At 69.5% G+C, this 57671-nt stretch carries 39 protein-coding genes and 3 pseudogenes (1 of these 42 only partly in view); 22 read left to right on the forward strand and 20 right to left on the reverse strand.

Annotated elements, in window-relative coordinates; genetic code table 11:
• Window positions 1-286 precede the first annotated feature (286 nt).
• The gene (locus ABZV34_RS25125; protein WP_356280780.1) at window positions 287-631 is read right to left on the reverse strand and encodes a hypothetical protein; all 345 of its coding nucleotides are present in this window, start codon (window positions 629-631) and stop codon (window positions 287-289) included.
• Window positions 632-1029: 398 nt separating this feature from the next.
• Here ABZV34_RS25125 and ABZV34_RS25130 point away from each other — a divergent pair, with 398 nt between their 5' ends.
• Window positions 1030-1503 (forward strand): hypothetical protein, encoded by a 474-nt coding sequence (locus tag ABZV34_RS25130; protein WP_356280783.1) that lies wholly within the window; start codon window positions 1030-1032, stop codon window positions 1501-1503.
• 385 nt (window positions 1504-1888) lie between these two features.
• On the opposite strand, the gene ABZV34_RS25135 is transcribed toward ABZV34_RS25130, so the two are convergent.
• The 4 genes and pseudogenes from ABZV34_RS25135 to ABZV34_RS25150 form a co-directional block, all read right to left on the reverse strand.
• Window positions 1889-2071 (reverse strand): hypothetical protein, encoded by a 183-nt coding sequence (locus ABZV34_RS25135; RefSeq protein ID WP_356280786.1) that lies wholly within the window; start codon window positions 2069-2071, stop codon window positions 1889-1891.
• Window positions 2072-2105: 34 nt separating this feature from the next.
• Entirely contained in the window at window positions 2106-2273 is a 168-nt protein-coding gene (locus ABZV34_RS25140) for a hypothetical protein (protein WP_356280893.1), read from the reverse strand.
• 297 nt (window positions 2274-2570) lie between these two features.
• Window positions 2571-2651, reverse strand: a pseudogene (locus tag ABZV34_RS25145) (hypothetical protein); the annotation flags it as partial.
• Between the two features lie 248 nt (window positions 2652-2899).
• Window positions 2900-3115: a hypothetical protein gene (locus ABZV34_RS25150; protein ID WP_356280788.1), complete on the reverse strand. Its 216-nt coding sequence runs from the start codon at window positions 3113-3115 to the stop codon at window positions 2900-2902.
• Between the two features lie 321 nt (window positions 3116-3436).
• On the opposite strand from ABZV34_RS25150, the pseudogene ABZV34_RS25155 reads away from it, so the two are divergent.
• The 5 genes and pseudogenes from ABZV34_RS25155 to ABZV34_RS25175 all read left to right on the forward strand — a co-directional run.
• Window positions 3437-3538 (forward strand): annotated as a pseudogene (locus ABZV34_RS25155) (transposase family protein); the annotation flags it as partial.
• 34 nt (window positions 3539-3572) lie between these two features.
• Window positions 3573-3752: a hypothetical protein gene (locus ABZV34_RS25160; RefSeq protein ID WP_356280791.1), complete on the forward strand. Its 180-nt coding sequence runs from the start codon at window positions 3573-3575 to the stop codon at window positions 3750-3752.
• A 919-nt stretch (window positions 3753-4671) separates the two neighbouring features.
• Window positions 4672-5253: a hypothetical protein gene (locus ABZV34_RS25165; protein ID WP_356280794.1), complete on the forward strand. Its 582-nt coding sequence runs from the start codon at window positions 4672-4674 to the stop codon at window positions 5251-5253.
• Window positions 5250-10556, forward strand: coding sequence for a hypothetical protein (locus ABZV34_RS25170; RefSeq protein WP_356280797.1), 5307 nt, complete (start codon window positions 5250-5252; stop codon window positions 10554-10556). The genes ABZV34_RS25165 and ABZV34_RS25170 overlap by 4 nt, the downstream gene beginning before the upstream one ends.
• 68 nt (window positions 10557-10624) lie before the next feature.
• Window positions 10625-11059 (forward strand): annotated as a pseudogene (locus tag ABZV34_RS25175) (serine hydrolase); the annotation flags it as partial.
• A gap of 35 nt (window positions 11060-11094) precedes the next feature.
• Here ABZV34_RS25175 and ABZV34_RS25180 read toward each other — a convergent pair.
• From ABZV34_RS25180 to ABZV34_RS25195, 4 genes are all read right to left on the reverse strand, one after another.
• Window positions 11095-12828: a hypothetical protein gene (locus ABZV34_RS25180; RefSeq protein WP_356280800.1), complete on the reverse strand. Its 1734-nt coding sequence runs from the start codon at window positions 12826-12828 to the stop codon at window positions 11095-11097.
• An 823-nt stretch (window positions 12829-13651) separates the two neighbouring features.
• Window positions 13652-15181: a UDP-N-acetylglucosamine 1-carboxyvinyltransferase gene (locus ABZV34_RS25185; protein ID WP_356280803.1), complete on the reverse strand. Its 1530-nt coding sequence runs from the start codon at window positions 15179-15181 to the stop codon at window positions 13652-13654.
• 297 nt (window positions 15182-15478) lie between these two features.
• On the reverse strand, window positions 15479-15676 hold the full coding sequence (locus ABZV34_RS25190; RefSeq protein WP_168530643.1) for a DUF4236 domain-containing protein: 198 nt from the start codon (window positions 15674-15676) through the stop codon (window positions 15479-15481).
• A gap of 146 nt (window positions 15677-15822) precedes the next feature.
• A complete protein-coding gene (locus ABZV34_RS25195) occupies window positions 15823-16659 on the reverse strand; it encodes a helix-turn-helix transcriptional regulator (protein ID WP_356280806.1) in 837 nt (278 codons plus the stop codon).
• Between the two features lie 101 nt (window positions 16660-16760).
• Here ABZV34_RS25195 and ABZV34_RS25200 point away from each other — a divergent pair, with 101 nt between their 5' ends.
• Window positions 16761-17513 carry an SDR family NAD(P)-dependent oxidoreductase gene (locus tag ABZV34_RS25200; protein WP_356280809.1) on the forward strand — a complete coding sequence of 251 codons (753 nt, stop codon included), beginning with the start codon at window positions 16761-16763 and terminating at the stop codon, window positions 17511-17513.
• A 215-nt stretch (window positions 17514-17728) separates the two neighbouring features.
• Here the strand turns inward: ABZV34_RS25200 and ABZV34_RS25205 are convergent, their stop codons facing one another.
• Window positions 17729-18142: a hypothetical protein gene (locus ABZV34_RS25205; RefSeq protein ID WP_356280812.1), complete on the reverse strand. Its 414-nt coding sequence runs from the start codon at window positions 18140-18142 to the stop codon at window positions 17729-17731.
• A gap of 373 nt (window positions 18143-18515) precedes the next feature.
• Between ABZV34_RS25205 and acnA the strand changes: the two genes are divergently transcribed.
• Window positions 18516-21230 (forward strand): aconitate hydratase AcnA, encoded by a 2715-nt coding sequence (acnA, locus tag ABZV34_RS25210; RefSeq protein ID WP_356280815.1) that lies wholly within the window; start codon window positions 18516-18518, stop codon window positions 21228-21230.
• A 747-nt stretch (window positions 21231-21977) separates the two neighbouring features.
• Complete coding sequence (locus ABZV34_RS25215) at window positions 21978-25247, forward strand: GH92 family glycosyl hydrolase (protein WP_356280818.1); 3270 nt, start codon at window positions 21978-21980, stop codon at window positions 25245-25247.
• Between the two features lie 226 nt (window positions 25248-25473).
• On the opposite strand, the gene ABZV34_RS25220 is transcribed toward ABZV34_RS25215, so the two are convergent.
• Entirely contained in the window at window positions 25474-29235 is a 3762-nt protein-coding gene (locus ABZV34_RS25220; protein WP_356280881.1) for a GH92 family glycosyl hydrolase, read from the reverse strand.
• Between the two features lie 673 nt (window positions 29236-29908).
• Between ABZV34_RS25220 and ngcE the strand changes: the two genes are divergently transcribed.
• The 9 genes from ngcE to ABZV34_RS25265 all read left to right on the forward strand — a co-directional run bounded on the left by ngcE (window position 29909) and on the right by ABZV34_RS25265 (window position 42024).
• Window positions 29909-31360, forward strand: a complete 1452-nt coding sequence (ngcE, locus tag ABZV34_RS25225) for an N-acetylglucosamine/diacetylchitobiose ABC transporter substrate-binding protein (RefSeq protein WP_356280821.1) — start codon at window positions 29909-29911, stop codon at window positions 31358-31360.
• A 34-nt stretch (window positions 31361-31394) separates the two neighbouring features.
• Entirely contained in the window at window positions 31395-32327 is a 933-nt protein-coding gene (locus ABZV34_RS25230; protein WP_356280824.1) for a sugar ABC transporter permease, read from the forward strand.
• 17 nt (window positions 32328-32344) lie between these two features.
• The gene (locus ABZV34_RS25235; RefSeq protein WP_356280827.1) at window positions 32345-33283 is read left to right on the forward strand and encodes a carbohydrate ABC transporter permease; all 939 of its coding nucleotides are present in this window, start codon (window positions 32345-32347) and stop codon (window positions 33281-33283) included.
• Between the two features lie 241 nt (window positions 33284-33524).
• Window positions 33525-34724 (forward strand): ROK family transcriptional regulator, encoded by a 1200-nt coding sequence (locus ABZV34_RS25240; protein WP_356280830.1) that lies wholly within the window; start codon window positions 33525-33527, stop codon window positions 34722-34724.
• A gap of 133 nt (window positions 34725-34857) precedes the next feature.
• Entirely contained in the window at window positions 34858-35955 is a 1098-nt protein-coding gene (locus ABZV34_RS25245) for a substrate-binding domain-containing protein (RefSeq protein WP_356280884.1), read from the forward strand.
• Between the two features lie 181 nt (window positions 35956-36136).
• The gene (locus tag ABZV34_RS25250) at window positions 36137-36928 is read left to right on the forward strand and encodes an ATP-binding cassette domain-containing protein (protein ID WP_356280832.1); all 792 of its coding nucleotides are present in this window, start codon (window positions 36137-36139) and stop codon (window positions 36926-36928) included.
• Window positions 36925-38217, forward strand: a complete 1293-nt coding sequence (locus ABZV34_RS25255; protein ID WP_356280835.1) for a sugar ABC transporter permease — start codon at window positions 36925-36927, stop codon at window positions 38215-38217. Before ABZV34_RS25250 ends, ABZV34_RS25255 begins: the two co-directional genes overlap by 4 nt.
• Before the next feature lie 204 nt (window positions 38218-38421).
• Window positions 38422-40353 (forward strand): 1-deoxy-D-xylulose-5-phosphate synthase, encoded by a 1932-nt coding sequence (gene dxs / locus ABZV34_RS25260; RefSeq protein WP_356280838.1) that lies wholly within the window; start codon window positions 38422-38424, stop codon window positions 40351-40353.
• 147 nt (window positions 40354-40500) lie between these two features.
• Window positions 40501-42024: an amino acid permease gene (locus ABZV34_RS25265; protein ID WP_356280841.1), complete on the forward strand. Its 1524-nt coding sequence runs from the start codon at window positions 40501-40503 to the stop codon at window positions 42022-42024.
• Window positions 42025-42457: 433 nt separating this feature from the next.
• Here ABZV34_RS25265 and ABZV34_RS25270 read toward each other — a convergent pair whose 3' ends face one another.
• Window positions 42458-42829, reverse strand: coding sequence for an NTP pyrophosphohydrolase (locus ABZV34_RS25270; RefSeq protein ID WP_356280844.1), 372 nt, complete (start codon window positions 42827-42829; stop codon window positions 42458-42460).
• Window positions 42830-42917: 88 nt separating this feature from the next.
• Here ABZV34_RS25270 and ABZV34_RS25275 point away from each other — a divergent pair, with 88 nt between their 5' ends.
• A complete protein-coding gene (locus tag ABZV34_RS25275) occupies window positions 42918-43934 on the forward strand; it encodes a hypothetical protein (protein ID WP_356280847.1) in 1017 nt (338 codons plus the stop codon).
• 189 nt (window positions 43935-44123) lie between these two features.
• On the opposite strand, the gene ABZV34_RS25280 is transcribed toward ABZV34_RS25275, so the two are convergent.
• From ABZV34_RS25280 to ABZV34_RS25300, 5 genes are all read right to left on the reverse strand, one after another.
• Window positions 44124-46259 (reverse strand): 3-hydroxyacyl-CoA dehydrogenase NAD-binding domain-containing protein, encoded by a 2136-nt coding sequence (locus ABZV34_RS25280; protein WP_356280849.1) that lies wholly within the window; start codon window positions 46257-46259, stop codon window positions 44124-44126.
• Window positions 46256-47482: an acetyl-CoA C-acyltransferase gene (locus ABZV34_RS25285; protein ID WP_356280851.1), complete on the reverse strand. Its 1227-nt coding sequence runs from the start codon at window positions 47480-47482 to the stop codon at window positions 46256-46258. Before ABZV34_RS25285 ends, ABZV34_RS25280 begins: the two co-directional genes overlap by 4 nt.
• Before the next feature lie 377 nt (window positions 47483-47859).
• On the reverse strand, window positions 47860-49134 hold the full coding sequence (locus ABZV34_RS25290; RefSeq protein WP_356280853.1) for a ribonuclease D: 1275 nt from the start codon (window positions 49132-49134) through the stop codon (window positions 47860-47862).
• 147 nt (window positions 49135-49281) lie between these two features.
• The gene (locus ABZV34_RS25295; protein WP_019073943.1) at window positions 49282-49944 is read right to left on the reverse strand and encodes a response regulator transcription factor; all 663 of its coding nucleotides are present in this window, start codon (window positions 49942-49944) and stop codon (window positions 49282-49284) included.
• 583 nt (window positions 49945-50527) lie between these two features.
• Entirely contained in the window at window positions 50528-51154 is a 627-nt protein-coding gene (locus ABZV34_RS25300) for a DUF3000 domain-containing protein (protein WP_356280856.1), read from the reverse strand.
• A gap of 214 nt (window positions 51155-51368) precedes the next feature.
• Here ABZV34_RS25300 and hemE point away from each other — a divergent pair, with 214 nt between their 5' ends.
• The gene (hemE, locus tag ABZV34_RS25305; RefSeq protein WP_356280858.1) at window positions 51369-52439 is read left to right on the forward strand and encodes a uroporphyrinogen decarboxylase; all 1071 of its coding nucleotides are present in this window, start codon (window positions 51369-51371) and stop codon (window positions 52437-52439) included.
• A 4-nt stretch (window positions 52440-52443) separates the two neighbouring features.
• Here the strand turns inward: hemE and ABZV34_RS25310 are convergent, their stop codons facing one another.
• Window positions 52444-53262 carry a rhomboid family intramembrane serine protease gene (locus tag ABZV34_RS25310; RefSeq protein ID WP_356280887.1) on the reverse strand — a complete coding sequence of 273 codons (819 nt, stop codon included), beginning with the start codon at window positions 53260-53262 and terminating at the stop codon, window positions 52444-52446.
• 198 nt (window positions 53263-53460) lie between these two features.
• Here ABZV34_RS25310 and ABZV34_RS25315 point away from each other — a divergent pair, with 198 nt between their 5' ends.
• Window positions 53461-53796, forward strand: a complete 336-nt coding sequence (locus ABZV34_RS25315; RefSeq protein WP_356280861.1) for a hypothetical protein — start codon at window positions 53461-53463, stop codon at window positions 53794-53796.
• Window positions 53797-53886: 90 nt separating this feature from the next.
• Here ABZV34_RS25315 and ABZV34_RS25320 read toward each other — a convergent pair whose 3' ends face one another.
• Both ABZV34_RS25320 and ABZV34_RS25325 read right to left on the reverse strand, forming a co-directional pair.
• The gene (locus tag ABZV34_RS25320; RefSeq protein ID WP_356280890.1) at window positions 53887-55314 is read right to left on the reverse strand and encodes an FAD-dependent oxidoreductase; all 1428 of its coding nucleotides are present in this window, start codon (window positions 55312-55314) and stop codon (window positions 53887-53889) included.
• Window positions 55315-55347: 33 nt separating this feature from the next.
• Entirely contained in the window at window positions 55348-56343 is a 996-nt protein-coding gene (locus ABZV34_RS25325) for a DUF4349 domain-containing protein (protein ID WP_356280864.1), read from the reverse strand.
• Window positions 56344-56501: 158 nt separating this feature from the next.
• Between ABZV34_RS25325 and hemG the strand changes: the two genes are divergently transcribed.
• Window positions 56502-57671, forward strand: partial view of a protoporphyrinogen oxidase gene (hemG, locus tag ABZV34_RS25330; protein WP_356280867.1) — the 5' portion only. It continues 297 nt past the right edge of the window; 1170 of the gene's 1467 nt are visible here — the first part of the coding sequence; it begins with the start codon at window positions 56502-56504; its stop codon lies off the right edge, out of view.

Genomic DNA, 57671 nt, shown 5'->3' on the forward strand with positions numbered 1-57671 from the left:
TGCACAAGGTGCTGAAAAACAACAGTGATCAGTGGAGGGTCGTGAAGGTGGGTATCTGCAGGTCAGCTGGCATGTTGAGGTGTCGTGCCCCTCGCCTCCAAGGGGCACGATACCGCGCCGTTCAGATGTCCCGGAAAGACCGGGCCGGCCTGTGACCTGCCGGGCTGACTGGCTTCAACTTGCTGACCTGCGGCAATGGTCTTTCGGCTGCTTCACGCTCGTGCCAGTTGATGCGGCCGGAAGTCCCAGGACACTCCCAGCGCCGATGGCGGCTATGGGCCACCGTTCAGCGTCCGAACAGATCGTCCGTCTCGACTGCCAGGTACGTTTCGGGCGTGGTGGCTTCGAGTGCCGCCGGAGCGAGGGTGAAGCGCGGGGTGTTTGCGAGGCGGTGCTCCCAGGGCTGGTCACGGGAGACCGTGAAGACTTGGTGGAGGCGGCGTTGGATGACGGGCCTGGCTTCGTCCTGGCGCTCGCGGTACTCGCGGCGCGCGGCTGTCGACCACTGTTCTCGTTCGTCGTCCTCTGCGTCGGCGGGGTGGTGTTCCGCGCGCAGCCCCGGCGTGCGCTCGGCGATCTCCCGGTCAGCACGGAAAAGCTCGGCACAGGCCGCGTAGAGCTGCCGGGACATGCCGAGAGTAACTTCAGTGTGCGGGATGCGGCCGGTGAGGAAGCTGTCCAGGCCCGCCGCTCGGGCGTTTGCGTCGTCCGGGGACGTTTCCGCCCGGCCAGGGCCGCACGTCGTTCACGGGTGGCCTCGTCATCTTCCATGAGGGTGAGCGATCCCGCTGTTGGGCGCCGCTCACCGCGGTTCCGGGCCACCGGCACCAGCCGGAGGCGAGAGGGAGCTGAGCCTTGCAGGGCAGCCAGGGCCAGGTAGGTGAGCATCTGCGAGCGGGCGACATCGAGCAGGGCGCTGCCGGTGCTGTCCTCGTCGAGGGTCTCCTCAGCCGATTGCGGTTTCCGTGGAGATGGGTCCGTGCCGCCTGTGGAAGCGAGGGAGCCGCGCTGAGTCCCGAGGTGGTGGTCATGGCGAATGATGACGAACAGGTCGTTCCTGGGGCCGACGCCTCGTTTGAGAGCGGCGCCGCAGAGCACGATACGGTGATCCACGCCATGAGGATGAAGTACCGAGCATCCTCCGCGGAGTTGGTCCCATCCGTGGTTGAGCTTGGCAGCCGTGATATCTCCGCCCTTGGCCTCGATCAGCCAGTGACGGTCCTCGAGATGGTGGCGGCCCCACAAGTCGGGCCGAAGGTTTTTCTGCCCCTTGGCAGGCTTTGTTCCTGCGGTTGGTTCCTGGATGTTCAGGGGCCAGCTGTTCTCGATGTGCCGTGTCTCGCCGAGGCCCATCAGCGAGCGGCAGGCCCATTCTGCCAGCGTCATGCCCAGCCGGTAGCTGAAGGCGCCGACGGCGCTGGCTTCGGTACCGTGTTCGAGCACGACGTTTGCGGTCAGCCGTCTTCCGGCGTTGTACTCGTGAAGGCGGTCTCCGTCGTGTAGGTCCAGGTACGCGTTTAGGGGCGCGATTCGCGCCCCTATCTCGCGCACCGCGTAGTACGGCAGGTTGAGCCAGGGGGAAATGTCACGCCCCACGTTGACCGCGGATCGGAGAACGTTCCGCCACGTCGTGGTGGGCAGGTACCAGCCGTTACTTGAGGGGAAGGCGGTGCCGGTCCAAGCGGCGTGGTCCTTCCGGCGCCACTCACCCCTGGTCCGTCCGCCTGGGCCGTCGCGGAAGAGCACAGGTATGTCGATGGCGTCGGGATACCTCAGGGGCTTCTGGTCTTTCGTGTTCTTGACGGGCACGACGTTCACTGTGCCAGTAACGACCTTGGGAGCGATTGAGTTCGGGGCGTACTGCCCTGGCGGATCGACTGTTGGGCGATCAGTGGGCGACCTGTGGGGCGAGCACAAGTTCGGTGCTGGGCTTGCGATGGGGCGCCCTGCGGGCGGAGCGGTCGGAGACGAGTCCGACGATGGCGAGGTGGGTCTCGGTGTAGGTCTCGCGCGGTCCGGTGAAGCGCTGCAGGGGCCGCCACTGCTTGTACTCGGCGTTGGTGTGCTCCACGGAGATCGGCTCGGAGGACTGGCGGCTGCGCTGCCTACGCTGGGCGTGTTGCTCGCCGAGTGGGGCGTCGTCCTTTGGCTTCTTCGGTGGGGTGGCTGACCTGGTCGGGAAACTCGTTCGCCAGACCTCGGTAGCCTTCGTCGACCTCGGTCTTGTCCTTGGGATGCCGGCAGAATTGCTCGGCGATGTCCTCGGTGCGCATGGCGGTCTGGTCGTGTATCCGGCCGGGGCTGGACCACCCCGCTGAACAGGTTGCGGCCCTGATCGTCGCTGAAGGTCGTGGTCTTGATGGTGTTCTGCTTCTTCTTGCCGGACACGAACGCCTTGCGGCCCGGGCGGCAGACCTGCATGTCGGTGCCATCGATCCGCAGTATGATCCCTTCCGCCTCGGCGTAGGCGAACACGTCCTCCAGCCGGGTCGTTCGGGAACAGCGAAGCCGCGGCTCGGCAGCAGCGGCCGGATTTCGCGGATTGCGCCTGAGACGGTGGAGCGGTCGACTCTGTACAACTCGGCGAGCGCCGCGTCCGGCAGCCCCAGCCGCAGGTGCACCAGCGTGACCAGCAGTCGGTCCACGAACACCAGCTTGCGAGCGGGGTCTGCCCCTGCACCGCGGCGCCGAACCCTGCCACGTCGCTCGCGCAGCGCCGACTTCCGTGAGGCATGCCACTTGGGTGCGAGTTCTTCGAGCAACTCGCCGACGTGTGCACGGGGATACCGGACAGGGCAGGACGGGAGCAGGCCGCACGGGCCCAGGCAAGCGTCACAACTCGTCCAACCCGTGCGGTCCTTCTCACGTCACGGGCCGACCGTCACCGCTCCCAAGGTCGTTAGCGGAAGTCGTAGTCCTCGTCCATGCCGCTGGAGAGCCAAATTTCCTCGGCTCCAGCGAACGAGTGGTCCTGAGGCTCCTCCTCGTAGTCAACCGAGTCCGGACCCTCGATGTGATCGTCGCCGATCATGCACCGGCAGGGGAAGGTCTCCTGGGTGAGTTCACCGTTGACGATGCTGTTGACGGCGCGGTCGTGCAAAGGTCCCGTGGGCATACCCCGATGCTACCGAGTCGGACCAACGGCTCCCCCTAGTGATCTGAAGTGATCTGAGTCAGAGATTCGCCGCCTGCTGCCGGCGAATCTCTGACTCAGATCACTAGCGTTGTTGCCGCAGTTGCTGGACGACTGGCACCGCGGCCAGGCAGAGCAGCGCCGCTCCCCCGAATGCTGCACCTGCCGAGAGGACAGCATCGGCGGGCAAACTGCCATTCAGCGCCTTCAGGAACCCGACACACACTGCTATTCCCGGCATCGAGGTGATCTGTCGGGACCGCAGCTCGGCAAACGTGCGGACGTGGTGGGCGGTGCGGTCGAGCGCGGTCCCGGGTGCACAGCCGGTACGTACGGCGGCTCGCCGACAGCTCGGTCAGTGGGCGCCCTGTGCTGATCGAGTTGCAGGTGCGGCGGTTCCGCTGCGGTCAACGTTCATGCAGGCAGGCGACCACCGCCTATGCCGAGGCCGGACGGCTCGGCGCCCCGTCCCGCACGCTGGACATACGGCCCGCTCCGCAACCACCCGGGCCCGCACGGCCACCAACTCGCCGTCAGGCACAACGTTTTCGACAACGACACCTTCGACCCGGTGGAACCGCAGGTTCTGGAAGAGGACATCACCCACGGCCGTTCATGATCGCGGTTTCGGTGACCCTCCGTGGCCCCAGCACTGAAAGTGATCCAGAACCCAGGTTCAGCCGACGCCGACACCGCACATACTCTGATCAGGCAAAACGTCACTCGGCAGCGCGACCAGGCCCCACGCAGCACGAACGCTCACGGTCTCGTATGCCGACGGCGGCTCTGGTCGGAGCCTCGGCCATGCACTACTGGGCTGGGCTTCCATGCGCTGGAGCATCGTAGAGGCAGGCAGTAGCTGCTGACCGCAGTCCTTCAGCGCCGAGGCCGACTGAGCAGCCTCACTGAGACGGATACATAAGTCTGTTGGCGCAAGTCCCGAGGTCTCGAACGTGAGCAGATGACGGCCGCATACCTTGCCCTATCGCCGCGGGACAGCCACACCAAATCGCTGATTCTCCGGATGCTGATCCTGCTCGCCAGCAGTTGTCCGTGCGGCTTCGCCGGGCGAAAGGCGGGAGGGACGGAACGTCCGCTGCTTCGCCAGCACTCCCTCACCATGGTGATCAGCCCGTAGCCCCGGCGGGCGAGGTAGCGCTCGGCTTCGGCAATCAGCGCGCGGGCGATGCCCGGAAAATCACTCTCGTGCCCAGATCGCGCTGGGTGACGTTACAGCTGGGGTCGAATCCAGCGCTGGCAGAAGATTCTCGCCACGACCGAGGGCCTCCCGCTGGACTCCACCGGGGTTGTGAAAGTTCCACAGCGACCTGCGCCCGTCTCGTCGACCGGTCGGCAGCGCCGCTGGCAGCCCGGCGATGGTCTTGCCGACGGCCGGGAACAGGATCAGCCGGTGTACAGCCGCAGTATCAGCAGGCTGTTGTCGACATCGAGTTAGAGCTGCGGTCGATTTTACTCCATGCGGGGCGAGTTGGGCGTCCCGCGGCCTTTGTCAGTGGTCTGTGGCAGCATTCCGACGCATGGGTGGGAGAGAAAACAGCGACGAGACATACGTCACCGATCTGTATGACGTAGTCGTCGGCGAGCATGGCCTTCGTCAGCACCGGTTCGAGTGGCTGCTCGGCGATGCCGGATCCGCAGGGTGGCAGGCCAGGCTGTCAATCGCCGGCTACTGGCCTGGGCGCAGGCTCGCCGTGAAATACCGCGAGACACAGCACGACAAGGCCACGCCGTTCTTCGACACGCTCAGGCGCCTGACGGTGAGTGGAGTGGAGCAAGGCCAGCGGACGCTGTACGCCGCGCGACGCGACGTGGAGATCCCCGCTCACGGCCTGCGCCCGTTGGTGATCCGGCCCGCCGACCTGGACGCCAACAGTTGCGGCCGATTACGCCGGAGGGACCGCACTGGCGACCTACAGGCGGTTCGCGGCCTTTGCGCCGCAGCACAGGGAACGGAACTGACGTCGCTTACTAGTTGGGCGAGCGACGAAGACTGGGTCGTCTTGGCGCGGGCGAGTGGAGGCGGGCGTTCCCTGCCGGTTCGGCGGCGGTTGCGGGCGGGGTACCTCGGAGGGACGGCCGGGGGAGGAGAACGCGGGTGAGCGGCGGGGTGCCGGAGATGGAAGCAATTGAGAGCTGGCGTGAGCTGGTGGTGGCCCAGGGGCTGAACCAGGCACGGCTGTACCTGGCGAGCCGTGGTCTGGGGCAGACGGACACTCGCGAGCTGAAGGGGGTCGCGGAAGGGACAGTACGCAAGGCGTACACCGGGCGGACCGTGATCGAGCTGCTGCAGAACGCCCACGACGCTCACCAGGCCGACCGTCGCGACGGCCGAGCGGAGATCAGGCTTCGCCCTGGCGAGGGTGCGCACGGCGTGCTGTACGTCGCCAACAAAGGGAACCCGTTGAGCCCGGAGCGCTTCCACTCGATGTGCCGGCTGGGGATGAGCTCGAAGGACCCGGCAACGAACATCGGCCACAAGGGTGTCGGCTTCAAAAGCGTGCGGCAGCTGTGCGACGCTCCCGAGGTGTACAGCGCCTCGCGCCCGGGCGCGGGGGTCTTCGATGGGTTCTGCTTCCGCTTCGCCCGGCCTGAGGACTTCGATGCAATTGCCTCGCAGGTCGCCCCCGATGAGGAGGGCCTGGGGCATGAACTGCGGGAGAACGTCAGCGCGCTGCGGGTGACCGTTCCCGTGGACGAACTGCCGCCGCAGGTGGAGGACTTCGCTGCCCGTGGATACAGCACCGTGGTGCGGCTGCCGCTGCGCTCACCGCGGGAGCTGGGGGAGGCCCGACGGCAGATCGTCCAGCTGCAGGACCCCGGCGCACCGTTCGAGCTGTTCTTGGAACGGCTGGGAACCGTCACTGTGAGAGTTGAAGGCGAGGGGGCCGAGGTCGACTCCCGGCAGTACCTGCGAGAAGTCACCGCAGTGCTGTTCCGTGATGGGCTGCGGGTGGAGGAGATCACAGTCCGCGACGGGTTGCGTCTCGTGGTGGTCACCGCCGACGTGGATCCCGCTGTGCTGGCCGAGGCCGCCCGTGAAGGCCTGGAAGAGGGCACGGTTGACGACGCGCTCGAGAAATGGGAAGGCGGCGGGCAGGTGCAGATCGCCGTGCCTGACGGCGCGGCGCTATCCGCAGGGCGTATGTACAGCTTCCTGCCGATGACACCCGAGGCGGGGGAACCACTCGGCGGCTACCTCAACGCCCTCTTCGACAGCGACCTGGCGCGGCGCACGCTGAAGGCAGACAACCCGTGGAATCGGGCACTGATCAGCCAGGCGATTGATGCCAGCGCCCGCGTGGCGGCACTGGTACGGGACAAGGAGCTGGATCTGGCAGATGGCACGCTGCTGGACCTCATGTGCTGGCAAAGCTCATATCTGCCCCAGCTGACCAGTGCCTGCGAGCAGGCTGGCGTGCCGCTGGCGGAACTTGCGCTGGTGCCGACACGCGGGCCGGGTCACAGGCGCATTCCTGTGGTAGTGGCCAAGCAGTGGTCCGGTGATACCGAGTACTTCAACGCCGACGCGGTTGCCGCCGCCGGTGTGGCCGACATCATCGACCCGGCGGTGGAGGAAGTGCGCATTGAGCGGCTGAAGAGCCTCGTCCGGGCATGCGGCAGCACCCTGGTCCCGGGGGCGGAACTCCTCGCAGGGTGGGCGCAAATCGTTGCGCATCACTGGGCCAGGAGCGCCACGCCCGAGCAGTGGGCCGGGTTCTACGGTGACTTGGCCGCCCTGTTCCCGGTCACCCACGCCCCGCTGCTCCGCCAGGGCCTGCTCATCTGCGCCGGTGGCGGCCTTGTCGCTGCCGACGGGAGACGGCTGGCGTTCTTTCCTCCAAGGCGTGCAGCAGGTGCGGAGGACCCGCTGGGGGCTCTGCCTCGGCAGCTTGCCGCGCGTATCGCGGTCTTCGATCCCAAGGTTCCGCTCAGCGATACGACGCGCGCGTGGATGATCCGGGCGAAGCTGGCCCGCGAGTACAACTCCGCCACGCTGCTGCGGATGATTGCCCAGCTGATGGTCAAGTCCACCGATCCCCAGGCGCTCACCGGGTACCTGCAGGTGGCGCTGCGCATCTGGCGGATGCGGCCACCGGATAGGGAGCCTCCCAAGGAGCTGCGGCAGCTCATGGTGCCAGTGCGCGGGGGCTGGCTCCCTGCTCCGCAGGCGGTCTTCGGGCCCGAGTGGGGAGAGGGGGAGCCCGCCAAGTTCCTGCAAGGGGTCGTCGAGCGTGCGGCGGGGTTGCGCGAGCTGGAGGACCGGATCCTCCTCGCGCCGGAAGCGGTCGACCCAGCGGCCAACGTCACGGAGTTGCGCGAGTTCCTGCAGCACGCCGGGGCCCGCTCCGGCTGGCAGCCCAACATCCTCAGCGGCGAGAGCGTGGAATGCAGAGGCCGTGAACTGAACGGCCCTGGGCTCACCACGTTCTGGAATCAGGGCGTGCTCACGCCCGAGCAGCGGCGTGTCTGGATCAACGCGGTGACCCCACAGGAACGGGGTGCTTTCGTCAGTAAGCCGTACCGGGCCGGTGAGCTGTACACGATGCCGGGTGGAAGCGTCCACACCGCCCTGGATCCGCGCGACCGGCTGCGACTGGCGGAACTCCTGCTGGAGGCGGTGCAGAACTGGCTCGTGGAGTACCTGCGCACCGTCTTCAAGAGGACCGACCAGGAGGGCGCCCACAGCGTGCGCTGGCTCAGCCCGGCGGCGGCGTTCTTGGCCAGCGAGCCTTGGTTTCCCCAGACCACCCCGGGCCGCCGTGCCGCCATCTCCTTCGTGCCCTTGCGTAAGGCGTGGGTGATCACCAACGGCCAAGTGCCCGCCTTCCTGCCCGCCCAGCCGCCCGCGCTGCGCCGACTGCTCACCCCAACGGTCCTGCAGCGGCTGTCGCCCCTGGGGATCAGGCTGTGGCACGACGAGCGCACAGCCGCGGACCGCCTCGACTACCTGACCGGCCTTGTCGCTGATCTGCCCGACTCCACCGCCGCCCAGACCCGACACGCCATCCGCAGCGCCTACGAGGACGCCTGGCAGGACCTGCTGCCGGCCACCGCCTCTCGCCGCTCCAACACCGTCGCCGCCCCTGAACGCCTGGTCGTCGAACGCGGCGGCACCCTGGGTCTGGCGTCCCTGGGCAAGGAGATGGTCTATACCCCCCACAGGGATGGCAAGGTCCAAGAGACCTCGCTGCGCGCGGCGCCGGTGACGCTGCTAGCCATCCGCAGCACAGCCTTGGCCGAACGCATCCATGCCCAACTGGGGGACGGCGCCGACGGCCGCCTGAAGGCGACACGCGACGCGGATATCGACGCCGAGCTCGACGGTGTTTCTATGAAGGACGCCCCCAGCATCCCCTTGCCGGATGCCGCCGGCCCGTGGCTTACCGCGCTGATCCTCGGTCTCCTGGAATGGCAGAGCAGCGTCGACACAGCTCAGCATGCCCAACGCCTCGCCCGGGCCCGCAAGCGCCTGGCTACCGCTCACCTCGTCCAGGCCAGCGAGAGCCGCATCCTCATCGACGAGCATCTCGTCCCGCCCGACTACCGGCCGCACTCCTTCCTCCACGATTCCGATGGGCCAGCGCCGCGAATCGTCGCCGTACACCCCAGCGCCCGCACCCTGTGGGACACATTGGAAGCCGCCTGCGACGCCCTCGCCGCCCTGGTGGGAGCACCCGACCTGACGGACAGGCTCCGCGCCCGCCTCTTCCAGTTGCTGCGCAGGAACCCGGAGCAGCCCGACCGCACCACCCTGGACGACGTCGCCGAGGTGCTCGCCATCACCAGGACCAAGCTCGACGAGGTGCTCGCTGCCAGCGACCCCCACGCCCACATCGAACGCCTCTACAACCTGCTGGCCTGTATCGACCCCAGCCTCGCAGCCACCCTCCACGACCAGCGCCACACCCTGGCCGCTCCTGAAGACCTTGCGACCTGGCTCACCCGGCACCTCCCGGACGCCGCAGACGACCTCCTGGCCCATCTGGACGACGAACTGCCCGACGCCCTAGGCGCCCTGAAAATCCCACTCGCGGACGCCAACAAGCGCCGCAGCGCCGCGAACCTCGACCCCCTGCACAACACTGACGGCCACCAGCGGCGGGTGAACCTGTGGCTGCAAAAGCACGAGGACACCCTCGTCGGCCGCATCCGCGACGCCTTCTGGCCTGTCTACGCTCGCGGCGAGGACCTGGCCGACTACCTGCGCCTGCGTGAACTCCCCGGCCTGCGGCAGCCCGACTCTGCCTGGGCCGACACTTACTGGGATCTGCCTCCCACCGTGCTGCAAGCCCGCGCCGAAGCGTGGGCCGAGCGCCACCTGCCCGCCACCAGCAGCGAACACACCTTGCCCTCGCCCAGACCGCTCGCCGAACTCCGCGCAACCAACCTCGCCTTCCTCCCCGATGCGCTGCTACGCCTGCAGCAGGGAATCAGCCAGTGGCAGCGCATCAGTGGCACCGAAGCGGCCCCTCACCAGCTGCCCCAGGTACCGGCAGTGGTGGAGGGCATGCACGCGGACGGCACCACCGACTTCACCGCCCTGAACATGGCCTCCCTCACGGCGTGGCTGCACTCCCACGGCCACTGGCCTGCCGGTATGCCCACCACCTGGACTCCGGCCGGCCCTGTCTCCACGTCCCCACCCGGCGCCGCAACCGCACCGGGCCCGGCGCCGGCCCCTGGCACTGCACCCCCACCCGGGCCAGTTCCGGTGCCAGGCCCTCGCACCTCGGCCATCCCAGGGACACCACCACCAGCGACGACCACCAGCCCGAGTGCCGGGAGCGCCCCGGCAATGCCTCCCGACTGGCGAACCCTGGGCGTCGCCATCGCCAAGGCCCTGACCCCCGCCCGCCTCGCCACCCGCACGACGGCGCTGCCCGCGCGCCGCCGCACGCCCGTCGCATCCCACCCCCGCCTGGCCAAGTCCGATACCGGCGGAGGGGTGAGCGTCACTGGCCCTGACCTTGAGGAGACCGCCACCATCGGATATCTGGGCGAGATCGCCGCAGGCAAGTGGATCGAACACCACTACGGCGTGCCGCCCCGACAATCCTGGCGTTCCAGCACCCGCGCGGAGGAGTACGGCGACGGCATCGGCAGCGACATCCTCGGCTACGACTTCGTCATTGAGACCCCGCAGGGGCACCACTACTTCGAGGCCAAGGCCACCAGCGGCGACGACCCCTCCTTCATCCTCGGCTCCTCTGAGATCCGCCGAGCCCAGAACCTGGAGGACGGAGAGAAGTACACCATTTTGTTCGTCACCCATGCCAAGGACCCGGCCCGCATCCGCGTCCACGAACTAGAAAATCCCTTCGGCCCTGAGGGAAGGCGCTTCTACGACATCACCACCACCGCCGTCACTGCGCGCTTCACCCTGCCCTCTACCGGCTCCTGACAAGCCCTACCCCCGTGCATGGTTGTCGTGAATCGGCCCTGTCGCAGATTCGGGGGTGACGGAGTGTGGCCCGGTGCGCCCCCACCGAACGGGACCCCGACACCGACACCCACCTCAAAGGCACCGCCCACGACTTCTCCGCCCGCTTCCTCGGCGGCACCTGCGGCATCGCCGGCGCCTTCTCCGACCTCGACGACCTCGCGACCTTCCTCCGCTACATGCTCGACCCCGCACAGATCCCCAACCAGCCAGGCTTCGGCCCCGCTTGGGTTGAGGAGTCGCTGAAGGTCCACACCGGCGAACTCGAACCCGTCCGCGGCCTGTTCTGGCACCCTGCCTCCGGCACCGACCCGGCCGAGGGCGCCTACGTGCACTACGGCTTCACCGGCACCGGCATGTGGATTAACTCCACACAAGACCGCTGGGCCGTCCTGCTCGCCAACAAGCTCTACTACACCCGCGACCGCGGCCCCCTCACCGACGTACGCAACACCTTCCGCGCTGGCCCTCACTTGACCAGCCGGCGAACAGGCGGGGCTCACCCTTCCTGGGGATCGGCTGTCTCGTCTGCGTTCGGTTGGTGGGCGCGGGAGACCAAGTAGAGGTCAGCCAGCAGGACGAGGGCGGCGCGGTGGGGCTGCGGCTCGTCGTCGGCGAGATCATGGAGCTCGTCGTTGCGCAAATTCATGCCGCGCGCACCATCGGTCAGCAGCAGCCGCAGGAAATCCTGCCAATCAGGGTCGAGCCCGGCCTCGGTCATGCGGTCGATGAGTGTGCCGAGCAGGCTGGCTCCTCCGCGGGCATCGCCCTGAGCGACACGGACAACGGGAACGTCCTGCTGCCGGAGCAGTTCGCGCAGCAGCCCTTCGACCCGGGGCAGGGCCAGAGAGTAGGCGGCGGTGTACTCCTGCCGCCAGTAGTGAAGCAGTGCCAAGGCCAGCCTGCGGGCACGGCCGGTCGGCACTACCGGGGGATGGGTGAGCAGCTCGACGAGTGTGTCCTCGTCGGGGTCGAAGCGTTCGCCGATCTGGTCCAGCGCTGCCGCAACGCACAGCCCTGTCAGTTCCATGGACACCAGCCGCCACTGCGCTGCGTGATTCGCCAGCGGATCCACCGCTGCGGGCGCGACCGGGACCGGCCCCACCGGGTTGATCCGCACGGTGGAGACGACGGAGAGGAACGCTGAGGACTGGGCGATGCGGTGCGCGGCGTTCTGGGCGTTGGCGGAGGAGCCGGCCGGAGAGGGGACAGCAGCCAGTCTTCCCAGCGCCTCACCGAGGGTGGAGGCGCCGCCCACCCACTGGGTGTAGGCATCGAACATGGCCTTGGGCACGCGAATGGTCTCCTCGAAGCATGACATACCGAGATGTTCGGGGTCGGTACGCTGCATCCGTAGGACCGCCTCGTCATGCAGGTCTACCAGGCCCCGGTCCCGGGCCATGGTTGCCGCCGTGCTGAGCCGGTCAATGCGAAGGAAACCTGACAGCCGCTCGGCATCCTCCAAGATCGTTGTGACGATACGGCGGTCGAGATCCGTGCGTGCCGCCACGTCCGTCTCCACGTCCCGGCGCAATTCCAACAGGTCAACGAGCACAAAAGCGTCGGACGTGTACCGGTCGCAGGCCGTGTCCAGAAGGCGACAGACGCCTTCGTCCACTGGCCGCCTCACGCTGAGAGCCCGCAACAGCTGAAGGACCAGACCAGGGGCGTCATCCCCCTCGTTGAGCATCGCCGTGACGAAATCCGTCATGACGCTGCGGACGCTGTCCTCAAGCGTGGTCTGGCTCAGGGAAGCGGCCAAGTCCTGGGCGACGGTCAAGCAGTCGCATGCCCGCACCTGCCCAGAATTCCGTTCCGGCGCGTTCAGGAATTCAGCCGCCGCATCCCGGTAGGCCTTGATCGCCTGCCGGGCATGCTGAAAGGCATCGCCCTTCCGGGCCTCCCACAGCAAGTGGTGCAGACGGGCCCTTACCCCGGGATGCCGGGCATGGGCCGCGTATGCGGCCCACACCGCCAGCACCTCCGCCGGAACCTGACGCGGATCGGTTGGCCACGGCTCGCCTGGATCGGATCCCGCGTAGCTGCCGGTGAAGCCCTTCTGCTCATTGTGGTGGAAGCTGAAGGCGGCCCACAGAGCGACGCCCTGCCCGTCATTCTGCAGGGCCGCCTCGGTGAGCGCCTTGAGGAAGCGTTCCAACAACTGTTCGTAGGAGACAAAGCCAGTTGACGCGTCGTCCAACGCCTGCCTGATACCGGGTTCCATCTCCACCACGGGCTTGCCCTCCCTGACCGCAGGTTCCAGTATCTGGGTACAGCGGAACCTGCAGCATCCCGTTTAACCGCCGCCAAGACCATGGCGGAGTCCCTCAGAGTCCTGACGTCACGGCGGGGCCGGCGGCCTGCCTCAAGGGCTCGCGTAGAGGACACTCACTGCAGGAGGGCCGTGACGGACGCGGGGAGAAGATCACGCAGATCGGTAATCTGGACGTGCGCGGCGTGGGTCGTGGTGAACTGGGCGACGGACATGCTGGGCGCGCCGAAGGCGGTCGTGAAGGTGCGCAGCGCCCCTGGGGCCTGGGGCGCGGAGGCTTGTCACGCTGCTCATCGTAGGGCGGCCCGACCCCGCTGGCCCGGACGTCACGGCGGGTGCTCCCACGAGGTGGGCGCAGGCTCAGCCCGTGACACGGCGCCCGTCTACGGCAGAGGACCCGCGCCCGCGTGGTGCGGGTCCTTCTCTGCTTGGCGAGGTGATCAGCTAGAGGAATCGGATGCGCGGCCGGACCTCGGGCTGCGTCGCGAGGCAGGAGACGTCGGGCAGATAGCGGTTCACCTCGTAGACCAGACGCGGTCGGCGTGACACGACCGACATCGGACGTTGCGAGGCCACTTCGGCGACAACCCTCCGTGATGGCTGACGGATATTCAGGCATCTCTGACGCATCGTCAACTATTCAAGATCATCTTGCACGTGCGTTGCACAAGGTGCTGAAAAACAACAGTGATCAGTGGAGGGTCGTGAAGGTGGGTATCTGCAGGTCAGCTGGCATGTTGAGGTGTCGTGCCCCTCGCCTTCAAAGGGCACGACACCCCGCCGATCAGATGTCCCGGAACGTCTCGATCTGCGCCCCGAGCGAGTTGAGCCGCTCGGCCAGGTCCTCGTAGCCGCGGTTGATGACGTACACGTTGCGCAGTACGGACGTCCCGTCGGCCGCCATCATCGCCAGCAGGACGACGACGGCGGGCCGCAGCGCGGGCGGGCACATCATCTCGGCGGCGCGCCAGCGGGTCGGCCCTTCCACCAGCACCCGGTGCGGGTCGAGGAGTTGGAGCCGCCCGCCGAGGCGGTTGAGGTCCGTGAGATAGATCGCCCGGTTGTCGTACACCCAGTCGTGGATCAGCGTCTTGCCCTGCGCGGAGGCCGCGATGGCCGCGAAGAACGGGACGTTGTCGATGTTCAGGCCCGGGAACGGCATCGGGTGGATCTTGTCGATCGGCGCCTCCAGCTTGGAGGGCCTGACCGTGAGGTCGACCAGCCGCGTACGGCCGTTGTCGGCGAAGTACTCCGCCGAACGGTCGTGGTCGAGGCCCATCTCCTCCAGGACCGCGAGCTCGATCTCCAGGAACTCGATCGGCACCCGGCGCACCGTCAGCTCCGACTCGGTGACGACCGCGGCGGCGAGCAGACTCATCGCCTCGACCGGGTCCTCCGAGGGCGAGTAGTCCACGTCCACGTCGATGGTGGGCACCCCGTGCACGGTGAGCGTCGTGGTGCCGATGCCCTCCACCCGTACACCCAGGGCCTCCAGGAAGAAGCACAGGTCCTGGACCATGTAGTTGGAGGAGGCGTTGCGGATGACGCTCACACCGTCGTGGCGGGCCGCGGCGAGCAGCGCGTTCTCGGTCACCGTGTCGCCGCGCTCGGTCAGGACGATCGGGCGGGCGGGGGAGACCGAACGGTCCACCCGGGCGTGGTAGAGCCCCTCGGTGGCGGCGATGTCGAGACCGAAGCGGCGCAGCGCGATCATGTGCGGCTCGATGGTCCTGGTGCCCAGGTCGCAACCGCCCGCGTACGGCAGCTTGAACTGGTCCATGCGGTGCAGCAGCGGGCCGAGGAACATGATGATGGACCGCGTACGGCGGGCCGCCTCGGCGTCGATGGCCTCCATGTCCAGCTGGGCCGGGGGCACGATCTCCAGGTCGACCCCGTCGTTGATCCACCGGGTGCGGACACCGATCGAACCGAGCACCTCCAGCAGGCGGTAGACCTCTTCGATCCGGGCCACCCGGCGCAGCACCGTGCGGCCCTTGTTCAGGAGCGTCGCGCACAGCAGCGCGACACAGGCGTTCTTGCTGGTCTTCACGTCGATCGAGCCGGACAGCCGCCGTCCGCCGACCACGCGCAGATGCATCGGACCCGCGTAGCCGAGGGACACGATCTCGCTGTCCAGGGCTTCCCCTATGCGGGCGATCATCTCAAGGCTGATGTTCTGATTGCCGCGCTCGATGCGATTGACGGCACTCTGGCTGGTGCCGAGGGCCTCGGCAAGCTGCGACTGGGTCCAGCCCCGGTGCTGACGGGCGTCACGGATGAGCTTGCCGATGCGTACGAGGTAGTCGTCTGCCATGGCGCGACCGTATATCTCATGTGAGATAAAGAGAAATGGAGTACAGCCATTCGAGTGATGGTGGTCAGCGGGGCGGACTCGCAGGGGAGTTCGGGCGAGACCGCAGGGAAAGGAAGGGTGTGGCGCGCTTCCGGCCTTTCCTGTCTTTCCTCCTTTTTTGACCGGTGCGTCCCTCTCGCAGGTGAGGGCCGCGATGGGGGACCGGGCTCGCCCGTCCCCCATCGTGCGCGTCACCGCCGTCACGGCGGCCGGTCGGCGTCCTCACTCCCTCACCCGGGCGGGAGCGGGCCGGTGGGGTCAGTGGTCCCGCCGCCGCGTGGTGCGGCGCCAGCCGAAGGGGCCCGGCAGGTCCATCGAGGTGGTCTTGCGCCCGGTGCTGCTGTGGGTGTGCCGCGGTCCGTGCCGTCCGCCGGTGGTGATCGACCACGAGTGCCGGTTGATGTTCAGCCGCACCCCGGGAAGGATGCGGAAGCTCTTGCGGAAGGTGATTGCCATCGAGGGCCCCCTAGAGGTGGTTCGCGACACCGGGTGCGTCCCGGCTCGGACACCGGGTACCCCGGAATCGGCCCTTGGCCGCCTGCGGATCTACGACACCCCGTGAAAGGCCTCCGTAGACGAACTGCCTTGGGCATCAGCCCTGTTCAGGCCAGTGTCTGGGTGCCGAGCACGCCGAGCAGCGCGACCCGTTCGGCGTCCTGGGAGCCGGGCTCGGCTGTGTAGACCATGATGCGCAGGTCGCTTCCGGCGACGCTGAGAATGTCGCAGTCCAGTGTGAGAGGGCCCAACTGGGGGTGGTCGACGGTCTTGCGGGAGGCCTCCTGACGGCCCACGGCCCCGGTGTCCCACAGCTCGGCGAACCGGTCGCTGCCCGCGCGCAGTTCCGCGACCAGCCGCCGTACCCGCGGGTCGGCCGGATACCGGCTCGATGTGGCCCGCAGGTCGCTCACGAGCGCGGTCTCCAGTGTCCGCCGGGACTGCGGTGTGTGGCGCACCCGGCCGGCCGGACCGAGGAAGGCACGCCACACCCCGTTGCGCTCCTGGTCGCGCCACCCCGACGGGTCGCCCAGCAGAGCCGCGTACAGCGGGTTGGCCACCAGCAGCGTCCACGCCGCGTCGTAGGCCGCCACGGGGGTCCCGGTCAGCCGGTCCAGCAGCCGCTGCACGCTCGGCGTGAGGTAGCCGGGGACCGTGCCCCGCCCCGGCGGGACCAGCCCGGCGGCATGGAAGAGGTGTTCGCGCTCGATGCCGGACAGCCGCAGGGCCCGGCCGAGCGCCTCGACGACCTGCTCCGACGGGTGGGCCGCCCGTCCCTGTTCGAGACGGGTGACGTAGTCGACCGAGATCCCGGCCAGCAGGGCGAGTTCCTCACGGCGCAGCCCGGCCGCCCTCCGCTGTCCGCCGGCAGGCAGCCCGGCGGCCTCCGGGGAGACCCGGTCGCGCCAGCGTCGTACCGTCCGCCCGAACTCCGTGCTCGCCATGCCTCCACTGTGCCCCGCCCGGCGTGGACCTGCCTGGTACTGGGAGTCCCAGGAAGCCGGGACTCCTGGCTGACCGGGGTGCCCGGCCGCAACCTGGAGCCATGACGACAACCACGGCAACTACGACAACTACGGCAACTGCAACACCTACGACAACCCTGATCACCGGAGCGAACAAGGGTCTCGGCCTCGAGACCGCCCGCCGCCTCGTCGCCGCGGGCCACATCGTCTACATCGGCAGCCGGGACCCGGAGCGCGGGCGCCGGGCCGCCGAGGAACTGGGGGCGCGCGCGGTCGTCCTCGACGTCACCGACGACGCCTCCGTCGCCGCCGCCGCGAAGACCATCGAGGCCGACGGCGGTCTCGACGTACTGATCAACAACGCCGGTATCGAGGGGCGGACGCCGGACGGGGGTGTCGTCGGCGCCGCGGACCTGACCGCCGACATGATGCGGTCGCTCTTCGAGACGAACGTCTTCGGGGTCGTACGGGTCACCCACGCGTTCCTGCCCCTGCTGCGGCGCTCCGCGGCCCCGGTCGTGGTGAACGTGAGCAGCGGACTGGCCTCGCTGGGTCGGGTCAGCACCCCCGGCACACCCACGTACGCCTACCCCGGGGTCGCCTATCCGGCGTCGAAGACCGCGGTCAACATGATCACCGTGCAGTTCGCGAAGGCCTTCCCCGAGATCCGCGTCAACGCGGTGGAGCCCGGCTACACCGCGACGGACCTGAACGGGCACACGGGCACGCAGACCGTCGAGGAGGGCGCCGAGATCATCGTCCGCACGGCCCAGCTGGGCCCGGAGGGTCCGACCGGAGGCTACTTCGACCTCGAGGGCTCGCTTCCCTGGTGACCGAGGATCCGGTGACCGGGGCCGAGAGCCCGGTGGGCGGGGCTCAGATGTCCGGGACTCCGATGTCCGCCGAGCCCCTCGGCCTGTTCCCCGTCGTCCCCGTCGTCCCCGTCGCACCCGTCGTCCCCGTCGCACCCGCCGGTGAACCGGCGGGGGCGACGGGGTCTCCTTGTGGGCATGTGACATCAGCCGTCTCCACGGCAGGGAGCCACTCGTCAAGGGTCTTCTGGGTCGGCGTCCCCGGCTCGCACGACGGCCGCCGCCTCCAGCAGGGGCCAGCCGTCCACCTCCGCAGCCCGCCGCTCCGCCGGTCGCCATCCACGGGCCAGTGCCACGTCGAGCAGCGCCCGGACGGCTCCCGGCTCGTGCAGGTTCAGGTCCGCGCCCCGAGTGAAGCCCACGTCCCCGGAGCCGAAGGGGGCCCCGCCCGGGACGTACCGGCCGGGCCCGTCGGCGAAGACGATGCGCAGCGGGCCGCCCGTGCCCGCGGGCTGAGGAATCAGGGTGAGGATCTGGCGGCAGTCCACGGACCGCCCTTCGGGATCCTGTCGGTGGCTGTGGCGCATCGTCCACAGGTACACGCGCCCGTCCGCGACCAGTCGGCGGGGATTCCTCGGACTACGTGCCACCCGGGCGAGGTTACGCGCCCGCGTCGTAAACGTCAGGCTTCCAGGCCGGCGTCGGTGGGGCCGGGCCGGGAAACGGGCGCGCGCGAACCCACGACGGACACCGAAGTCGCCGGCCGGACAGGCGCGACGTCCCCCGGGCACGGCGGGCGTGAGCGGGATCCGGCCGGGCGTGCGGAGGCGCCACAGGCAGGGCGCGCATGACCAGGACGCCCCCATGTACTAGAGTTATCTCGACATCGAGATATCTGCCGAGGCGCACCGCAGCCGCCATCTCGGTAAGGTTTACCTAACTTAGCCTTACCTTAGCGGATCGGCCAAGACGTCGTGGCGGCAGGATGCGGTGGGAACGCGCACATCAATGAAGGAGACTGTCGTGTCGGCGAACAGCTTCGACGCCCGCAGCACGCTGCAGGTGGGCGACGAGTCGTACGAGATCTTCCGGCTGGACAAGGTGGAAGGCTCGGCTCGCCTTCCGTACAGCCTGAAGGTGCTGCTGGAGAACCTGCTCCGCACCGAGGACGGCGCGAACATCACCGCCGACCACATCCGGGCCCTCGGCGGCTGGGACTCCCAGGCGCAGCCCAGCCAGGAGATCCAGTTCACGCCGGCGCGCGTGATCATGCAGGACTTCACCGGCGTGCCCTGCGTCGTCGACCTCGCCACCATGCGCGAGGCCGTCAAGGAGCTCGGCGGTGACCCGGCGAAGATCAACCCGCTGGCCCCGGCCGAGCTGGTCATCGACCACTCCGTCATCGCCGACAAGTTCGGCACCCACGACGCCTTCGCGCAGAACGTCGAGCTGGAGTACGGCCGCAACAAGGAGCGCTACCAGTTCCTGCGCTGGGGCCAGACCGCGTTCGACGAGTTCAAGGTCGTCCCGCCGGGCACCGGCATCGTCCACCAGGTGAACATCGAGCACCTGGCGCGCACGGTCATGGTCCGGGGCGGCCAGGCCTACCCCGACACCCTCGTCGGTACGGACTCCCACACCACGATGGTCAACGGCCTGGGCGTCCTCGGCTGGGGCGTCGGCGGCATCGAGGCCGAGGCCGCGATGCTCGGTCAGCCGGTCTCGATGCTCATTCCGCGCGTCGTCGGCTTCAAGCTCACCGGTGAGCTCCCGCCCGGCACGACCGCCACCGACCTGGTGCTCACGATCACCGAGATGCTGCGGGCGCACGGCGTCGTCGGCAAGTTCGTCGAGTTCTACGGTGAGGGTGTGGCCGCCACCTCGCTGGCCAACCGCGCCACCATCGGCAACATGTCGCCGGAGTTCGGCTCCACCGCCGCGATCTTCCCGATCGACGGCGAGACCATCAAGTACCTGAAGCTGACCGGCCGTTCCGAGCAGCAGCTCGCGCTCGTCGAGGCGTACGCCAAGCAGCAGGGTCTCTGGCTCGACCCGGCCGCCGAGCCCGACTTCTCCGAGAAGCTGGAGCTCGACCTCTCCACGGTCGTCCCCTCGATCGCCGGCCCGAAGCGCCCGCAGGACCGCATCGTCCTCGCGAACGCCGCCGAGCAGTTCAAGAGCGACGTGCGCAACTATGTCGCCGACGACGACGAGGCGGGCAAGGAGTCCTTCCCGGCCTCCGACTCCCCGGCCGCCGCCAACGGCGTCCCCTCCAACCCGGTCACGGTCACGGCCCCCGACGGCTCGACCTACGAGATCGACCACGGCGCGGTGACGGTCGCGGCCATCACCTCCTGCACCAACACCTCGAACCCGTACGTCATGGTCGCCGCCGCGCTCGTCGCGAAGAAGGCCGTGGAGAAGGGCCTGACCCGCAAGCCGTGGGTCAAGACCACCCTCGCCCCGGGCTCCAAGGTCGTCACCGACTACTTCGACAAGGCCGGGCTCACCCCCTACCTCGACAAGGTCGGCTTCAACCTGGTCGGCTACGGCTGCACCACCTGCATCGGCAACTCCGGCCCGCTGCCGGACGAGGTCTCCAAGGCCGTCAACGACCACGACCTCGCCGTCACGTCGGTCCTCTCCGGCAACCGGAACTTCGAGGGCCGTATCAACCCCGACGTGAAGATGAACTACCTGGCGTCCCCGCCGCTGGTCGTCGCCTACGCGCTCGCGGGCTCCATGAAGGTGGACATCACCAAGGACGCCCTCGGCACCGACCAGGACGGCAAGCCGGTCTACCTGGCGGACATCTGGCCCTCCGAGGCCGAGGTCAACGATGTCGTGGCGAACGCCATCGGCGAGGACATGTTCAACAAGTCCTACCAGGACGTCTTCGCGGGTGACGCCCAGTGGCAGGCGCTGCCGATCCCCGAGGGCAACACCTTCGAGTGGGACCCGCAGTCGACCTACGTCCGCAAGCCCCCGTACTTCGAGGGCATGGCGCACGAGCCGTCCCCGGTCACCGACATCGCCGGTGCCCGCGTGCTGGCGAAGCTGGGCGACTCGGTCACCACCGACCACATCTCCCCGGCCGGCGCCATCAAGGCCGACACCCCCGGAGGCAAGTACCTCACGGACCACGGTGTCGAGCGTCGTGACTTCAACAGCTACGGCTCCCGCCGCGGCAACCACGAGGTCATGATCCGCGGTACGTTCGCCAACATCCGCCTGCGCAACCAGATCGCGCCGGGCACCGAGGGCGGCTTCACCCGGGACTTCACCCAGGCGGACGCCCCGGTGGCGTTCATCTACGACGCCTCGCGCAACTACATCGAGCAGGGCATCCCGCTGGTCATCCTGGCCGGCAAGGAGTACGGCTCCGGCTCGTCCCGCGACTGGGCCGCCAAGGGCACCGCGCTGCTCGGCGTCAAGGCCGTCATCGCCGAGTCCTACGAGCGCATCCACCGCTCGAACCTCATCGGCATGGGCGTCCTGCCGCTCCAGTTCCCGGAGGGCGCGACCGCCGAGTCCCTCGGTCTGACCGGCGAGGAGACCTTCTCCTTCACCGGTGTCGAGGAGCTCAACAACGGCACCACCCCGCGCACGGTGAAGGTCACCACGGACAGCGGCGTCGAGTTCGACGCGGTCGTCCGCATCGACACCCCCGGCGAGGCGGACTACTACCGCAACGGCGGCATCATGCAGTACGTGCTGCGCAACCTGATCGCCAAGTAGCCCCCGCGGCAGGCGATCCGGCGGACCGGTCGGGCCGCACTCCTCATCATGAGGAGTGCGGCCCGCCGTCTTTTCGACCGGTGTCGCGGGGAACTCCCGAGGTCGTCGTAGCCGACGCGCCCCGCGGCCAGGGGGACAGAGGAGACAGGGGAGCCGAGGGGGGAGGGGGCAAGGGAGGCGCCCCTGTACGCCAGGGGGCAGCCGTCGCAGGCCGCATACGGGCACAGGCCGCGCCGCGCGCATACGGACACAGGCTGCCGCGCGCATACGCTCACAGGTCTCCACGCGCATACACACACAAGTCGCCGCGCGTCGTCCGAAACCGCGTCCGGGCGCGACGTCCCCGCACCCCATCACGGTCCCGCGCGGTGACCCCGCCACCACGCCTGCCCGCCGGGCCGGCCGATCAGCTCGGGGCGGACCGGGTGGCTGCTGGGAGACTCACCCGGTCCGCGAGCCCGGGCCGGCGGGGGGAGTGCCGGCCCGGGATGGTGCGTGGCTTGTGACGACCATGGCGTGCGACAACGTTGTCTGATGGTCTGTAGATGACTCTACCGCCTCAACAGACAACGATGTCAAGCCTGTTGACCCGGAGGAGTGAGTACCGGGTTGGGCCGGCGGGGTGGGAGCCGTGTGCGCCTGACGCTTCTGACGCGGTCTTCCGTGGTACGGGTGGCGCACGTTACTGTCCCTGCGGCTTGTGCGACCCGTGGTGCGCGACCCGTCCGAAGGAGGAGGGGCCGCGTCATGCGTTTCCGTCCGTCAACCGTCCTGCTCGCCGTCGTCCTCGCGGCCGGCGGGATCACCCCCGCGGTGGCCGCCGCCGCACCGCCCGACCTCGTCCGGGACCCCGCCACCTACGTCGATCCGCTCATCGGCACCAAGAACGGCGGCAACGTCTTCCCCGGCGCCGTCGTGCCCTTCGGGATGCTCTCCTGGAGCCCGGAGAACACCCGCGGGGACGCCACCCGCACGGCCGCCCCCGGCGGCTACCAGTACGACGCCACCCGCGTCCGGGGCTTCAGCCTCACCCACATGTCCGGCACGGGCTGCGCGGGCGGCAGCGGCGACATCCCCTTCTTCCCGTTCGCGGGCGAGGTCACCTCCTCCCCGGCGAGCGACACCAAGGACGCCGTGTACGCCGCCGACTTCGCGCACGCGGACGAGAGCGCCGATCCCGGCCACTACAAGGTCGGTCTCTCCTCCGGCGTCACGGCGGACCTCACGGCGACCGCGCGCACCGGCTCGGGCCGCTTCACCTTCCCGGCGGACAAGCCGGCCTCGCTGCTGATCCGCACCGCCAACTCCGAGGTGGGCTCGACGGCGTCGGACGTGCGCATCGACCCGGCGACCCGGACGGTCTCGGGCTCGGTCACCTCCGGGAACTTCTGCGGCTACCTCGACCCCGAGGGCCAACGCGACTACTACACCCTGTACTTCACCGCCCGCTTCGACCGGGCCTTCAAGACCACCGGCACCTGGCAGGACGACCGGCTGAGCCCGGGATCCACCCGGGCGAGCGGCGGTACCGGCGGCTTCTCGGACGGCGGCCGTCCCGCCGCGGGCAAGGGTGCCGGCGGCTACGTGGAGTTCGCCCCCGCAACCAGCCCGGTGAACGTCAAGGTCGGAATCTCGTACGTCAGTCAGGCGGGCGCCGCCGCCAACCTCAAGGCCGAGAACCCGCCGTCCCGTTCCTTCGGTTCGGTCCGGGCGGCCGCCCACCGCGCCTGGCGCGACCGGCTCGGCGCGATCCGGGTCGGCGGCGGCAGCGACACCGACCGCACCACCTTCTACACCGCGCTCTACCACGCCCTCCTGCATCCCAACGTCATCAGTGACGCCGACCGCAGATACCGGGGAAGCGACGACAGGGTCCATGTCGTCGGCCGCGGCCACCGGGCGCAGTACGGCACCTTCTCCGGCTGGGACGTCTACCGCTCCCAGGTCCAGCTGCTCACCCTCCTCAGCCCGGACACCGGCTCCGACATCGCACAGTCGCTGCTCGAACTGGCCCGGCAGAACGGGGGAGTCTGGGACCGCTGGCTGCACGGCGCGAGCGGCACCCACGTCATGAACGGCGACCCCTCACCGACCGCGCTCGCGGGCATCCGGGCCTTCGGCGGCACCGGATTCGATCTGCGGGGCGCGCTGAAGTCACTCGTGAAGGCGGCGACCGTGCCGACCGACCAGGACCTGTCCTCGTCGGGCAAGCCCGTCCTGTCGGTGGGCCAGCGACCGTCGCTCGACAAGTACCTCCAGCAGCACTACATGCCGTCCGTGTCCAACGCCTGGGGCGGCGCCGCCGAGACCCTGGAGATGTCCGGCGCGGACTTCGCGCTCTCCCAACTGGCCACGGCGGCAGGGGAGAAGCGGACGGCGACGGACTTCGCCGAGCGCTCCCAGTGGTGGCAGAACAACTTCAACATCGCGGCCGACCGGACCGGCGGCTACATCGCCAACCGCAAGGCCGACGGCAGCTGGGTCACCGGCTTCACCCCCGCCACCGGCAACGGCTTCGTCGAGGGCACGGCGGCCCAGTACACCTGGATGGTCCAGCACAACCCGGCCGGGCTCTTCGCGGCCATGGGCGGCCGGGACAAGGCGCTCGACCGCCTCGACACGTTCTTCCACAACGCCGACGGCGGCTGGGCGTTCACGGGCAGCGGCGGCGACAAGTCGGAGCTGGACAACGAGCCGTCGATCAACGTCCCCTACCTGTACGACTACGCGGGCGCCCCCTACAAGGCGCAGGAGACCGTCCGCGCGGCGATGGGCAAGCTGTGGTCGACGCAGCCCGGCGGCATCCCCGGCAACGACGACCTCGGCGAGATGTCGTCCTGGTACGTCTTCTCCGCGCTCGGCATGTACCCGCAAGTCCCCTCCCGTGCCGAACTCACGCTCTCCTCACCTCTGTTCAGCCGCGTCAGGATCGAGCGTCCGGGCGGCAACGACATCGAGATCCGGGCGGCCGGCGCGGCGGCGGACGCTCCGTACGTGCAGTCGCTGAAGGTCAACGGTCGTACCAGCGGGCGCCCTTGGCTCCCCGCCTCCTTCGTCCGTGACGGCGGCACACTCGACTACACGCTCTCCGGCACCCCGAACCGCGCCTGGGGCAGCGACCCGGCCGCCGCTCCGCCGTCCTTCCGCGACGGTGAGCAGCCGTACCAGATCGGCGTCGGCCCGACCGCGGCGACGCTCGCGCCCGGCGGCAGTACGCGGATCGACATCCGCGCGCTGGCGCTGAACGGTGGCACGGGCCCCGAGGTCCGCTTCCACGTGGACACACCGGACGGAGTGACCGCGACCCCCGCGGAGGGAACGGTGACCGAGGGCTCCCGCTCGATCACCCTGACCGCGGGCGACACGGCCCGGCAGGGCTTCTACGACGTCAGGGTCACCGTGACGTCCGGCGGCACCTCGTACCAGCAGCCGGTGGCGCTGACCGTCGCGGCTCCCGGGTCCCTCCTGGCCGCCTACAACAACACCGGCGTCTCGGACGACGCCGGCGACCACGACGAGGCCGACTACGACGGCGGCGGCTGGAGCTACTCCCGGCAGGCCCTCGCGGACGCGGGCCTGACCCCGGGCGGCCAGGGCACCGTGGCCGGTCTCACCTACACCTGGCCCGACTCGCCCGCGGGCCGTCCCGACAACGCCGCGGCGACCGCCCAGAGCATCGAACTCGTGCGTCCGGCCACCCAGTTGTGCTTCATCGGCAGCGCGGTCAACGGAAACCAGCGGACCACGGCCACCGTCACCTACACCGACGGCAGCACCGACCAGGTCGACCTCTCCTTCACCGACTGGACCGTCGGCGGCGGGGGCGGCACCGTCCAGTACGGCAACGTGACCGTCGCCAGGGCCGCGTACCGCAATGTCGCGGGCGCGGACAAGGACCCCGTCGCCACCTACGTCTTCGCGACGAAGCCCTTCGCGGCTCCGTCCGGCAAGACCGTCAAGAGCGTGAAACTGCCCGACAACGCGGATCTGCACGTCTTCACCCTCGCCGTGAACTGAGCGCACGAGGAAGGCGGCCGCCGGGCTGGTGCCCGGCGGCCGCCGCCGTGTGTCCGGGGCCCCGTGCCGACGCTCCCGTGACCGCTGCTACGGCCACGTCCACGTCCACGTCCACGTCCACGTCCACGTCGGCGTCCACGTCCACGTGCACGGAGCGCCCACCGGGCCCGAACGGCGGAGCGGGCGCGGAGAGTGGTCTCCGCGCCCGCTCCTGTGGGATGCCGCGTCAGGCCAGCAGCTCCACCTCCGCGAGCGTCGCCGCGCCGTCCAGGACCAGACGGTAGTGCGCGTACGAGCCCGGGTGCGCCACCGAGAAGGCCCGGGTCTGCTTGTCCCACGCGAAGGACTCGCCGGAGCGCCGGTCGAGGTCGGTCCAGTTGGTGCCGTCGGACGAGCCCTGCAGGACCCAGCCGGCCGGAGCCTTCGTGTGGTCCCCGGACGACGTCAGGGTGTACTGGACGCCCTTGGCGGAGGCGGCCGTCGGCAGGTCCACCGTCGTGACGGTGGCATCCGTCGCCGAGGTGTTGTCGAAGAGCGCGCCCTCACCCTTCAGGACGTCCGCCCGCGGCGCGGGCACCTTGTCGTCCTTCGTGATCGACACGGGCGCCGCGTTCCTGCCGCTGCCCCACGAGGACGGCTTGGCGCCCATGTCGAACTCCAGTACACCGCCACGGGAGATGAGCGAGTGCGGGAGCGAGGTGGAGTTCCACTTCTTGCCGTTGAACCGCACACCCTGGACGTACACGTTCTTCGCGCTGTTCCTGGGCGCCTTGACGACCAGGTCCCGGCCGTTCTCCAGGTGGACGGTCGCCTTGGTGAACAGCGGTGAGCCGATGGCGTATTCGCCGCTGCCCATCACCAGCGGATAGAAGCCGAGCGAGGAGAAGAGGTACCAGGCCGACTGCTCGCCGTTGTCCTCGTCGCCGTGGTAGCCCTGCCCTATCTCACTGCCGCTGTAGAGCCGGGAGAGGACCTCGCGGACGTCCTTCTGCGTCTTCCACGGCTGGCCGGCCGCGTCGTACATGTAGGTGACGTGGTGGGCCACCTGGTTGGAGTGCCCGTACATGCCCATCCGTACGTCGCGGGCCTCGGTCATCTCGTGGATGACCCCGCCGTAGGAGCCCACGACGTCCTGCGAGGCCGTCTCGGGAGTGGCGAAGTACGTGTCGAGCTTCTGGCCCAGCGCGTCCTGGCCGCCGTACAGATTGGCCAGGCCCCGCGAGTCCTGGGGCGCGGTGAACGCGTACCCCCAGCCGTTCGTCTCGGTGTAGTCGTACCCCCACACGCGGGGGTCGTACTTCGCGGAGTCGACGCGCCAGTCGCCCTGCGCGTCACGGCCCTGGAAGAACCCGGCCTTCTTGTCGAAGAGGTTCACGTAGTCCTGGGCGCGGTTGAGGAAGTACGCGGACTCCTCCTTGTAGCGCTTCTTGCCGGTCTTCTTGTAGAGGGCCTCGCCCATCTTGGCGATGCCGTAGTCGTTGACGTAGCCCTCCATGGCCCAGGAGAAGCCCTCGCCCGTCGCGGTGGACGTGTAGCCGAGGAAGGGGGAGGTCGTCATGCCCTTGCGGCCCACACCGGAGGCCGGCGGGACGACCGTCGCGTTCTTCACCGCGGCGTCGTAGGCCGCCGCCGCGTCGAAGTGCACACCCTTCACGTATGCGTCCGCGAACGCCACGTCGGAGGAGGTGCCGGTCATCAGGTCCGCGTACCCGGGGGAGGACCAGCGCGAGGTCCAGCCGCCGTCCTTGTACTGCTGCACGAACCCGTCGACCATCTCACCGGCCTGACCAGGCGTCAGGAGGGAGTACGCCGGCCAGGTCGTCCGATAGGTGTCCCAGAAGCCGTTGTTGACGTACACCTTGCCGTCGACGATCTTCGCGCCGGTGTGGGTCGGGGTGTCCGGGCCCGGCATCGCGGAGAACGGCGACGCGTACTGGTACTTCGAACCGACTTTCTCGAAACCGGAGTTGGGGTACAGGTAGAGCCGGTACATGCTGGAGTACAGCGTCGTGAGCTGGTCCGGCGTGGCGCCCTGGACCTCGACCTTGCCCAGCAGCCTGTCCCACTGCTTCTGGGCCCGTGCCTTGACGGTGCCGAAGGACGTGCCGTCGGGGATCTCCTGACGCAGGTTGTCCTTGGCCTGGTCGACGCTGATCAGCGAGGTGGCCAGACGCAGCGTGACACTGTGGTCGGCGCCGGGCTTGAACTTCAGATAGCCCTTGACCCCGGACGACGCGCCGTCCGTCACCGCCGCGTCGAAGACCCCGTACACGAAGAGCCGTGTCGCGCCCGTCGACAGCCCCGACTTCACGTCGGAGTAGCCGGTGACCACCCCGTTCTCCTTGTCGAGGGTCAGCCCCGCCTGCTCGGTCACGTTGTCGAAGAGCACGCTCGCGTCCGCGCCCGGGTAGGTGAAGCGCAGGGCCGCCGCGTGGTCCGTCGGGGCCATCTCCGCCTTGAGACCGTTCTCGAAGGTCACCCCGTAGTAGTACGGGCGCGCGGTCTCGTTCTCGTGCTTGAAGGCCAGCGCACGGGCGGTGCGCGAGGTGTCCGGGGTGCCGGACGCGGCCGAGGGCATCACCTGGAAGGTCTGCCGGTCGCCCATCCACGGGCTCGGTTCATGGCTGGCGCTGAACGCCTGGATGGTCGGCAGGTTGTCCGCGTTGTTCGCACGTGCGTAGTCGTACAGCCAGCTCAGCGAACCCGCGTTGGTCACCGGGGTCCAGAAGTTGAAACCGTGCGGCACGGCCGTCGCCGGGAAGTTGTTGCCGCGCGAGAATCCGCCGCTGGAGTTGGTGCCACGGGTCGTCAGCGCGTAGTCCGACAGATGCGCCTCGGGCTTCTCGCGCGCGACGGTCTTGAGCGCGACGTCGTCGAGCCAGCCACGGAACTTGGCCGGGCCCTTCGCGGAGTCGTAAGCGAGCAGGATCCGGTCCACCGTCTTGCCGGCGGCGACCGAACCGATCCGCGAGGCGACGTTGTTCCACTGGTTGACGTAGAGGATCTTGGCCGCGCCCTGCCCCTGCGGCGTGAGCGCGAACCCGTGCTGGTCGACCGGGTTCAGGTCGCTCAGATAGGTGCCGTCGGTGAACGCCAGGTCCACCGAGACGTTCGTGGCGTCGTAGTCCCGGTCACCGTCCGCCATCGACGGGAAGATCCGGTACGCCAGTTCGGTGTCGCGCCCGACGGCCACGTTCACGTCGAAGATCTTGTTGTACGAGTACGCCCGGCCGTCCGCCTGGTGCGTACCCGCGTAGCGCAGGGCCCGCTTGCCGGTGAAGCCGGCGCCCGCCTTAGCGGTGGGGGAGCCGCTCGGCCCGCGGTCCACGAGCGAGAGCATGTCCTTGGGGGTCGGGTCGTCGGAACCGCCCGTGGAGAACTGGACATCGGCGAGCTGGAGGATGTCCGCGCCGTTGTTCTTCGTGATGTCGAGCCGGAAGTGCTGGTACTCCACGGGGCTCGCGATGTCGTACGACTTGGTCTGGAACCGCTCGCCGAACGACTCGCCGGAGCGGGTGTCCAGGCTCTTCCAGTCCTTGCCGTCCGTGGAGCCCTGCAGGGTCCAGGCGCTGGGGTCGCGCTCGGCGAAGTCGTTGGCCGACGTCAGCGCGTAGGTGACGGCCTTGACGGGCGCGTCGAGGTCGAACTCCACCCAGCCGGTGGGCTCGAAGGTCAGCCACTTGCTGCTCGACTCACCGTCGACGAGGTTCTCCTTGACCTCGCCCGAACCCGTGTTCTCGGCGCTGGCCCGGACGTCCGTGACGTGGTCGGTGACGTTGCCGGGGATGCCCGTGCTGAAACCGCCGTCGACACCGGACGACCGCTTTTTTCCGTCAGGTCCCGTGTCTACGGTATTGATCCAGTCCGGCGCGGGATCGCCCGATTCGAATGAGGAGGCGAACTGCCGGTCGGCGGAGACCGCTTGGGCCGGAAGGGCAACCGCGGTGCCCTGCGAGGCCACGATCAGGGAAAGCGCTGCCACCCCCATTGTCATCGAGGAACTCCACCTCGGCCGGGCCGGGGAACTTTGTCTGTATCGAGCTCCGTGCTGCATCCGCGAGGACCCTCCCTGCTGTTTTGGCGCGTTCACCTCCGAGGCGCTCCCGCCGGATCGGAGTGCGGCCGCGCGGGGCCCTCGGGGCCCGCGCGCACTCCTTCTCCGGATACCGGTGCGTCTCTTCGGTTCACTCGCTTGCGCGTGGACAACGTTGTCAATTCTGCTGCGCAAGGACCAGTAGGGAGTCAAGTTGTCAGCGGTGTCAAGGGTGTTGGATGTGGCATCCGGGGAGAATGTCGCGAGGCGAGGTGCGCATTACTCACATGGGGGGAGATTGGCGCCGTGTCGATCTTCTGCCGGGGAGGGGGCGGTCGCCCCATATTTCCGGGAGGTCTCAACTCGGAAAAGACCCGCGGGTAAACCTGCATTCGATCTTGCTCCGCTGGCGGGAAGTGGACTATACCTGTCGGCATCCGCCCGGTCGTCCGACGGCCGCGGACAGGCATGTACCAGGGGGAATCGGGCGTCGGCGGCTGTTTACAAGGGCAGGGATCGCCGCGTTGACCCACTGAATCCCCCATGCACGACCCCAGCTTGACCTAACCGCGGTGCCGGGGAGGATCCGGTTCACCGCCTGAGTCCTGGAGAAGGCGAGGACTTGAGCATGGGATCCACTTCCGCCGAGAACAGCAGTCCCGAAGGCGTCGGCCGGCGCGATCTGATCAAGCGGTCGGCCGCACTCGGTCTGATCTCCGTACCCACGATGAGCTTCCTGTCCGCGTGTGCGAGCGGCGGGGGTGACGACAACTCCGGCGACAAGGGCAAGGACAAGGGCAAGACCAGCAAGACCAACCCCTTCGGCGTGGAAAAGGGCGGAAAGCTCGACGTCGTCGTCTTCAAGGGCGGCTACGGCGACGACTACGCCAAGGCCTGGGAAGCCTCCTTCGACAAGAAGTGGGGCACCACCAGCGCCCACACCGGCACGCAGGAGATCACCGGCAAGCTCCAGCCGCGCTTCAACGGCGGCAACCCGCCGGACATCGTCGACGACTCCGGCGCCCAGCAGATCAAGCTGGACGTGCTCTTCAAGAACGGCAACCTGCTCGACCTGGCCGCGGTGCTCGACGCGCCGTCGATCGACGACCCGGCCAAGAAGGTCCGCGACACCCTGATCCCGGGCACGCTCGACCCGGGCCTGCAGGGCGGCAAGGTCGTGGCCCTCAACTACATCTACACGGTGTGGGGTCTGTGGTACTCCGGCAAGCTCTTCAAGGAGAAGGGCTGGGAGGTTCCGAAGACCTGGGACGACTTCCTGACGATCTGCAAGGACGCCAAGTCGCAGGGCATCGGCGGCCTCGCCCACCAGGGCAAGTACCCGTACTACATCAACGTCGCCATCATGGACCTGATCGCCAAGCAGGGCGGTCTGGACGCCGTGAAGGCGATCGACAACCTAGACCCCAAGGCGTTCGTCGGCAGCGACGCGGCCGCGGCGGCCATCGACGCGATCTACGAGGTCGTCGAGAAGGGGTACCTGATGCCGGGTACCAACGCCCTCACCCACACCGAGTCCCAGACCCGCTGGAACCAGTACAAGGCCGCGTTCATCACCTGTGGCTCCTGGCTGGAGAACGAGCAGCTCAAGCAGACCCCCACCGACTTCGACATGAAGTTCATGCCGATGCCGAGCCTGTCGGGGGACAAGCTGCCGTTCGAGGCGATCCGGGCCGGCTCGGGCGAGCTCTTCATCATCCCCGCGAAGGCCGGAAACCTGCCTGGCGCGCAGGAGTTCATGCGCTCCATGCTCTCCAAGGAGTGGTCGACGCTCTTCGCGCAGAAGGCCAACTCGCTCACCATCCTCAAGGACGGCGTGAGCGACGGCGTGCAGTTGCGCCCCGGCACGCAGTCCACCGTCGACGCGTCCAAGGCGGCGGGCGACAACACCTTCAACTACCTGTACCCCAACTGGTACAGCGAGATGGACGTCTCCATTCAGAACGCGTCCAACGAGCTGATGGCCAAGCGAATTCAGCCGAAGGAATGGCTGAAGCGGGCCCAGGCGGCCGTCGACAAGGCCGCCAAGGACCCGGCGTCCAAGAAGAACCACCGCGACTGATCACGCACACCCGGAACACCAGGGGCAGGATGCCATGCGAAAAGGGCAGTACCGGTTCGTCGCGGGGTTTCTCCTCGCACCTTTGGCGCTGTATCTGATCTTCGTGATCTGGCCTTACGTACAGACCATCGGTTACTCCTTCACCGACTGGAAGGGTCAGTCGCAGACGTTCAGTTTCGTCGGCCTGGACAATTACAAGGCGTTGTTCCAGGACGACGTGTTCATGGGCGCCATCTGGCACAACATCCTGTTCCTGGTGTTCATCCCGGTGATCACCATTTTCCTCGCCCTCTTCTTCGCCTTCATGGTGAACGCGGGCGGCCGGGGCCGCGCCGGCGGTGTGCAGGGGGTCGCCGGATCCGGCTTCTACAAGATCGTCTATTTCTTCCCGCAGGTCCTGTCACTCGCGATCGTCGCGGTGCTCTTCGGAGCCCTCTACCGCAGTGACAGCGGCGGTCTGCTCAACGGCATCCTGATCAAGTTCGGGCTGGTCGACGCGGACAGTCCGATCGAATGGATGAATGAGCCCCATCTGGTGCTCTGGTGCCTGATGGCGGTCGTCGTCTGGCACGGTGTCGGCTTCTACCTGGTGCTGTTCTCCGCGGCCATGCAGTCCATCCCGAGGGACATCTACGAGGCCGCGCTGCTCGACGGCGCGAGCCGCACGCACACCTTCTTCCGGGTCACCCTGCCGCTGCTGTGGGACACCGTGCAGACCGCCTGGGTCTATCTGGGCATCATCGCGATGGACATGTTCGTCCTGGTCTCGACCATGACCCAGGGCACGGGGTACGGCGGCGGGCCCGACCACCACAGCGAGGTCATGGCGAACGTCATGATGCGCAACTTCCTCTACTACGGGAGGAGCGGCTACGCCTGCGCCATGGGCGTCATCATGCTCCTTCTCACCCTGGTCCTGTCCGTGGTCACGCTGCGCGCCACCCGCCGCGAGCGCATCGAGTTCTGAGCGGGAGACAGACGACTATGAGCGCACCCATCACCGAGCCGACGAAGGTCGGCGGCGCCGGCGTACCACCGCAGCGGACGGTCGGGAAGACACCGCCGCGGCCGGGCGACCGGCGCAGCGAGGGCCTGACCCTCAACGTCTTCTCGCACGGGTTCCTGGTCCTGTGGGCCGTGCTGATCATCCTGCCGCTGCTCTGGCTGGTCCTGAGCTCCTTCAAGACCGACGCGCAGATCGGCGGTTCGGCCCTGGGCTGGCCCTCGCACTGGCAGCTCGACGTCTTCCGGCGGGCCTGGAACAAGGGCATCGGCGACTACTTCGCGAACACCCTGATCGTGCTGGTGTTCTCCGTCCCGCTGACCATGCTCCTGGGCTCCATGGCGGCGTACGTCCTGGCCCGCTACGAGTTCCGGGGCAACCGGATCGTGTACTACTTCTTCGTCGGCGGGGCCATGTTCCCCGTCTTCCTCGCCCTGGTTCCGCTGTTCTTCATGGTCAAGCGTCTCGACATGTTGAACACGTACCAGGGGCTGATCCTGGTGTACGTCGCCTACTCGATGCCGTTCACCGTCTTCTTCATGCACTCGTTCTTCCGCACACTGCCCACGGCGGTCTTCGAGGCGGCGGTGCTGGACGGGGCGTCGCACTCCCGGGCGTTCTTCCAGGTCATGCTGCCGATGGCCAAGCCCGGCCTGCTGAGCGTCGGCATCTTCAACGTGCTCGGCCAGTGGAACCAGTACATCCTCCCGTCGGTGCTGATGCAGCCGCAGACCAGTGCCGATCCGGAGCGATATGTCCTGACCCAGGGGCTCATCCAGCTCCAGCAGCAGCAGGGGTACGCGACCGACCTGCCGGTGCTCTTCGCGGGCGTGACCATCGCGATGGTGCCCATGCTGATCGTGTACCTGTCCTTCCAGCGGCAGGTCCAGGCGGGCCTCACCTCGGCAACGCTCAAGTAACGATCCGGCCCTTCCGCGCACCCGCCACCTCCGCTCCGGGGGTGGCGGGCGTGTGTCGGGGCGGTAACGGAAACGGAACGGGGCTTGTCGTCCCGGATTTCCCTCAAGGACTTGACTGCGGTAACCCGTTCAGCGGAGCTTGGAGTTCACAACTTGTAAGTGACCCGGGTTCCACTGCTGTGACCCGGATCACATGGGCGGCATCGGGGCCGTCCGGCTGAGGGCAGGAGTGGATGAGTCGATGGAGACTCCGGGGTCGCAGTCGTCGCTGCACCGAGCCAATCTGGAGCGCGTCGTGCGAGCGGTGCGCCTTGCCGGATCGCTCACGCAGGCGGAGATCGCGAGGACGACGGGCCTGTCCGCGGCGACCGTTTCCAATATCGTCCGGGAGCTGAAGGACAGCGGAACGGTCGAGGTCACGCCCACTTCGGCGGGTGGCCGCAGGGCCCGCAGTGTGTCCCTGAGCGGTGACGCCGGCATCGTCATCGGAGTCGACTTCGGGCATACGCATCTACGCGTCGCGATCGGCAACCTCGCCCACCAGGTGCTGGCCGAGGAGTCCGAGCCGCTGGACGTGGACGCCTCGGCCGCCCAGGGGTTCGACCGGGCGGAGGAGCTGGTCAGCCGCCTGATCGCGGTGACCGGGGTGGACCGAAGCAAGATCGCCGGTGTGGGGCTCGGGGTGCCCGGTCCGATCGACGTCGAGTCGGGGACCCTGGGGTCCACCTCGATCCTGCCGGGCTGGACCGGCGCGCGGCCCGCCGAGGAGCTGCGGGGGCGGCTCGGCGTGCCCGTGTACGTGGACAACGACGCCAATCTGGGCGCGCTCGGGGAGCTGGTCTGGGGCAGTGGCCGCGGGGTCAGGGACCTGGCGTACATCAAGGTCGCGAGCGGTGTCGGCGCCGGCCTGGTGATCAGCGGAAAGATCTACCGCGGGCCGGGCGGCACGGCGGGTGAGATAGGGCACATCACCCTCGATGAATCCGGCCCTGTCTGCCGCTGCGGCAACCGGGGCTGCCTGGAGACCTTCGCCGCGGCCCGGTACGTGCTGCCGCTCCTGCAGTCCAGTCACGGTACCGACCTGACCATGGAGGGCGTGGTCAGGCTGGCCCGGGACGGAGACCCCGGCTGCCGGCGGGTGATCGCCGACGTCGGACGTCATATCGGGAGCGGTGTGGCGAATCTCTGCAATCTGCTCAATCCGAGCAGGGTGGTGCTCGGCGGTGATCTCGCCGAGGCGGGAGAACTCGTCCTGGGGCCCATAAGGGAGTCCGTGGGACGCTATGCGATCCCCAGTGCCGCACGTCAACTGTCGGTGCTTCCAGGGGCACTTGGCGGCCGCGCCGAGGTCCTCGGGGCGCTCGCGCTCGCGCTCAGCGAGATGGGCGATTCGACCCTTTTGGACGGATCGCTGTCTTCCGTTACTCCTGCCTTCACTTAGATAACGCATGGCACCGTTGCCATCTCGTTAAGTATTTACTTCTTGACGTCGCACGTGTGGCCGAGTTGACTTCCAGCCACCTCGGCCGCAACGTCGCGGCCTCGTCAGGGAGGTTTCTGAAGTGAACACGCGTATGCGTCGTGCCGCCGTTGCCGTTGCCGCTGGTGCGATGGCCGTCTCGCTGGCCGCCTGTGGCAGTGCCAAGGAGTCCAGCGACAAGAGCGACAGCTCAAGCTCCGCCAAGAAGGGCGACGCGATCAAGGTCGGTCTGCTCCTTCCCGAGAACCAGACCGCGCGTTACGAGAAGTTCGACAAGCCCCTGATCGAGAAGAAGATCAAGGAGCTCACGAACAACAAGGGCGAGGTCGTCTACGCCAACGCCAAGCAGGACGCCAGCACGCAGAACCAGCAGGTCGACACGATGGTCACCAACAAGGTGGACGTCCTGATCGTCGACGCTGTGGACGCCGCGGCCATCAAGAGCTCGGTCCAGAAGGCCAAGGACGCCGGCATCCCGGTCGTGGCCTACGACCGCCTCGCGGAAGGTCCGATCGACGCCTACACGTCGTTCGACAACACGACGGTCGGCAAGACCCAGGGCCAGGCCCTTCTCGACGCCCTCGGCGCGAAGGCCAAGTCCGGCAAGATCGTGATGATGAACGGTTCGTCCACCGACCCGAACGCCGCCCTGTTCAAGGCCGGAGCCCACTCCGTCCTCGACGGCAAGGTGAACGTCGGCAAGGAGTACGACACCAAGGACTGGAAGCCGGAGAACGCCAACGCCAACATGGAGGGCGCCATCACCGCCCTCGGCAAGAAGAACATCGTCGGCGTCTACTCCGCCAACGACGGCATGGCCGGCGGTATCATCACCGCCCTCAAGGCCGCCGGCATCTCCGTCCCGGTCACGGGCCAGGACGCCGAGCTCGCCGGTGTGCAGCGCATCCTCGCGGGTGAGCAGTTCATGAGCGTCTACAAGCCGTACGCCCCCGAGGCCGACGCCGCCGCCGAGATGGCCGTCGCGCTCGCCCAGGGCAAGTCGCTCTCCACGGTCGCCAAGGACAAGGTCGACAGCCCCACCACGAAGGCTGTCCCCTCGGTGCTCGTCCCGGTCACCTCGCTGACCAAGGACAACATCAAGGACACCGTCATCAAGGACGGCGTCTACACGGTCAGCGACATCTGCACGGGCGCCTACAAGGCGAAGTGCGACGCGCTCGGCATCAACTAAGCCGCCGCAGGTCTCCAACCGTGCAAGGGAATTCGGATCCGAATTCCCTTGCCGGACCTGCGTGATCTAAAGCCCCTCCGGCGCCCCGCATCCATCAGCCCCGCAAAGCTAGGGCGGGGCGCCGGACGGAACATTCCACAAACTTCTGCACAACCTCCCGCCGGGTCAGGCGGCGAAGGAGATGGTTAACGTGTCCGCTACGCCTGTTCTGGCGTTGCGCGGGGTCTCCAAGCGATTCGGTGCCGTCCAGGCGCTCACCGATGTCGAGCTTGAGGTCCACGCCGGCGAAGTGGTTGCCCTGGTGGGCGACAACGGTGCCGGAAAGTCCACGCTGGTGAAGACGATCGCCGGTGTGCACCCCATCGATGAAGGCGTCATCGAGTGGGACGGCAATTCCGTCCACATCAACAAGCCACAGGACGCCCAGGGCCTCGGTATCGCGACCGTCTACCAGGACCTCGCGCTCTGCGACAACATCGACGTCGTCGGCAACCTCTACCTGGGCCGCGAGGTGAAGAAGCGCGGCATCCTGGACGAGGTCGAGATGGAGCGCCGCTCCCGCGAGCTGCTGGACACGCTGTCCATCCGCATTCCCAGCGTCCGCATCCCGATCGCCTCGCTCTCCGGCGGTCAGCGCCAGACCGTGGCGATCGCCCGCTCGATGCTCGGTGAGCCCAAGCTCGTCATCCTCGACGAGCCCACCGCGGCCCTCGGTGTCGAGCAGACCGCCCAGGTCCTCGACCTGGTCGAGCGGCTGCGCGAGCGCGGCCACGCGGTCATCCTCATCAGCCACAACATGGCGGACGTCAAGGCCGTGGCCGACAAGGTCGCCGTCCTGCGCCTCGGGCGCAACAACGGCATCTTCGAGGTCAAGTCGACCTCGCAGGAAGAGATCATCTCCGCCATCACGGGCGCCACGGAGAACGCCGTGACCCGTCGTGCGGCGCGCAGCAATGGGGAGGCTCAGAAGTGAGCATCGACAAGACCTCTGAGACTCCTGAGGACCACGCCGTGGAGAACCCCGAGGCGGCCGCCGCGGCGGTCACCGCGGTCGACCCCCGGCTCCTCGTCCGCGAGCAGGGCCTCGCGGGTTACGTGACCGAGTTCAAGCGCAAGATGAAGGCCGGCGACCTCGGCTCCATGCCGGTCGTCATCGGCCTGATCATCATCTGGATCATCTTCCAGAGCCTGAACTCCAACTTCCTCACCGCGGGCAACCTGTCCGACATCTCCGTCGCCATGGTCGGCACGGGCATGATCGCGGTCGGCATCGTCTTCGTCCTGCTGCTCGGCGAGATCGACCTGTCGGTCGGCTCGGTCTCCGGCGTCGCGGGCGCGGCCTTCGCGGTGCTGAACGTCACGCACGGCATGAACGAATGGCTGGCCTTCGTGCTCGCCATCCTCACCGGCACGGTCGCCGGCGCGATCCACGGCTTCGTCTTCGCGCGCATCGGTGTGCCGGCCTTCGCCGTCACCCTGGCGGGTCTGCTGTTCTGGAACGGCTTCATGCTCCAGATCCTCGGCAGCAGCGGCACCATCAACCTGGACAGCGAGGGCCTCGTGGCCAAGCTGACCAGCTACTACTTCACCGATGTCGCCGCCGCCTACGTGCTCGCCATCGGCGTCACCGCGGTGTTCTTCCTGACGTCGTTCTTCAGCAACAAGCGCCGTGAGGCCGCGGGCGTGCCGTCCCAGCCGCTGAGCGAGACGATTCTGCGCACCGCGCTGCTGGCGATCGTCGCCTTCGCCGTGGCGGTCACGTACAACCAGTACAAGGGTCTCCCGCTGGCCGTGGTGATCTTCATCGCGGTGCTGCTGGTCACGGACTTCGTGCTGCGCCGCACCGCGTACGGCCGGAAGATCTTCGCGCTCGGTGGCAGCGTCGAGGCCTCCCGGCGTGCCGGTATCAACGTCGAGATGGTCCGGATCTCGGTCTTCGCGATCTCCGGTACCTTCGCGGCCATCGGCGGTCTGTTCATCGCCTCGAAGATCGCCTCCGCCAACCAGGGCGCGGGCGGCGGTGACCTGCTGATGAACGCCATCGCGGCGGCCGTCATCGGTGGCACCAGCCTCTTCGGTGGCCGTGGCCGCACCTGGAACGCGCTGCTCGGTGTGCTGGTCATCGTCTCGATCCAGTACGGCCTGGCCCTGCAGGGCATCGCCTCGCCGGTCCAGTACATGATCACCGGTGGTGTGCTGCTCGCCACCGTCGTCATCGACGCGGTGACCCGCAAGACCCAGAAGTCGGCCGGGCGCGCGTAGCGGCTGACGGGGAGGGCCCGCCGTCGCGGCCCTTCCGGACCTGTGCCCGGCACCACCACTGGTGCCGGGCACAGTCATGTCCCCACCCGGGTACTCCGAACGGGTGACATGGACCCCCGGGGCCGGGCGCCGGGCGAAAAGGCGGAACATTAGAATCGACAAGCCCGGCAAAGCTCGAACAGCTCTACCTGCAAGGAGGCACGGGTGCCGCTGCTGACCCGCATCACGGGACCGCGCGATCTGGACCGGCTCAGCCTGGAGCAGCTGGACCAGCTGGCCGGCGAGATCAGGACCTTTCTCGTCGACGCGGTCTCCAAGACCGGCGGCCACCTCGGCCCCAACCTCGGTGTCGTGGAGCTCACCATCGCGCTGCACCGCGTCTTCGAGTCGCCCAAGGACAGGGTGCTGTGGGACACCGGTCACCAGTCCTACGTCCACAAGCTGCTCACCGGCCGTCAGGACTTCTCGAGACTGAAGATGAAGGGCGGCCTCTCCGGCTACCCCTCGCAGGGCGAGTCCGAGCACGACGTGATCGAGAACTCGCACGCCTCGACGGTCCTCGGCTGGGCCGACGGCCTGGCGAAGGCCAACGAGGTGCTCGGCAGGAACGACCACGTGGTCGCCGTCATCGGTGACGGCGCGCTCACCGGCGGTATGGCCTGGGAGGCGCTGAACAACATCGCGGACGCCAAGGACCGCCCGCTGGTCATCGTCGTCAACGACAACGAGCGTTCGTACGCCCCCACGATCGGCGGCCTGGCGAACCACCTGGCGACCCTGCGCACCACGGACGGCTACGAGCGCTTCCTCGCCCGCGGCAAGGACCTCCTGGAGCGCACACCGGTCGTCGGCAAGCCGCTCTACGAGACCCTGCACGGCGCCAAGAAGGGCCTCAAGGACTTCATCGCCCCGCAGGGCATGTTCGAGGACCTCGGCCTGAAGTACGTCGGCCCGATCGACGGCCACGACATCGAGGCCCTGGAGTCGGCGCTCGCCCGCGCCAAGCGCTTCGGCGGCCCGGTCATCGTGCACTGCCTCACCGAGAAGGGCCGCGGCTACCAGCCCGCCCTGCAGGACGAGGCGGACCGTTTCCACGCCGTCGGCAAGATCCACCCCGACACGGGTCTGCCGATCGCCTCCTCCGGTGCCGACTGGACCTCGGTCTTCGGCGAGGAGATGGTCAAGCTGGGCCAGGAGCGCAAGGACATCGTCGCCATCACGGCCGCCATGCTCCAGCCGGTCGGCCTCGAGAAGTTCGCCAAGGCCTTCCCTAAACGGGTGTACGACGTCGGCATCGCCGAGCAGCACGCCGCCGTCTCCGCGGCCGGCCTCGCCACCGGCGGCCTGCACCCCGTCTTCGCCGTCTACGCGACCTTCCTCAACCGCGCCTTCGACCAGGTCCTGATGGACGTGGCCCTGCACAAGTGCGGGGTCACCTTCGTCCTGGACCGCGCGGGCGTCACCGGCACCGACGGCGCCTCGCACAACGGCATGTGGGACATGTCGATCCTCCAGGTCGTCCCCGGCCTCCGGCTCGCCGCACCGCGCGACGCCGACCAGGTCCGCGCCCAGCTGCGCGAGGCCGTCGAGGTCGACGACGCGCCGACGGTGGTCCGCTTCTCCAAGGGCGCGGTCGGCCCGGCGGTGCCCGCCGTGGGCCGCATCGGCGGCATGGACGTCCTGCGCGAGGCCGGTACGGACATCCCGGACGTCCTCCTCGTCTCGGTCGGCGCGCTCGCGCCGATGTGCCTGGAGATCGCCGGCCTCCTCGACAAGCAGGGCATCACCACGACCGTCGTCGACCCCCGCTGGGTCAAGCCGGTCGACGAGGCCATGGCGCCGCTCGCCGAGCAGCACCGGGTGGTCGTCACCGTCGAGGACAACTCGCGCGTCGGCGGAGTCGGCTCGTCGATCGCGCAGGCCCTGCGCGACGCGGGCGTCGACGTCCCGCTGCGCGACTTCGGCATCCCGCCGCGCTTCCTCGACCACGCCTCCCGCGCCGAGGTCATGACGGAGATCGGTCTGACCGCCCCGGACATCGCCCGCCAGGTCACCGGCCTCGTCGCCAAGCTCGACGGGCGCTTCGAGCGCACCGCCGCGCACGCCGTGGACTCGGTGGAGCCCGCGCGCGACTGACACCCGGGCCGAGGGTCCATCGGGCCGGTTCCAGCACCCTGTACGGGTGGTGGAACCGGCCCGTTCGCGTGAACCCGTCCGCGCCGGGGCATGCGCCGTACACGCCCCCTCGATCATGTCGAGGACGTCAAGCGTGGAGGTAGGCCCGTGAGCAGCAACCTCTTCAGGACCAAGAAGATCGAACAATCGATCCTGGACACCGAGGAGCCGGAGCACGCACTCAGGAAGTCGCTGTCCGCTCTGGACCTCACGGTCTTCGGTGTCGGTGTCATCATCGGCACCGGCATCTTCGTCCTCACCGGCAAGGTCGCCAAGGAGTACGCGGGGCCCGGGGTCTCGCTCGCGTTCGTCGTGGCGGGCATCGTCTGCGGTCTGGCCGCGCTGTGCTACGCGGAGTTCGCGTCCACGGTCCCGGTGGCGGGGTCCGCGTACACCTTCTCGTACGCCTCGCTCGGCGAACTGCCCGCGTGGATCATCGGCTGGGACCTGGTGCTGGAGTTCGCGCTCGGCACGGCGGTGGTCGCGGTCGGCTGGTCCGGGTACGTGCGCTCACTGCTCGACAACGCCGGCTGGCACCTGCCCGGCTACCTCAGCGGGCGCGACGGGGCCACCGGGTTCGGGTTCGACATCCTCGCCGCCGCGCTGGTGCTGGTGCTCACGGCCATCCTGGTCGTCGGCGTGAAGCTGTCCGCCCGGGTCACCACGGTCGTCGTCGCCATCAAGGTCACCGTGGTCCTGATCGTGATCGTCGCGGGCGCCTTCTTCATCGTCGGCGACAACTACGAGCCGTTCATCCCCAAGGCGCAGGCACAGAAGGCGGGCAGCAGTCTCCAGGCCCCGCTCATCCAGCTGCTGTCCGGTTACACACCCTCCAGCTTCGGTGTGATGGGCATCTTCACCGCCGCCTCCGTCGTCTTCTTCGCCTTCATCGGCTTCGACGTCGTGGCCACCGCGGCCGAGGAGACCAAGAACCCGCAGCGGGACATGCCGCGCGGCATCCTCGGCTCCCTGTTCATCTGCACCGCGCTCTACGTCGCCGTCTCGATCGTCGTCACGGGCATGCAGAAGTACACCCGGCTGTCGATCGACGCGCCGCTCGCCGACGCCTTCAAGGCGACCGGGCATCCCTGGTACGCGGGCGTGATCAGCTTCGGCGCCGCCGTCGGACTGACCACGGTCTGCATGATCCTGCTCCTCGGCCAGACCCGGGTCTTCTTCGCGATGAGCCGCGACGGGCTGCTGCCGCGGTTCTTCTCGCACGTCCACCCGAGGTTCCGCACCCCGCACCGGCCGACCATCCTGCTCGGAGTGATCATCGCGATCCTCGCGGGTTTCACGAGCCTGAGCGAACTGGCCGAACTGGTCAACATCGGCACGCTCTTCGCCTTCGTCGTCGTCGCGACCGGCGTCGTCATCCTCCGCCGCACCCGCCCCGACCTGCACCGCGCCTTCCGCACCCCGCTGGTGCCGCTGGTCCCGGCGCTGTCGGTGCTCGCCTCGCTGTGGCTGATGGTGAACCTGCCCACGGAGACCTGGCTGCGGTTCCTGATCTGGATGGCGGTCGGCTGCGTCGTCTACTTCCTGTACGGACGCTCGCACAGCCGTCTCGGGCTGCAGCGGAAGGCCGCGGAGGGCGAGGCGGGGAAGGCGCCGGGATCCGACGGGGCGTGACCGGCCCGCCGAGGCGAGTCGCCTGCGCGCCGTCGCGGGCGCCCGGCCGGTGTTCCGGGCGGAGTTGACGGCCCGCCCGCGGGGTACGAGGAGGCGGGCACCCGTGGAGGGGGCGGTGCTGTACACGCGTACGGGCGCCCAGGACGGGCCACATGCCCCGCGGAGGCGTCGTCAGAGCCCCGGCCACACCCACGGCGGGGCATGCCGTGTACGGGCCGCCTACGGGCGTCAGGGTGCCATCTGGCCACGCGGGTGAGACGGCTGGGCGCGGGGGACACCTGCGGGTGGCAGGGCGTCGTCGGGATCCGGGCCGGCCGTCACGGCACCGGCGGCACGTACCGGTGGCAGGAGCTCGGGACGGGGCGGTCGCCGGACCGTGCCGAGGGCCGGCGTCCGCCCCGTACTGTTCGCGTCCCGTGCCCGGCCGTGCGGTTCAAGATCCGTCCCGTACCGCCCGCGGCCCCGTCACCCCGGCGCCCGCCGCGGTGACCCTGCGCCGTAGTTCACGGTCCGCCGTGACGACCAGGCGCGGGCGGTCACGGGCCTCCGTCACCAGCTCCACGATCCGGTCGTCCCCGCTGCCGGGGGCCGCCTCGACCCGTACGCCCGCGACCGACTCCACACCCCTGGCCGCGCCCTCGACCACGAGGACGAGCTCCACGGGTCCGTCGTGGCCCGGCAGCCCCTCCCCGGCGAGCCGGTCCCGCAGCCGCTCCGCGGCGCCCCGGCGGTCGCGCCACCAGCCGTCGGGCACGGAGCCGACGACATTGGCACCGTCGATGATCACGAGCAGGGGGTCGTCCATGGGGTCAGGGTCGCACGCGCCGCCGCCGCTCACGGATGGCTGCCGGGCCCCTGGCGAGGGCCACAGGGCCCCGGCTTAGAGTGAACCGGTGAACGGCGAATGGCTCAGACGCGGGCGCGACGGCAGACTCAGTGTGTATCTGCTGTCGGACGCCGCCGTCCTCTGCCGGGCGGAGCGCGGGCCCGGCGGTTCCTGGGACCCCGCGCGCACCGTCGGCGGCGACCAGCGCCTGCACCCCGTGCTCGCGGTCGGCCAGGGTGCCGACGGCTACACCCACCTCGTCTCCTGGCGCCCCACGGTGACCGGGGAGTCGGGGCTCGTCCACTCCACGCACTTCCGGCCGGGGCTGTCCGCCCTCGACTGGACCCCGATCGGACACCCCAACAAGAAGGGCGACCGGACCGGCGACCCGGCCGTGGCGGTCGACGCCCGGGGCCGCGCCCTCGTCTTCGTGCGCAACAACGGCGGCGGGGTCAGCATGGCCGCCCAGAAGGAGAAGGGCGGCTGGGATCCGTGGCGCGACCTCGCGGGAAGCGCCGTACATGACGATCTGGCGGCCGTGACGGGGGAGTCGGGGCTCGTCGAGCTGTTCGCGGCGGTCCCGGACGGGATCCTGCACTGGCGACAGGAGGAGCCGGGCGCGCGACCGGTCATGGAGGAGGCCCTGGAGGCGTCGATACGTCCCGGCACCCTGCGGGCGCTCGCGACGTCCCCCGCGTCCAGCACGCTCTTCTACACCGACGAGGCGGGTGAGGTCTGCGCCTGGCGGCCGGGTACCAAGCCGGTACCGCTGCTGCCGTCCGTCGGACCCGGTCCCGTGTCCGTCATCCGCTGCGAACTCGACGGCTTCGACTGCACGTTGCTCGCGCAGTGCTCCGCGAGCGGACGGATCGCGTTCGCCGCGTACCCGACCGAGCAGGAGTCGGCGGGGGCCTGGTGGACCGAGTCGGGGCCCCCGCTGCCCGCCGGCGCGACGGTGTCGATGACGCAGGACGAGGACGGCCGCGTGGTCGCGGCCGCCCTCACGCCGGGTGCGGAGGAACTGCTGCTGACCCGCCGCAAGGACGAGCCGGGCCTGGCCCTGGAGGCGTGGCGCCCGGTCTGACCCGCACAACCCGCCGCGGCCCCACGACCTTTCGGTCCGCTCCGAGAACCCTTGGGGGCACGGGGAACGGCGCGCCCGGCCCCCGCCATCCCCACCCGGAACAGAGGTGCCGGCGTCCGGGGCACGCGAACGCCGGATGCCCCGCACACCGGCAAGGCGTGCGGGGCACCCGGCAGAACAACGGAGCGCCTACGCCGGGACGGAGGCCACGCCCGTCTCCAGGAACCGCTTCCCGTTCACGCGCTCGGAGACGCCCTCACGGTCCAGGTACGGAGTGACACCGCCCAGGTGGAAGGGCCAGCCCGCACCGGTGATCAGGCAGAGGTCGATGTCCTGCGCCTCGGCGACGACACCCTCGTCGAGCATGAGCCCGATCTCCTGGGCGACGGCGTCCAGGACGCGGTCACGGACCTGCTCCTCGCTGAGGACGGTGTCGCCCTGCTGGAGGAGTGCGGCGACCTCGGGGTCGAGCTCCGGCTTGAAGTCGTTCTCGGCGGAGTACACGTAGAAGCCGCGCTTGCCCGCCTTGACGACGGCCGCGAGGTTCGCGGAGACCGTGAAACGGTCCGGGAAGGCCCGGTTGAGGGTCTCCGAGACGTGCAGACCGATCGCGGGACCGACCAGCTCGAGAAGGACCAGCGGGGACATCGGCAGGCCCAGGGGCTCCACGGCCTTCTCCGCGACGGCGACCGGGGTGCCCTCGTCGATGACGTTCTGGATCTCGCCCATGAAGCGGGTGAGGATGCGGTTGACGACGAACGCCGGGGCGTCCTTCACCAGGACCGCCGTCTTCTTCAGCTTCTTGGCCACGGCGAACGCCGTGGCCAGGGAGGCGTCGTCCGTCTGCTCGCCGCGCACGATCTCCAGCAGCGGGAGGATCGCGACGGGGTTGAAGAAGTGGAAGCCGACGACCCGCTCGGGGTTCTTCAGCTTCGACGCCATCTCGGTCACCGACAGCGAGGAGGTGTTGGTGGCGAGGATCGCGTGCGCCGGGGCGACCGCCTCGACCTCCGCGAAGACCTGCTGCTTGACGCCGATCTCCTCGAAGACGGCCTCGATGATGAAGTCGGCGTCGGAGAAGCCCTCGGCCTTGTCCAGCACACCGGAGACCAGGGCCTTGAGGCGGTTGGCCTTGTCCTGGTTGATACGGGACTTCGACAGCAGCTTGTCGATCTCCGCGTGGACGTAGCCCACGCCCTTGTCGACGCGCTCCTGGTCGATGTCCGTCAGGACGACGGGTACTTCGAGGCGGCGCAGGAAGAGCAGGGCGAGCTGCGAGGCCATCAGGCCCGCGCCCACGACGCCGACCTTGGTGACCGGACGGGCCAGGGACTTGTCCGGGGCGCCGGCCGGGCGCTTGCCGCGCTTCTGCACCAGGTTGAACGCGTAGATGCCGGAGCGCAGTTCGCCACCCATGATCAGGTCGGCGAGCGCCACGTCCTCGGCGTCGAACCCCTTCTGGAGGTCGCCGTCCTTGGCCGCCTCGATGATCTCCAGCGCGCGGTACGCGGCCGGAGCCGCCCCGTGCACCTTGCTGTCCGCGATGAAGCGGCCCCGGGCGACGGCCTGGTCCCAGGCCTCGCCGCGGTCGATCGCCGGGCGCTCGACGACGATCTCGCGCTTGAGGACGGCCGCCGTCCACAGCAGCGACTGCTCCAGGAAGTCCGCACCCTCGAAGAGGGCGTCCGCGATGCCCAGTTCGTAGACCTGCTTGCCCTTGAGCTGCTTGTTCTGGTTCAGCGAGTTCTCGATGACGACCGAGACGGCCTTGTCGGCGCCGATCAGGTTCGGCAGCAGCGTGCAGCCGCCCCAGCCCGGGACCAGGCCGAGGAAGACCTCGGGCAGCGAGAAGGCCGGCAGGGACGCGGAGACCGTGCGGTACGAGCAGTGCAGGCCGACCTCGACGCCGCCGCCCATCGCCGCGCCGTTGTAGTACGCGAAGGTCGGCACCGCGAGCGCGGACAGCCGCTTGAAGACCTCGTGGCCGCCCTTGCCGATGGCGAGCGCGTCCTCGTGCCTCTTCAGCAGCTCGACGCCCTTGAGGTCGGCGCCGACCGCGAAGATGAACGGCTTGCCGGTGACGCCGGCACCGACGATCTCGCCGGCCGCGGCCTCCTTCTCGACCTGGTCGATCGCGGCGTCGAGGTTCGCCAGCGAGGCCGGGCCGAAGGTGGTCGGCTTGGTGTGGTCGAAGCCGTTGTCGAGGGTGATGAGCGCGAAGCGCCCGGCACCGAACGGCAGGTCGAGGTGGCGCACGTGCGCGGACGTCACGACCTCGTCGGGGAACAGCTCGGCCGCGCCCTTGAGGAGTTCGGTGGTGCTCACTTGTCGCCTCCGGCGTCCTTGTGGTGCGGGTTCTCCCAGATGACCGTGGCGCCCATGCCGAAGCCGACGCACATGGTCGTGAGGCCGTAACGGACCTCCGGCTGCTCCTCGAACTGGCGGGCCAGCTGCGTCATCAGACGGACGCCGGACGAGGCGAGCGGGTGGCCGTAGGCGATGGCGCCGCCGTACTGGTTGACGCGCGCGTCGTCGTCGGCGATGCCGTAGTGCTCCAGGAACGCGAGCACCTGGACGGCGAAGGCCTCGTTGATCTCGAAGAGGTTGATGTCCTCGATCGACAGACCGGCCTTGGCGAGGGCCTTCTCGGTCGCGGGGATCGGGCCGTAGCCCATGACCTCCGGCTCGACACCCGCGAAGGCGTACGAGACGAGGCGCATCCGCACGGGCAGGTCGTGCTCGCGGGCGAAGTCCTCGGAGGCGATGATCGACGCGGTGGCACCGTCGTTGAGACCGGCCGCGTTGCCCGCGGTGACCCGGCCGTGGACGCGGAAGGGTGTCTTGAGGCTCGCCAGGTTCTCCAGCGTCGTCCCCGGGCGCATCGGCTCGTCGGCGGTGACCAGGCCCCAGCCCGTCTCACCGACCTCCGCGTTGGTGTTGCGCACCGAGACCGGCACCAGGTCCTGCTGGATCTTGCCGTTGGCGTACGCCTTGGCGGCCTTCTCCTGCGAGCGCACCGCGTACTCGTCGGCGCGCCGCTTGGTGATCGTGGGGTAGCGGTCGTGCAGGTTCTCGGCGGTCATGCCCATGAAGAGGGCGGACTCGTCGACCAGCTTCTCGCTGACGAACCGCGGGTTCGGGTCCACGCCCTCGCCCATCGGGTGGCGGCCCATGTGCTCGACACCACCGGCGATGACGGCGTCGTACGCGCCGAAGGCGATGGAGCCCGCGGTGCTGGTGACGGCGGTCAGCGCACCCGCGCACATGCGGTCGATGGAGTAGCCGGGAACCGACTGGGGGAGCCCGGCGAGGATGCCGGCCGTGCGGCCCAGCGTCAGACCCTGGTCACCGATCTGCGTGGTCGCGGCGATGGCGACCTCGTCGATCTTCTTCGGGTCGAGGCCCGGGTTGCGGCGCAGCAGCTCCCGGATGGCCTTCACGACGAGGTCGTCGGCGCGGGTCTCGTGGTAGATGCCCTTCGGGCCCGCCTTGCCGAACGGGGTGCGGACGCCGTCGACGAAGACGACGTCCCTGACGGTACGAGGCACGATGGCTCTCCTCCAGATGCGGGATGGCACTGCTGCGCGGCGCACACGCCTGAGCGCGCGCTCACCTCCCCATGCTACTTGCGAGTAACCACCCTGCCCAGCCCCGGCGCCGGGAGCGGCGAACGTCACACGGGAGACGGGTCGCGCGGGCGGGGCTCGCGGCGGTGGGGGCTCGCGACCGGGGCTGTCGCTCCTGCGAGGGGCCACCTGTTTTGACGGGTGGACCGTCCCCCTTTGTCCCCGCGTCCTCCGGAGATCTTGGCGTGATATCGACGTCGCTGTTCCGGTTCGCGGGGCTGCCCGGGGCCCGTCGGAGGGCGGCCCCGGCCCCGCGCCCCGGAGGAGCGCGGGCCGGCCTTCCGTGCGGTCCTGGCCCGTCAGTCCTCGGTGGACAGGGAGGCCACCAGGACCGGCGTCACTTGTTCGACCTGCCAGAGCCGGGCGCCGTACCCGGTGAGCGCGGCCGCCACGGACCCCGCGTCCGGGGCCGTCGGCGGCTCCCAGCACACCCGCCGCACGGTGTCCGGGGTGATCAGGTTCTCCTGCGGCATGTTGAGCTGTTCGGCCAGCGCCGACACGGCGGCGCGCGCGGCGGAGAGCCGGGCGGCGGCGGCCGGGTCCTTGTCGGCCCAGGCACGCGGCGGGGGCGGACCGGTCACCGGCTGTCCCGGCTGCGGCAGCTCGGCGTCCGGCAGCGCCTTGGCGCGGTCGACCGCGGCCTGCCACTGCTCCAGCTGGCGGCGTCCCATGCGGTGGCCGTAGCCGTTCAGCGCGGACAGTGCCTGCACGTCGAGCGGCAGGGAGAGCGCGGCCTCGACGATCGCCGCGTCCCCGAGGACCTTGCCCGGTGAGATGTCGCGGCGCTGGGCGACCCGGTCCCGGGTCTCCCACAGCTCCCGTACGACCGCCATCTGACGGCGGCGGCGCACCTTGTGCATCCCGGACGTACGGCGCCAGGGGTCCTTGCGCGGCGGCGCGGGCTCGGCCTGCGCGATCGCGTCGAACTCCTGCTGGGCCCAGTCCAGCTTGCCCTGCCGGTCGAGCTCCTTCTCCAGGGCGTCGCGCAGGTCGACGAGCAGTTCCACGTCGAGCGCGGCATAGCGCAGCCACGGTTCCGGGAGGGGGCGGGTGGACCAGTCGACCGCGGAGTGTCCCTTCTCCAGGACGAAGCCGAGGACGCTCTCGACCATCGCGCCGAGGCCCACCCGGGGGAACCCGGCGAGACGGCCGGCCAGCTCGGTGTCGAAGAGCCGCGTCGGAACCATGCCTATCTCGCGCAGGCACGGCAGGTCCTGGGTGGCGGCGTGCAGCACCCACTCCGCTCCGGAGATCGCCTCGCCGAGACCGGACAGGTCGGGGCAGGCGACGGGATCGATCAGGGCGCTGCCCGCGCCCTCGCGGCGCAACTGCACCAGGTAGGCACGCTGGCCGTACCGGTAGCCGGACGCGCGTTCGGCGTCGACGGCCACGGGGCCGGATCCGGCGGCGAACGCGGCGATCACCTCGGCGAGCGAGGTCTCGTCGGCTACGACGGGCGGAATGCCCTCTCGGGGCTCAAGCAAAGGGATCGGCGCCGATTCGACGTCGTCCGGAGGGCCGCCTCCGGTGGTTCGCAGTGAGCTGTCTGCTGCGGTCTCTTGGGCGTCGGTCACCTGTCAAGGGTATCCGTGTATGGACTACGCCCGCCGACGGAACGTTCCGTCGACGGGCGTATGAGGGTCGTAAACCAGTCAGGTCGGTGAAAGATCGCGTTCACGAACGGGTGGACGGGGTGCGGCCGGGCGTTCCCGTACGCGGGGTCAGTGGATGATCCCCGTCCGCAGGGCGACCGCCACCATGCCGGCACGGTCGCCCGTGCCGAGCTTGCGGGCGATGCGGGCGAGGTGGCTCTTGACGGTCAGGGCGGACAGGCCCATCGAGACACCGATGGCCTTGTTCGACTGGCCCTCCGCCACCAGCCGGAGCACCTCGACCTCACGGCCGGAGAGCTCGCGGTAGCCGCCCGGGTGGCTCGGGGCACCCGGGGGGCGGCGGTGCATACGGGCGGCGGCCGAGCCGATGGGCGCGGCGCCGGGTCGGGTGGGGAGCCCGACGTTGGTGCGGGTGCCGGTGACGACATAGCCCTTGACGCCGCCCGCGAGGGCGTTGCGTACGGCGCCGATGTCGTCGGCGGCGGAAAGGGCGAGGCCGTTGGGCCAGCCGGCGGCCCGGGTCTCGGACAGCAGGGTGAGCCCGCTGCCGTCGGGAAGGTGGACGTCGGCGACACAGATGTCGCGCGGGTTGCCGATTCGGGGGCGGGCCTCCGCGACGGACGACGCCTCGATGACGTCGCGCACACCGAGCGCCCAGAGGTGGCGTGTGACGGTGGAACGGACCCGTGGGTCGGCCACGACCACCATGGCGGTCGGCTTGTTCGGGCGGTAGGCGACCAGGCTTGCGGGCTGCTCGAGGAGAACGGACACCAGGCCTCCTGGGGTGCGGGACGGGACCGGCTCTGGGGATGAAGCCGGGACGAACCGTGCTTTCAAGGTCACAGACGTCTTCGGCACCAAACCCGTTGTCCTTTAGAGAATGATCACGATTTGGTGAGTAACAATCCGTGCAATTCGGACACGCGATCGATCATCCGAAGATCGAACCGAGTCGTTCCGTGTCACGACACGGCTGAAAGTGGCCGTATCGACAAAGCCTCGGTAAGGAATTCGGCAAGGCGTGTGGCGCTCGCGCACCTGTCCGTGTCCGGTCCTCACCAAGCCGGCGAGCAGCGCACCCGCATTCCGGCCCACCCCTGGTCCAGCCCGTCCCCAGCCCCTCTACGGTCCGCCCACGGCCCACGCGTCAGCCCGCGCACAAGAAAGTGCCGCCCGGCATGGGGGCGGCGAGTGCTCGGCTGCCCTGAGCTGAGCTGAGCTGAGCGGTGCGGGGACGGCGTGGCGAGTGGTGAGGGGGAACGGCGCGGCGAGCGGGCGGCGAGACGGCCGGAGGCGTACGGAGGTGGGGTGAGCGGCTCGGTGAGTGCCCCGGCGGGCGTTCACCGCCGCGTGCTCAGCGCGACTGGGGGTCCCGGCGCTGCGGGAGCGTCACCACCGAGGCGTCGCCCGGTCCGGCCGGCGGCAGGCCCGCGATCTGGCAGAGCAGATCGCACCAGGCGGCGAGATGCGCGGCCGTGTCCGGTACGCCGCCCAGTCCCTCGCGCGGCGTCCAGGAGGCGCGGATCTCGATCTGGGACGCGGACGGACGCTCGGACAGCCCCCCGAAATAGTGCGAGCTCGCCCGGGTGACGGTGCCGCTCGGCTCCCCGTACGACAGCCCGCGGGCCTGCAGCGCGCCGGTCAGCCACGACCAGGAGACGTCGGGGAGCAGCGGGTCGGTGGCCATCTCCGGCTCCAGCTCGGCGCGGATCAGGGTCACCAGGCGGAAGGCACCCTGCCAGGCCTCGTGTCCCGCCGGGTCGTGCAGCAGGACGAGCCGGCCGTCCGCGAGATCCTCGTCCTCGGCGACGACCGCGGCCTCCAGCGCGTACGAGTACGGGGCCAGGCGCTGTGGCGGACGCGTCGGGTCGATCTCGATCTCCGGACGCAGCCGTGCCCCCTTCAGCGCGTCGACGGCGGCCCGGAACGGCAACGGAGCAGTCTCCTTCGCATCTTGGTCCCCCTCCTTGGCATCGTCCATTCCCCCAGTGCCGTCCGACAGTCGTCCCTGAGCCGCAGCCATGCGGGGAAGATTAAGGGGAACTGGGCCCGCGTGCAGGGAGAGACACCCGTGCGTGGGACCACTGTCCGGTTCGTGCCCCGCGAACGAGCCGGTCCGGGTGCCGGGGCCGGGGTGCCCGTCCGCGGCGGAGCCCGGCAACCGGGGGCCCCCGGGGCGTGGGAGACTTTCCGTCGTGAGTGCCAATGACCGCCCCGCCGCGGGCCAGCCGCCGACAGCCACGTACGAGTCCGCCTTCCTCAAGGCGTGCAGGCGCGAGCCCGTGCCGCACACACCGGTGTGGTTCATGCGGCAGGCAGGTCGCTCGCTGCCCGAGTACCTGAAGGTGCGCGAAGGGATTCCGATGCTGGAGTCCTGCACCCGGCCGGAGCTGGTCGCCGAGATCACCCTGCAGCCGGTGCGCCGGCACGACGTGGACGCGGCGGTCTTCTTCAGCGACATCGTCGTCCCGCTGAAGGCCATCGGCGTCGACCTCGACATCAAGCCGGGTGTCGGCCCGGTCGTCGAGAAGCCGATCCGCACCCGCGCCGACCTGGCGCAGCTGCGCGATCTGACCCCCGACGACGTCTCGTACGTCACCGACGCGATCAAGCTCCTGACGGCCGAGCTGGGTGAGACGCCCCTCATCGGCTTCGCGGGCGCGCCCTTCACTCTCGCGAGCTATCTCGTGGAGGGCGGCCCGTCCAAGAACCACGAGCACACCAAGGCGCTGATGTACGGGGACCCACAGTTGTGGGCCGACCTGCTCGACCGCCTCGCCGAGATCACCTCCGCCTTCCTCAAGGTGCAGATCGAGGCGGGCGCGAGCGCCGTGCAGCTCTTCGACTCGTGGGTCGGCGCCCTGGCGCCCGCCGACTACCGCCGCTCGGTGATGCCCGCGTCCGCCAAGGTCTTCGAGTCGGTCGCCGGGTACGGCGTCCCGCGCATCCACTTCGGCGTCGGCACCGGCGAACTGCTCGGTCTGATGGGCGAGGCGGGCGCGGACGTGGTCGGCGTCGACTGGCGTGTGCCCCTCGACGAGGCCGCGCGCCGGGTCGGCCCCGGCAAGGCGCTCCAGGGCAACCTCGACCCGGCCGTGCTCTTCTCCTCGACGGAGGCCGTGGAGGAGAAGACCCGAGAGGTGCTCGACGCAGCCGCCGGGCTGGAGGGCCACATCTTCAACCTCGGCCACGGCGTCCTGCCGGCCATGGACCCGGACGCGCTGACCCGGCTCGTGGACCACGTCCACACCGTGACGGCGCGCTGACGCCTCACCAGCCGTGCCGCGCCTGTCTGCCCCACAGCAGGCTGCGCGGCTCCGGCGGCGGCGGGGTGCCCCGGCGCAGCGGCCAGGCCAGCAGCATGCCCGCGAGGAAGCCGGCCACATGGGCCTCGTACGCGACGGTTCCGGCGGTGGAGACACCGCCGCCCGACGAGTACACCGCCTGCAGCGCGAACCAGAAGCCGAGCACGAGCCAGGCGGGCAGGCGCAGCGGCAGGAAGACCAGGAACGGCACCAGGACCCACACCCTGGCTCTCGGGTAGAGGACCAGGTAGGCGCCGAGCACCCCGGCGATCGCCCCGGAGGCACCGAGCAGCGGGTCCGACGAGCTGTCGTTGACGAGCGCGAAGCCGTATCCGGCCGCGTACCCGCACGCCACGTAGAACAGCGCGAAGCGCACATGTCCCAGGCGGTCCTCGATGGTGTTGCCGAAGATCAGCAGGAAGAGCATGTTGCCGAGCAGGTGCAGCCAACTGCCGTGCAGGAACATCGCGGTGAGCACGGAGAGCGGCGGCGACTTGTCGTAGTCCGGCGCGCTCACCAGGCAGCCGGGCCCGTGTACGCCGGCCCCGACCTCACCGGTGGGTACGAGCCGGGGCATCCGATGGTGGATCAACTCCTGTGGCACCGCGGCGTAGTGGTCCAGGAACGCCTGCAGATGGCACAGGTGGGACAGCCCGCTGTCGCCCGCCACCGAGCCGGCCAGGCCGGGCGTGTAGAGGAAGACCAGGACATTGGCGGCGATCAGGGCGTAGGTCACGTAGGGCGTGCCACGCACCGGGTTCACGTCATGGACGGGTATGACCACAAGGAAGTAGTGCCCTGGATGCGCCGCGGGTATCCGCACGTCCCCAGAGGGCACGCACGCCGTCACCGGCGGGGCGCGTGTCCCGGCGCGCGCTCCTTCCCGTGCCACTGAACGCTGTCGCGCCCCTGTGCGTATGTCTCCTCAACCGCCCGCGCCGCGACGCAGACGCGACGCGAGGAAGACGTGAGGACACAGGCGATGAACGACCGAGTTACTCCTCCGATGCACGCCCTGCCCGACGGTGAGGCGGAGATCGCCCTGGTGGTGCACCTCCCCTGGGAGGACGTGGCCGCGCTCGGCCAGGAGGCCGGACGGCTCGCGGCGCGCCTGCAGCGTCCGGTGACCCTCGACGAGGCCGTGAGCCACCGGCTGCGCTCCGTACGGTCGGCCGCGCACGCGAAGCCGCCCACCGCGCCGCCCGCCGCCGTCACCGCCTCGGGTTCCGTCTCCTCGCTGCCCGCGCGGCCGCCGGCCGAACAGGCCCGGCAGGCGATAGACCGCATCAACCAGAACGCCGGTCACGAGTCCGCGTAGGCGTGCGACGGGGGCGAGGAGTGACGGCTGATCGTCGATCGGACCGTGTCGCCGGTCGTGCGCGTGGCCGGTCGCGCGGTCCCCGCGTCCCTACGGAGCGCTTCGCCGTACCGCCGTGACCGCCTTGCGCGCCGCCACCAGGACCGGGTCCCACACCGGTGAGAACGGCGGGGCGTAGCCCAGGTCCAGGGCCGTCATCTGCTCCACGGTCATGCCCGCGGTCAGCGCCACCGCGGCGATGTCGACGCGCTTCGCGGCACCCTCGCGGCCGACGATCTGCACGCCCAGCAGCCGTCCGGTGCGGCGCTCCGCGAGCATCTTCACCGTCATCAGGGCCGCGTTCGGGTAGTAGCCCGCGCGGCTGGTCGACTCGATGGTGACGGTCTCGAACTGCAGGCCCGCCCGGCGCGCGTCCTTCTCGCGCAGCCCCGTGCGCGCGATCTCCAGGTCGCAGACCTTGCTCACCGCGGTGCCCACCACACCGGGGAAGGTGGCGTAACCGCCGCCCACGTTGCTGCCGATGACCTGCCCGTGCTTGTTGGCGTGGGTGCCCAGCGCGATGTACCGCTCGCTCCCCGAGACCAGGTCGAGGACCTCGACGCAGTCGCCGCCCGCCCAGATGTTCTCGTGTCCGCGCACCCGCATCGCCAGATCGGTGAGCAGCCCGCCGTGGTCGCCCAGCGGCAGCCCCGCCGCCTTGGCGAGAGTGGTCTCCGGACGCACTCCCATGCCGAGCACCACCACGTCCGCCGGGTACTCCCCGCCTTGCGTGGCGACCGCCCGGACCCCGTCGGCGCCGGTGACGATCCCGGTCACCGCGGCGCCGTCGACCATGGTGATGCCCAGCCCCGACATGGCCCCCCGCACCAGCCGGCCCATGTCCGGGTCGAGCGTGGCCATCGGCTCGGCGCCACGGTTGACGACCGTCACCTCGTAGCCGCGGTTGATGAGCGCCTCGGCCATCTCCACGCCGATGTAACCGGCGCCGACGACCACCGCGCGCCGGCCCCGCGTCGCGGCCAGCGTGTCCAGGAGCGCCTGGCCGTCGTCGAGGGTCTGCACCCCGTGCACGCCGGGAGCGTCCATCCCCGGCAGGTCCGGGCGGACCGGACGGGCGCCGGTCGCGATCACGAGCTTGTCGTACGACGTCCACGCCTCCGCCCCGGACTCCAGGTCCCGCGAGCGCACCCGGGCGCCCGCGACATCGATCTCCGTGACCTCGGTGCGCATCCGCAGGTCGATGCCCCGCTCCCGGTGCTCCTGCGGCGACCGCGCGATCAGCCGTTCCGGCCCGGACACGTCGCCGCCCACCCAGTACGGGATGCCGCAGGCCGAGTAGGAGGTGAAGTGGCCGCGCTCGAACGCCACGATCTCCAGCTCGTCCGGGCCCCGCATCCGGCGCGCCTGCGACGCGGCGGACATGCCCGCCGCGTCGCCGCCGATGACGACCAGCCGCTCCGTGGCCCCACCGGTCCCGCCTGTGCTGCCGGCGACGTCCGTCGCGCTCGTACGGTTCATGCTCATGCGAACACGCTACGGGGGCCCGCCGTTTCAGGCGTCCTTGCCGCCCTCCTCGCGCACCGGCGGCGCCGCCGGCAGCGAACCCGCGCCCGACGCGGCCGGTGCCGACGCCTGCCGGCGCGGCAGCCGGGAACGTCCGAACCGCAGCCACAGCACCACGAGTACCGCCGCGCAGACGGCGAACGGGAGCACCGCGCCCAACACCATCGCGATCCAGCGCAGCGTCGTGACGAACGCGTCCCAGCCGCCCGCGAGGGCGTCCACGAAGCCGGGCTCCCCGGCCTTCTCCGCGGCCTTCCGTACCGGCGTCTCGGAGAGCGACAGGGTGATGGTGGCCAGGCTGGTGCGGTCCTTCAGCGACGACTGCCGGGCGAGCAGCGCCTCCAGGTCGGACTCGCGGCTGCTCAGCTCCCCTTCCAGGGCGACGACATCGCTGAGCCTGGCCGCCCGGTCCATCAGCCCGCGGACCCGGGCCACGCTGGCGCGCTGCGACTTGATACGGCTCTCCACGTCGACGACCTGGTCGGTGACGTCCTGCGCCTTGGCCGTCCGCTCCAGGATCTTCCCCGCGCCGCCCAGATCGGCGAGCACCTGGTCGTAGCGGTCCGTGGGCACCCGCAGCACGACACGGGTGCGCTCGTGGCCCCGGCCGTCCCTGGTGGTCGTCTCGTCACCGACGAAGCCGCCCGCGCCGGTTGCCGTGACCCGGGCCTCGTCCAGGGCCTTGGGGACGTCCTTGACCTGCACGGTCAGGAACGCGGTACGGATGATGCCGCTCGTCTCCAGCCTGGGCGCGCCGGCGGAACGGGAGCCGCCCGCGCCCGAGGCGGCGCTGTCCGCGGCTCCGGGGACCGCCTCCTTGGCACCCGGGCCGGCCTTCTGGTCCCCCGACGCCGCCTTGTCCATGCTCGTCGTGTCACCGTCCCCGCCGGAGCCGCAGCCCGCCAGCGCGAGGGAGGAGACGAGCAGGACCCCGGCCAGGGCCCGGCCGGTTCGTGCGCGGCGTACCGAACGTGGTGTGTGCATGTGGGCGTACCCCCGGGTCTCGCGACGGATGCTGTCTCTTCGACGCCGGGGCCCGGCAGGACGTTGGGGTGTTCCGGTCCCGATGAGGTCACGGTCGGGACTCGCGCCGGACACCGGGGCCCTGCGGACGCACCGGCGGGTTCTGAGAAAGTGGGGGCATGCACGCACAGGACAGTCGTACGGGTACGGGGCATGTCGTCGTCATCGGGGGCGGGATCGCCGGTCTGGCCGCCGCCCACCGTCTCCTCGACCGCGGCGCCCGGGTGACCGTCCTGGAGGCCTCCGGCCGTGTCGGCGGCAAGCTGCTGCCCGGCGAGATCGCGGGCGCCCGCGTCGACCTCGGCGCCGAGTCCATGCTCGCCCGGCGCCCCGAGGCGGTCGCGCTCGCCCGCGAGGTGGGGCTCGCCGACCGCCTCCAGCCGCCCGCCACCGCGACCGCCTCCCTGTGGACCCGCGGCACCCTGCGGCCCATGCCCAAGGGACACGTCATGGGCGTCCCCGGCACCGCCGCCGCCCTCCACGGAGTCCTGTCCGACGAGGGCCTGCGCCGCATCGGACGGGACACCGAACTGCCCCGCACGGAGATCGGTGACGACGTGGCGGTGGGGGAGTACGTGGCGGCGCGCCTCGGCCGCGAGGTCGTCGACCGGCTGGTCGAGCCCCTGCTCGGCGGTGTCTACGCGGGCGACGCCTACCGCATCTCCCTGCGCGCCGCCGTCCCCCAGCTCTTCGAGGCGGCCCGCGCCCACACGTCCCTGACGGAGGCCGTGCGCGCGGTCCAGGCCAAGGCCGCCGCACAGCAGCAGACCGGCCCGGTGTTCATGGGCATCGAAGGCGGTGTCGGTCAACTCCCGCTCGCGGTGGCCGAGTCGGTGCGCGCGCGGGGCGGCGAGATCGTCACCGGCGCCCCGGTCACGGAGCTGCGCCGGACGGGGGGCAACGGGTCCGGCTGGCGCGTCGTGGCCGGAGACCGTGTGCTGCGCACCGACGCCGTCGTCCTCGCCCTGCCCGCCCCGGCCGCCGCCGCCCTGCTGCGGGCCGAGGCACCCGCCGCGGCCGGCGAGCTCGCCGCCGTCGAGTACGCCTCCATGGCGCTGGTCACCCTCGCCTACCGGCGCGCGGACAGCACCCTCCCCGAGGGGAGCGGCTTCCTGGTCCCGCCCGTCGACGGACACACCATCAAGGCGTCCACCTTCGCCTCCCGCAAGTGGGGATGGATCGACGAGGAGAACCCCGGCCTGCTCGTCCTGCGCACCTCCGTGGGCCGGTACGGCGAGAGCGAGGTGCTGGGCCGCGACGACGCCGGCCTCGTCGACGTGTCCCGCCAC

Source organism: Streptomyces sp. NPDC005195 (assembly GCF_040608315.1).
GTDB lineage: Bacteria > Actinomycetota > Actinomycetes > Streptomycetales > Streptomycetaceae > Streptomyces > Streptomyces kaempferi.

Excerpts from the sequence above, each read along its gene's own strand:
- ABZV34_RS25125 (WP_356280780.1), bottom strand. The coding sequence starts at position 631 with ATGTCCCGGCAGCTCTACGCGGCCTGTGCCGAGCTTTTCCGTGCTGAC.
- ABZV34_RS25130 (WP_356280783.1), top strand. The coding sequence starts at position 1,030 with ATGGCGAATGATGACGAACAGGTCGTTCCTGGGGCCGACGCCTCGTTT.
- ABZV34_RS25140 (WP_356280893.1), bottom strand. The coding sequence starts at position 2,273 with ATGCGCACCGAGGACATCGCCGAGCAATTCTGCCGGCATCCCAAGGAC.
- ABZV34_RS25150 (WP_356280788.1), bottom strand. The coding sequence starts at position 3,115 with ATGCCCACGGGACCTTTGCACGACCGCGCCGTCAACAGCATCGTCAAC.
- ABZV34_RS25160 (WP_356280791.1), top strand. The coding sequence starts at position 3,573 with ATGCCGAGGCCGGACGGCTCGGCGCCCCGTCCCGCACGCTGGACATAC.
- ABZV34_RS25165 (WP_356280794.1), top strand. The coding sequence starts at position 4,672 with ATGGGTGGGAGAGAAAACAGCGACGAGACATACGTCACCGATCTGTAT.
- ABZV34_RS25185 (WP_356280803.1), bottom strand. The coding sequence starts at position 15,181 with ATGGCAGACGACTACCTCGTACGCATCGGCAAGCTCATCCGTGACGCC.
- ABZV34_RS25190 (WP_168530643.1), bottom strand. The coding sequence starts at position 15,676 with ATGGCAATCACCTTCCGCAAGAGCTTCCGCATCCTTCCCGGGGTGCGG.
- ABZV34_RS25195 (WP_356280806.1), bottom strand. The coding sequence starts at position 16,659 with ATGGCGAGCACGGAGTTCGGGCGGACGGTACGACGCTGGCGCGACCGG.
- ABZV34_RS25200 (WP_356280809.1), top strand. The coding sequence starts at position 16,761 with ATGACGACAACCACGGCAACTACGACAACTACGGCAACTGCAACACCT.
- ABZV34_RS25215 (WP_356280818.1), top strand. The coding sequence starts at position 21,978 with ATGCGTTTCCGTCCGTCAACCGTCCTGCTCGCCGTCGTCCTCGCGGCC.
- ABZV34_RS25220 (WP_356280881.1), bottom strand. The coding sequence starts at position 29,235 with ATGGGGGTGGCAGCGCTTTCCCTGATCGTGGCCTCGCAGGGCACCGCG.
- ngcE (WP_356280821.1), top strand. The coding sequence starts at position 29,909 with ATGGGATCCACTTCCGCCGAGAACAGCAGTCCCGAAGGCGTCGGCCGG.
- ABZV34_RS25230 (WP_356280824.1), top strand. The coding sequence starts at position 31,395 with ATGCGAAAAGGGCAGTACCGGTTCGTCGCGGGGTTTCTCCTCGCACCT.
- ABZV34_RS25235 (WP_356280827.1), top strand. The coding sequence starts at position 32,345 with ATGAGCGCACCCATCACCGAGCCGACGAAGGTCGGCGGCGCCGGCGTA.
- ABZV34_RS25240 (WP_356280830.1), top strand. The coding sequence starts at position 33,525 with ATGGAGACTCCGGGGTCGCAGTCGTCGCTGCACCGAGCCAATCTGGAG.
- ABZV34_RS25245 (WP_356280884.1), top strand. The coding sequence starts at position 34,858 with ATGCGTCGTGCCGCCGTTGCCGTTGCCGCTGGTGCGATGGCCGTCTCG.
- ABZV34_RS25250 (WP_356280832.1), top strand. The coding sequence starts at position 36,137 with ATGGTTAACGTGTCCGCTACGCCTGTTCTGGCGTTGCGCGGGGTCTCC.
- ABZV34_RS25270 (WP_356280844.1), bottom strand. The coding sequence starts at position 42,829 with ATGGACGACCCCCTGCTCGTGATCATCGACGGTGCCAATGTCGTCGGC.
- ABZV34_RS25300 (WP_356280856.1), bottom strand. The coding sequence starts at position 51,154 with ATGGACGATGCCAAGGAGGGGGACCAAGATGCGAAGGAGACTGCTCCG.
- ABZV34_RS25315 (WP_356280861.1), top strand. The coding sequence starts at position 53,461 with ATGAACGACCGAGTTACTCCTCCGATGCACGCCCTGCCCGACGGTGAG.
- ABZV34_RS25320 (WP_356280890.1), bottom strand. The coding sequence starts at position 55,314 with ATGAACCGTACGAGCGCGACGGACGTCGCCGGCAGCACAGGCGGGACC.
- ABZV34_RS25325 (WP_356280864.1), bottom strand. The coding sequence starts at position 56,343 with ATGCACACACCACGTTCGGTACGCCGCGCACGAACCGGCCGGGCCCTG.